Here is a 55408-nt window from a genome sequence, read left to right on the forward strand (position 1 = left end):
CCTCCCGGCAAAAACCGAAAAGTGTTACCTATGTGTCCGGTACAAATCGTCACCTATGTCTCGGGCCGCTCACAGTCGGTGCAGCACTGCCCAATAAATTCCTCAGTTCTCGAGCTTTACTTCCAACCGCGCAGCCGCTCCGCCCGCTCGAAAAAACCAGCGATCCTGCCCGGCAGGATCCCGGACTCCAAGAACGGTGCATGCCCCTGGCCGTCGACCGTGATCGTTTCGATGTCGGCATGGCGCGTGCGCATCTGCTCGAGTGTTTCCGCGGACAGCAGCTTCGAGTTGGCGCCGCGTATGACGAGCATCGGGACCGCCGCCAGCGCGTCGAACTGCGGCCACAGATCAGGCACCGGCTGAGTGAGGTCTAGGCCCGCCAGCGTGTCGACCAGTTTCGGGTCGAAGTCGGGCAGAAATCCCTCCTTGGTCTCGCGGTAGAGGGCTGACGCCATCCGCTCCCAATCCGCATCGGTCAGCGCCGGAAAATCCGCGCCATGGATGCTGCGCAGGTCGCGGACCACCTCGGCGTACGTCTTCGGCCTTGGCATGGGGTTGAGATAGGAGCGGATATGGGCGAGACCTTGCGGCTCGATCACCGGGCCGATGTCGTTGAAGACGATGGCCTTCAGCACGGCCGGCCGCATCGCCCCGAGCACGTGGACGATCAGTCCGCCGCGCGACGTGCCGATGAAGGCAGCCTCTTCGATGCCGAGTGCTGCCAGCCCGGCGAGAATATCACCCGCTTCGGTGCCGACATTGTAGTGGCCGATATCGGCATCGTAGGCGGACTGCCCGCGCCCGCGACAGTCGAAAGCGACGACCTTGCGCTTCGCCCGCGTCGACAGATAAAGCGCCAGCTCGTGGAAATCACGGCAATTGCGGGTCAGGCCGGGCAGGCAAACGACTGGCCAATGGCCGGAATTCGCTTCGCCGTAGATGCGGGCGTGCAGGGACAGCCCGTCCGGCGCGGCGTAGAAGAAATCGGAAAAACCCTGCTCGATTGCCATATGGACCGCTTCCTCGCAGTTGCCGGATCGTTCCCGACTGCTACAGGCGAGGGCAGGGGTGGTCAAATCGAAGCGTCGGCGCTGAGAATCTTCGAGATGTCGGCGGGACAGCGCCCCCTCTGTCCTGCCGGACTTCTCCTCCACGAGGGCCCTCAAGGGGGAGATCGGCCATCATCTCCGTTTCGATAACATCCCAAGTTGCGGAAAAGTACCCCTCAGCGAAGCTGCCAATCTCCCCACTAGAGGGGGAAATGTCCGGCAGGACAGGGGGCGCGAAGGATCGCAGCCTGACTTGGCTTGAGGCCCGGTCGTCACCCCCGGCCGTTCACCAGATCCCCGACAATGTCGTATTTGCCGGAAATGCGCATCTTGTAGACCTCGTAATTCTCCATCACGCGCTGGACGTAACTTCTTGTTTCCGTATAGGGAATTCGCTCAATCCAGTCGACGATGGCGTCAACGTCCTTGCCACGCGGATCGCCGTATTTCGCCACCCACTGGGCGGCGCGGGTGGGGCCGGCATTGTAGCCTGCGAAGGTCAGCACGTAGGAGCCATCGAAACGGCCGAGCTGCTCGCCGAGAAAGGCAGCGCCGAGCGTTGCATTGTAGCCGGCATCGGTGGTCAGCCGGGCCTGAGAAAATGTCATGCCGGCCTTCTTCGCCAATTGCTTGGCCGTGCCCGGCATCAGCTGCAGCAGTCCGCGCGCGCCGGCGCTGGAGACAGCGCCGATGTTGAACTCGCTTTCCTGGCGGGCAATCGCATAGGCCAGCGCCTTGCCCGAGCCGGAGACGTTGGCGGTGTCGGGAATGACGCCGAGCGGATGCGACAGCGCGCCGACGTCGATGCCGCGGGCGCCGGCGATCTTGCCGACCTTCAGCGCCATGAAATGGTTGCCTTGTCTTTCCGCCAGCGCCGCAAGCAGCGCCAGTTCGCCGGGGCTGTTCAGCTGCCCGGCAAGGTCGCGGTAGAGCGTTTCGGCGTAGCGGTCATAGCCGGCCTCCTGCAGCCGCTTGATGGCGCTGACCGCCTCGCGGGTGGCAAAATTCCGGCGGTCGGCGGCACTTGGCTGGGGGTAGACGATGTTGAGGGTCTGCCGGCCGACGCGCTCGCCTGCGAGTTGGCCGTAAAAGGTCGTGCCGTAGCTGGCGGCGCGGCTGAAATAATCCTTCGCATTGCCGGGCCCGCCGACTTCGGCAGCGCGGCCGAGCCAGTAATAGGCGCGCGACAGCGACATCGGCCCTTGGGCGAGCTCCGCGATTCGCGCAAAATGCTTGGCGGCGGTGCCGGGATCGTTGAGGCCGCGCAGCGCGTACCAGCCGGCGTGGAATTCCGCCTCGGCGGCATTGGCGGCACTTTCGGCGGCGTGCGCGGCGACTATTCTGTAGGCGGTCTTCATGTCGCCCTGGTCGACCAGCTCGCGCGACAGCACCCGGCGCTCGACCCACCAGGCGTCCGGATCGACCAGCGCGTCACGGTCGCCCGGCGCTTTCATCACCAGCGCGGCGGCGTCGGAAAATTTCTGCTGCTTGCGCAGATATTCGGCTTCGGCAAAGAGATAGCCGGCCGCCCGCTGCGCTGTCGGCACCGCCTTCAGCAGCTTGGCCGCGTTCTTGTCGCCTTTGGTGACTGCCGCCCAGGCGTCGGCCAATTGCTGGGCGCCGGCGAGACCGGCGACGCGCAGCGCCGAAGCGACCCGGTCGGCATAGAACATGCGCTCCATGCGGAAGCGATGGTCAGCGGCCGGGATCAGCGCGCCGAACTCGCGGATGACCGCCGCCTCGTCCCTGGCTTCGAGCTTTTCGGTGCGCCAGAATGGCGACAGCACCGAGCGCGCCGCCTTCGTATCGCCCAGCGCTACATAGGAGCGGGCCAGGATCACCACGCCTTCGAAGGTCAGCGGCTGGCTGCCGTCGAACGCCCGCACCACGACATGTGGCGCGGGGTTCTCGCGATAGAGCGCGCGCTCGCTGTTCTTGCGCAAGGCGATCGTGCCCGGCCAGTTCGGCAGCATCTTCGCGGCATCGGCGATGTCGCCGCTCGGCACCTGGTCGCCGCCATAGAGCGCTATCGCCCAGGCAAGGATGTGCCGATCGAGCGATTTGGCCGGCAGCGCCTCGCGCACCTGGCGCGCGCGCTGAATGTCGTTTGCCGCCAGCGCGTCGAGACCGCTCTTCAGCATCGCAACGCTGGCGGACGGCGACGGGGACTGCTGCAGCGCATCGTTGTCAGGCGCCGTCATCGGGATCGCCGACGTGACCCGCACATCGACGCTGCCGCCGATCGCCGCGCCGGGTATCAGCGGTACGATCGCGCCGAAAAGCGCGAAAAGATGAGGCCGCCTGGCCGGCATGGATCTGGTCATTTCCTGTTCTTCGACGTTACAGCAGGCACAGTTGAACCGAAGCCTATTCGTCGGTGGTGAAGGGCCCGTAAAGAAAATCTTTGAGGTCGTTCGAATTACGATTGCCGGCGCAATGCTTGCCGCGCAACAATGTCGAGACTATGGTGCGCCGCTTCGCTTTCGGCTAGAAGGCGCGCACGACAAAACCCGAAAGGCCCCAAGGAGTTGGACGACATGCTGAGAGGCTCGCTGACCGCGCTCGTCACACCGTTCGAAAAGAGCGGCCGTTTCGACGAGAAAGCCTTTCGCGCGTTCATAGCCTGGCAGATCGCGGAAGGCACGACGGGCGTGGTCCCGGTCGGCACCACCGGCGAGTCGCCGACGCTGTCGCATGACGAGCACCGCCAAGTCGTCAAGGTTTGCATCGAGGTCGCCAAGGGCCGGGTTCCGGTCGTCGCCGGCGCCGGCTCCAACAATACCGAAGAGGCGGTCGGCCTGGTTCAGTATGCCGAGAAGGCGGGCGCCGACGCGGCCCTTGTCGTCACGCCCTATTACAACAGGCCGACGCAGCGCGGCCTCTATGCGCATTTCGCCGCCGTCGCCAAGGCGACCAGCCTGCCGATCATCATCTACAACATTCCACCGCGCTCGGTGGTCGACATGAGTCCGGAGACGATGGGGCAATTGGTGCACGACTTCAAGAACATCGTCGGCGTCAAGGATGCCACCGGCAAGGTCGAGCGGGTTTCAGAGCAGCGCGCCACCTGCGGCAAGGATTTCATCCAACTCTCCGGCGAAGACGCCTCGGCACTCGGCTTCAACGCGCATGGCGGTGTCGGTTGCATCTCGGTGACAGCAAATGTCGCGCCCAGGCTCTGCGCCGAATTCCAGGAGGCAACGCTTTCCGGCGACAGTGCCAAGGCGCTCGACCTGCAGGACCGTCTGTTGCCGCTGCACAAGGCGATTTTCATGGAGCCCGGCGTTTCGGGCGCGAAATATGCGCTGTCGAAGCTGGGCAAGGTCGAAAACGTGCTGCGCTCGCCGCTAATGACGGTCGATCTGTCGACCGCCGAGAAGATCGACGCAGCGATGAAGCACGCCGGCTTGATAAACTAGGGATGAGGCGCCACCTCTCCGCATCATGAATCAAGTCAGAAAAGCCGATCCCAACAACAAGACCGTTGCGGAAAACCGCAAGGCGCGGTTTTCCTATGAGGTGCTCGACACGATCGAGGCCGGTCTTGTGCTGACCGGCACCGAGGTGAAGTCGCTGCGCCAGGGCCAGGCCAACATCCAGGACAGCTACGCATCGGTCGAGGGCGGCGAGATCTGGCTGATCAATTCCTATTTGCCGGAATACCTGCAGGCCAACCGCTTTAACCACGAGCCACGCCGCCGCCGCAAGCTCCTGCTCAACAAGCGCGAGATGGCCAAGCTGGCGCAAAGCGTCGACCGCGAAGGCATGACGCTGGTGCCGCTGAAGATCTACTTCAACGACCAGGGCCGTGCCAAGCTGCTGCTCGCCGTTGGCCGCGGCAAGAAGCTGCACGACAAGCGCGAGACCGAAAAGCAGCGCGACTGGTCGCGCGAGAAGGGCCGGCTGCTGAAAGAGCGAGGGTGAGGGGCGGTCCGAAGCGGAGGAAAGCCAATGATTTGGCTTTTCGAGCGACGAACGCCCGGAGCCATAGCGGCGGGCAGGGCGGACCAATGGGGATAGGTCTCTGTTGAAAAACCGGATCGTCTTGTGGGGTGCTGCCGGTCTGCTCATGGCGGGCCTCATCCTGGCCGGCGGCTATACCTACTTTCAGACGTTTTCTCCGGATCGCGGCAAATATCCGATCAGGGGCATCGACGTTTCCCACCATCAGCGGCAGATCGACTGGCGGCGTGTTGCCGCCGACGATGTCGCCTTCGCCGTTATCAAGGCAACTGAAGGCGGCGACCATGTCGACGATGCCTTCGCGGGCAATTTGCGTGCGGCCCGCGCCGCCGGCCTTGCCGTCGGCGCCTATCACTTTTTCACCTTCTGCAGGCCGGGTGCCGATCAGGCACGCAACTTCATCTCGGTGGTGCCGCGCGATCAGCCTTTGCTGCCGCCGGTGGTAGACATCGAGTTCGGCGGCAATTGCCCGCAGCGGCCAACTCCCGAACAGCTGAGCGCCGAACTCTCAGCCTTCCTCGGCCCGGTCGAAGCAGCGTTCGGCAAGACGGCGATCCTCTATGTGACCGACGAGGCCGCCCAAGCCTATGCCGGGCAGGTAGCCGGCCGCCCGCGCTGGCTGCGTTCGCTGGCGCTGCGGCCAGGCCATGACGCCTGGATTTACTGGCAGTACCACAACCGGGGCCGCGTCGACGGCATCAGCGGCGACGTCGACCTGAATGTTCTCCAAGGCGGGCCGGCGACGCTGGCCGCGTTGTTTGCCGCAGCGCCTGAAGCGACGGCGTCGGATTGACACTATTCCTGTCCGCCCGAAAGCACCCTCAGTGGCGCGATGACGACGAAGCCTTCGCCAATTCATATCGCAGGTGGCGCTGTGCTAAGTACATTTGATGCCGGAGCGCCCTTCATCAACCAACGACAGCAACGCCCCGCCTGCAGCGACGGACGGCGGCGACCCCCGCCTGGCATTTGTCTACGCGGAGGCGGTGCGTGGCCTCCAACACCAGCAGGGCGTGGTTGAAAGTCTCAATACGCGCGCCGGCAATCTGATTTTCGCAACTGCGTTCGCGAGTTCTCTCCTTAGAGGCAGGGCGCTCCTGGATGGCGTAGGGCCTTGGGACTGGCTGGCACTGACGTTGCTTTTTCTGATCGGACTGCTGGTCGCGATTATGTTGTGGCCGTATTATAACTATACGTTCCGTTTCGATCCCAAGAAGCTGCCCCAGGACTTCGTCGACCAGCACCCTCCCGCAACCGTGGACGGGATGCAATGAGCGCTTGCTGCGCATCAAATCCGACATGGCCAGCAATTGGCGGATCATCCAACGCCTGCGCGTCGCGCTGCAGCTTGCACTGTTTCTGTGGTTGCTGGATCTCCTGGCCTGGTTGTTTGCGATCGCCCGAATCTAAGGCTCGTGCCCTGGCGGGCCTCGTCCGACTCTATGTCTTCAGAAAAGCTTCTATCTGACTGAAGACGTCGACGAACATCGCTTCCGTCAACACGCCGGTATTGGTGTTGTAGCGCGAGCAATGATAGCTGGAAAACAGCGTGATGCCATTGGCCTGCTGCTGCCCACCATGCCGGAACGGATAGGCGGCAACGCGTTGGCCGAGCGCCCGCACGGTCGACTGGTGCGCGATCGAGCCCAGCGCCAGCACAGCGCGCAGATTTGGAAACCGCGCAATCGTCGGTACCAGGAACGTCCGGCAGGTCGCTATCTCGGCGCCAACCGGCTTGTTATCCGGCGGCACGCAGCGCACCGCATTGGTAATCGCCGAACCGACAAGCTCCAGCCCGTCATCTGGTCGCGCTTTGAATTCGCCGCGCGCAAAGCCGTGCGCGATCAGCGTGTTGTAGAGCAGGTCGCCGGCAAAATCGCCGGTGAAGGGGCGCCCCGTCCGGTTCGCCCCGCGCAGGCCAGGCGCCAGGCCGACGATCAGCAAGCGCACCGCATCCTCGCCTTCCGGCGGCAAAAAGGTCGGCACTGGCGCGTTGAACCAGGACGGCTCGCGCCGCCGCCACTCGGCGATGAAGTCGTGCAGCCGCGGGCAGAGCGGGCAATCGCGATCGGGTTCGGGCGAGACGACCAGGGGCGCGGTCAAGGCAACGACCGTCAATAGTCTTCCTCGTCGACTTCGGCCGGTTCGGGCCGACGCACCGGCCGCTCCGACGGATCGCGGCCGACTTCGTTCTTGAGTGTCATCAGGTCAATGAAATGGTCGGCCTGGCGGCGCAGATCGTCGGAGATCATCGGCGGCTGCGACGCCATCGTCGAGACGATCGACACCTTGCGCCCGCGCCGCTGCAGCGCCTCGACCAGCGTACGGAAATCGCCGTCGCCTGAGAAGATGACATAATGGTCGACGACGTCGGCAAGCTCCAGCGCATCGACGGTCAGCTCGATATCCATATTGCCCTTGATCTTGCGCCGGCCGGTCGAGTCGGTGAATTCCTTGGCCGGCTTGGTCACCACCTTGAAGCCGTTATAATCGAGCCAGTCGATCAGCGGACGTATCGAGGAGTATTCCTGATCCTCGACCAGCGCGGTGTAGTAATAGGCGCGCAGCAGATAGCCGCGTTTCTGGAAGCTCGACAAAAGTTTGCGGTAGTCGATGTCAAAACCCAGCGCGCGCGAGGTGGCGTAGAGATTTGCACCGTCGATAAAGAGAGCGATTTTTTCACGAGGATCGAACATGGAAAAATGTCCTTTTTCGAAATAAGCGGTCGTCTAAATGCGTCGCGACTACCGGCCAGTCTGATACCGGTCTGATAATAGACCTGTTGGCCTTCATTGTTCGAGATAACGCCAGTTTTACGGCAATCCAAGGCGCCATGCCGCACTGCAAGCAATTGTGATCGGCGCTGTGTCGTCGCAGGCGGCCCGCGTCGGAGCTGCGCACCGCCATAAAAGCTTGTATTTTGGCGGCGTTCGGGTTATGGACCGCGCCTGTTTTCCATTAAATCCAGGCATGAAAGGGGCAACTCATGGCCCGCGTAACCGTTGAAGATTGCATCGACAAGGTCGACAACCGCTTCGAGCTGGTGCTCCTGGCCGGCCACCGCGCCCGTCAGATCAGCCAGGGCGCGCAGATCACCGTACCGCGCGACAACGACAAGAACCCGGTCGTTGCGCTCCGCGAAATCGCCGAAGAGACGCTGTCGCCGGACGACCTCAAGGAAGATCTCATCCATTCGCTGCAGAAGCATGTCGAGGTCGATGAGCCGGAAGCCGATGGCGAGGCGATTGCCGACCAGACCGGCAGCGCCGTTGCGGCCACCGATGCCGACGACGCCGAGGACAACGTCACCTTCGATCGCATGACCGAAGAAGACCTGTTGGCCGGCATCGAAGGTTTGGTGCCGCCGGAAAAAAGCGACGATTATTGATCTTAGCGACAACTGCCGACACTTTCGCGTCGGCAGTTTCGTGGCTATCTATGACATGCGCCGTACGCCAGTGCGGCGCATGATTCATTTCAGCATTGCGAGATCCCGCCCATGATGCGTCAGTATGAGCTTGTCGAGCGCGTCCAGCGCTACAAGCCTGACGTCAACGAGGCGCTGCTCAACAAGGCCTATGTCTACGCCATGCAGAAGCATGGCCACCAGAAGCGCGCTTCCGGCGATCCCTATTTCTCGCATCCGCTCGAAGTCGCCGCCATCCTCACCGAAATGCATATGGACGAGGCGACGATCGCCGTTGCCTTGCTGCATGACACGATCGAGGACACCACGGCGACCAGGGCCGAGATCGACGAATTGTTCGGCCCGGAAATGGGCAAGCTGGTCGAAGGCTTGACCAAGCTGAAGAAGCTCGACCTCGTCTCCAAAAAGGCCGAGCAGGCGGAGAACCTACGCAAGCTGTTGCTGGCGATCTCGGAAGACGTTCGCGTGCTGCTCGTCAAGCTCGCCGACCGCCTGCACAACATGCGCACGCTCGACCATGTGCCGGAAGCCAAGCGCCTGCGCATCGCCGAGGAAACGATGGATATCTATGCGCCGCTGGCCGGGCGCATGGGCATGCAAGGCATGCGCGAGGAGCTCGAGGAGATCGCCTTCCGCTTCATCAATCCGGAAGCCTACCGCGCCGTCACCGCACGGCTGGCCGAAATTTTCGAGCGCAACAAGGGCGTGCTGTCCGAAATCGAGAAGGCGCTCTCCACGCTGTTCGACAAATATTCGATCAAGGCCGAGGTCAAGAGCCGGCAGAAGAAGCCGTGGTCGGTGTTCCGCAAGATGGAAGCCAAGGCGTTGTCGTTCGAGCAGCTGTCCGACATCTTCGGCTTTCGCGTCGTCGTCGATACCGTCGAGGACTGCTACCGGGCGCTCGGCGCCATCCACACCACCTGGTCGATGGTGCCCGGCCGCTTCAAGGACTACATCTCCACGCCGAAGCAGAACGACTACCGCTCGATCCACACCACCATCGTCGGCCCGTCGCGCCAGCGCGTCGAATTGCAGATCCGCACCTACCAGATGAACAAGATCGCCGAATACGGCGTCGCCGCTCATTCGATCTATAAGGATACCGGCGGCAAGATGAATGGTGCCGCCCATGCGATCTCGAAGGAAACCAATGCCTATGCCTGGCTGCGGCGCACCATCGAGCAGCTTGCCGAAGGCGACAACCCCGAGGACTTCCTCGAAAACACCAAGCTGGAACTGTTCCAGGACCAGGTGTTCTGCTTTACGCCGAAGGGCATGCTGATCGCGCTGCCGCGCGGCGCCACGCCGATCGACTTTGCCTATGCCGTCCACACCGATGTCGGCGACACTTGCGTCGGCGCCAAGGTCAATGGCCGCATCATGCCGCTGATGACGGAGCTGAAGAACGGCGACGAGGTTGAGATCATCCGCTCGAAGGCGCAGGTGCCGCCTGCGGCATGGGAATCGGTGGTGGTTACCGGCAAGGCGCGGTCGGCCATCCGCCGCGCCACCAAGAACGCTATTCGGAAGCAATATTCAGGTCTCGGTATCCGCATTCTGGAGCGCGCCTTCGAACGGTCCGGCAAGACCTTCACCAAGGAAAGCCTGAAGCCGGTGCTGCACCGCCTCGCGCGCAAGGACATCGAGGATGTGCTGGCCGCGGTCGGCCGAGGCGAAGTTGCCTCCACCGATGTCATGAAGGCGGTGTTTCCCGACTACAAGGACGAGCGCGTCACGCTGGTCGCGCCCAAGCAGCGCGAGGAGGGCTGGTCGAAGATCCGCAATGCCGCCGGCATGCTGTTCCAGATTCCGGGCCGCGCCGCGCGCAAGGATAAAAACCAGCCGCGCGACGATGCGGTGCCGATCCGCGGTGTGCGCGGCGATTTGCCGGTGCGCTTCGCGCCGGAAGGGGCAGTGCCAGGCGATCGCATCGTCGGCATCGTGCAGCCGGGAACCGGTATCACCATCTATCCGATCCAGTCGCCGGCGTTGCAGGCCTTTGACGACCAGCCCGAGCGCTGGATCGACGTGCGCTGGGATATTGACGAGCGCACCAAGGAGCGGTTCCCGGCGCGCGTCTCGGTCACCGCCATCAACGCGCCGGGTTCGCTAGCCGACATTGCGCAAGTCGTCGCATCCAACGATGCCAACATCCACACTTTGTCGATGGTGCGCACCGCGCCCGATTTCACCGAAATGCTGATCGATCTCGAAGTGTGGGACCTCAAGCACTTGAACAGGCTGCTGTCGCAGCTAAAGGACAATTCGAGCGTCAGCGACGCGCGACGCGTGAATGGGTGAATAGTGAATAGTGAATAGTGAATAGTGAATAGTGAATAGTGAATAGTGAATAGTGAATAGTGAAAGAGAGTGCACTCACTACTCACTACAATTCACCATTCACATTCACCATGGGCATGGAGTGAAAGATGAACACCGACGAAGTGCTGGGCATTTTCCGCGAGGCCGGCGCCGTTCTTGAAGGGCATTTCATCCTGACGTCCGGCCTGCGCAGCCCGGTCTTCCTGCAGAAGGCGCGCGTTTTCATGCATGCCGACAAGACCGAGCGCTTGTGCAAGGCGCTCGCCGAAAAGATCCGCACTGGCGTGCCCGGCAGGATCGACTACGTCGTCGGCCCGGCGATCGGCGGGCTGATCCCGGCCTATGAGACCTCGCGCCATCTTGGTGTGCCGGCGATCTGGGTCGAGCGGGAAGGGGGCGAATTCAGGCTGCGCCGCTTCGAGATCGCCAAGGGATCGCGCGTCGTCATTGTCGAGGACATCGTCACCACCGGCCTGTCGATCCGCGAGACCATCGACTGTCTGCGCGCACTTGGCGCCGATGTCGTTGCCGCTGCGTGCATCATTGACCGCTCGGCCGGCAAGACCGATGTCGGCGTGCCGCTGATCGCGCTCGCCGAATACGAGGTTCCGGCCTATCCGGCCGACAGGCTGCCGCCCGAGCTTGCCGCCCTACCGGCGATCAAGCCGGGCAGCCGCAATATCTAATGCATGTCGCCCAAAGCTTATCCTCGGGCTTGAACCGAGCATGTGCAGCGGTTTTGGGACAAAGAAATGCATAAAACAAGTCAAGAGGCGCTGCCGTGATTGCTGGTATCGACCATTTCGTGCTGACGGTTCGCTCCGTTGAAGACACCTGCGCCTTCTATCAGCGCGTGCTTGGCTTCAAGCGCCTCGACGAGCCGGACCGGCCGACGGCGCTGCTGTTTGGAACGCAAAAGATCAATGTGCATGAGGTCGGGCACACCTTCGAGCCGAAGGCCGAGGCGCCGACCCCGGGCTCCGGAGATTTCTGCTTGATTGCCGCCCGTCCGCTCGCCGAGATATGTGCCAACCTCGCCGCCAATGGCGTGGTGATAGAGGTCGGCCCGGTCGAGCGTGCCGGCGCTCGTGGCGCGATGATGTCCGTCTATTTTCGTGACCCGGACGGCAATCTCGTCGAGGTCAGCGAATATCGACCCTAAGTGGCCCTCCTTAAATTCGCCGCGATCATGCCCTGTTCAGAACGGCGATACCCAAGGCTGGCGCGACCGGCCACCGAGCGGATGCCCTCGGCCTCGTTGTTCTTCGGCCAGCGCATCGCTATATCAAAGTCGTAGTTGCTTTTCGGCGACCGCAGAGCGCAGCATGGGGCTGTCGCGCCCGGCTGGAGAAGCCGGCGTGAAGCTATTGACGGAACTAGGAACAGGAACAGAGTGCTTTTTCGACGGCGCAAGCCTGATGGTTTCTTAGAGCGGGTGCGTACTTATTTGTGGCCGCGCCGCTCGTTCTCGCGCTCGCTGCGGTATTTTTCCAAGCGCATCCTGCGGCTTAGAGCCACGCCGCATGCCGTGGCCGCCGGTGTTGCGGCGGGCGTATTCGCGTCGTTTTTCCCGCTTGGCTTCCACTTCATCATTGCCGCCATCCTGTGCTGGCTGATCGCCGGCAATCTGGTTGCCGCAGCACTCGGCACGGTCTTCGGCAACCCCCTTACCTTTCCGCTGCTATGGGCCGCCTCCTGGGAGGTCGGCAAGCTGATCCTGCATGAACACCTGCCGGCACACGGACCGCCTGCCCATCTCGGCGACATGCTGCACAATCTTTCCTTTGCGCAATTGTGGGGACCGGTGCTGAAGCCGATGACGGTTGGCGCAATACCGCTCGGCCTGGTTTTCGGGCTGCTGTTTTACGGCATCACCCGCTGGGGCATGGTCACTTTCCAGGAGCAGCGCCGCAAGCGTCTGGCCGAAAGAGCGGCAAAGGCTGGAAAAACCGGGCCGGAAGTTCCCGCCGAATGATTATCGGTATCGGCAGCGATCTCATCGACATCAGACGCATCGAGAAGTCGTTGGAACGTCACGGTCAGCGCTTCATCCAACGCATCTACACCGAGATCGAACAGGCGCGCTCTGAAAACCGCGCGGCGCGTGCGGCCTCCTACGCCAAGCGTTTCGCCGCCAAGGAGGCCTGCGCCAAGGCGTTGGGCACCGGTCTTGCACAGGGTGTGTTCTGGCGTGACATGGGGGTCGTCAACCTGGCCAGCGGCAAGCCGACCATGGCGCTCACCAACGGGGCGGCAGCGCGGCTGGACGAAATCCTGCCTGAAAGGCACCGAGCCGTGATCCACCTCACCATAACCGATGATTTTCCGCTCGCTCAAGCCTTTGTGATCATTGAAGCGTTGCCGGTCGAAGAAGCGCCACATTGATTGCATCTGACCACCGGCATGACGTTGCCCAGCGCGCGCCGAGACTCTATACCATCCAACGCACAATCGAGGACGACATGAGCGTGGCTGAAAAAACCCAGAAGAAATCCGGTGGACTTGGCGAAACCGTCAGCGTCATCGTCCAGGCCCTGCTGCTTGCGTTGGTCATCCGCACGCTCCTGTTCCAGCCGTTCTCGATCCCGTCCGGGTCGATGCGGCCGACTTTGCTCGAAGGCGACTATCTCTTCGTCACCAAGTGGTCCTACGGCTTCTCCCGCTATTCGCTGCCGTTCGGGCCGAACATCTTTTCGGGCCGCATCTGGGGCTCCGAGCCGAAGCGCGGCGACGTGGTGGTGTTCAAGTTTCCGCCGGATCCTTCTGTCGATTATATCAAGCGCGTCGTCGGCCTGCCGGGCGACAAGATCCAGGTCAAGGATGGCCAGCTCTTCATCAACGACGTGGGCGTGCCGCGCGTCAAAGTCGGGCAGATCGACAACCGCGACATCACCGAGGAGAACGGGCCGGTCGATGTCTATCGCGAGACGCTGCCGAACGGCGTCAGCTACGACACGCTCGACCTGACGCAGGCTTCGATCGGCGACAATACCAAAGAGTTCAAGGTGCCGCCCGGTCACTATTTCATGATGGGCGACAATCGCGACAACTCGTCGGACAGCCGCTTCACCGTCGGCTTCGTGCCGGACGAGAATTTGGTCGGCCGCGCCAACCTCATTTTCTTCTCGATCGGCGGCAGCGCCAGCCCGCTCGAAATCTGGAAATGGCCGTCGCAGATGCGCGCCTCGCGCCTGTTCCATTTCGTCAATTAGGACCATGGCGGCGACGAAACGGCTGACCGCCGATGCGCTCGCCGAGGCGCTCAAGGAGCGCACCGGCCACAGTTTTGGCGACCACCAGCGCCTGCAGCGGGCGCTGACCCATGCCAGCGCTCGCGGCAGTCATGCCGGCGTCGACTACGAACGTTTCGAATTCCTGGGCGACCGCGTTCTCGGCCTTGTCGTTGCCGATATGCTGCTGGCGGCATTTCCCGACGCTGCCGAGGGTGAGCTGTCGCTCAGACTGAACGCCCTGGTCAACGCCGAGGCCCTGGCGGAAATCGCCGATGAGATCGGCCTGCCGGAACTCATTCGCGCCGGTTCGGACGTACGCGGCCTCGATGGGCGCAAGCGCGTCAATCTGCGCGCCGATGCACTGGAATCGCTGATCGCCGTGCTCTATCTCGACGGCGGGTTGGAAGCGGCCCGTGCCTTTATCCACAGATACTGGCAGCCGCGCTCGCAAGCCATTGACGCCGCCCGTCGCGATGCGAAAACCGAACTCCAGGAATGGGCGCATCAGGCGGCAAGCGCAGTGCCGGTTTACATAATCGACAGCCGCGAGGGACCGGACCACGATCCGCTGTTCACCGTCAGTGTGAAGGTCGGCGCCTATCCGCCGGCGACCGGTAGCGGGCGCTCCAAGCGCGAAGCGGAGCAGGCTGCAGCCGCGGCACTTCTGCAGCGGGAAGGCGTCTGGCTCGATCAAGGGAGTGCCGCATGACCGCCACCGAAGCTCCCGCAACAGAAGCGCCCGCTACCCGCTCCGGCTTCGTCGCGCTGATTGGCGCGCCCAATGCGGGGAAATCGACGCTGGTCAACCAATTGGTCGGCGCCAAGGTGTCGATCGTGACACACAAGGTGCAGACCACGCGCGCCATCGTGCGCGGCATTGCCACCCACAACAACGCGCAAATCGTTTTCGTCGACACGCCGGGCATATTCAAGCCGAAGCGCCGGCTGGACACCGCGATGGTGACCACAGCCTGGGGCGGTGCCAAGGACGCCGATATCGTGCTGCTCTTGATCGATGCCGAGCGCGGCATCCGGGGCGATGCAGATGCCATCCTCGAGCGGCTGAAGGATGTCCGGCAGCCGATGGTGTTGATCCTCAACAAGGTCGATCGGGTCAAGCACGAGACGTTGCTTGCATTGTCGGCGGCAGCCAACGAAAGGGTGCCGTTCAAGCGCACCTTCATGGTTTCGGCGCTGACGGGGTCCGGCTGCAAGGACCTGCTCGACTATCTCGCCGAGACCCTGCCGGCCGGACCCTGGTACTACCCTGAAGACCAGATCTCCGACCTTCCGATGCGCCAGCTCGCAGCCGAGATCACCCGCGAAAAGCTCTATCTCAGGCTGCATCAGGAACTGCCTTATTCCTCCCACATCGAGACAGAGAAATGGGAAGAGAAGAAGGACGGGTCGGTGCGCATCGACCAGACAATCTATGTCGAGCGCGACAGCCAGAAGAAGATCGTGCTCGGCCATAAGGGCGAGACGATCCGCGCCATCGGCCAGGCCGCGCGCATGGAAATCGCAGGCATCCTCGAGCAGAAGGTGCATCTCTTCCTGTTCGTCAAGGTGCGCGAGAACTGGGGCGACGATCCCGAGCGCTACCGCGAGATGGGGCTGGAGTTTCCGCATTAGAGATCGGCTAAGGTCAAGACGCGCGGCTCTGATACAAGCGGCGGTCAGACCGGTCCTTACGTCGCCGCTTGGACGGTTCTCGTTCGTCGTCCCTCCGTCATACATGCTCCGTATAGGCTGTGCGAAAGACCCGCTTCCGAGCAACACGGAAGTGACGGGCAAGCAGCCAGATCTAGGACATGATGAGGACTTGGAATCGCATCGACCCCATCCGTCAGACCGAGTTGCAAATGCCGTCGCTGTTGAGATCGAGCGGGTGCTGGCGCGGCGAGATCAAATCATCGATGACGATGCGATTGGTTCGGCGGGCAGGATCGCCGGAGCCATCGCCGCTGCAATCGCCCTACTTCAACCGAGCGAACTTCGGGCCATCGACACCATGCAGGAAAGGCTGCCTGACAGGGTATTGCAGTTCGTGAGGATACTGGCAGCGGAAGCCGGCGGCCAAGCCACCGAGGCGTCTGCCTCATCGGGGTTTGAAGACCGGAGCATACACGTCTCAAGCCGGCCTGCCGGACGAGACGACGTCGATTCGATGCGGGTCGAAGACTGGGCAGGTCGCGTCGCCGGACCGACATTCCTGGAAGACAATTTCGGTATATCCCGGTCGACCCTGCATCGTTGGCAGCGGAGCAGTAGGGTCGTCGCCTTGCGCACCGGCGGCCGCAAACATGTGTTTCCGCTGGCGCAGTTCGTCGACGGCAGGCCGGCATCCGGCATCCGGGAAGTGTTGTCTGCAATGCCGAATCCGCGGCGCGCATGGCACTGGCTGATCCGCCCCGCTGCCGTGCTCGGCGGCCGTATTCCAATTGAGTTGCTTAAACAGGATTTGGTGGCGGATGTTGCCGTTGCTGCTCAGCACGAAGCACGTATGAAGCTGGCTTAATTTCCTTCTACCCTTCGAATTTTCTAGATGGGTAGATAAACGTTGGGCTGCAATTGGACGGCTAACGTACAAGTACTCTTCTAACTTACGTGACAATGTGCCATTTGTGTCATTTCAGCTTGGTGGATTAAACGAACGTGATATTTGCGCAACACGAATTTATTCTGTTGCAAAAACCATAATTATTTTCGGAATAGTCATTGAGGATCAAGCGCGGTTGGGTATGTTCGCCGCCGAAAAGGGGGAGCGGTGCGAGCCTTTTTCGATGTGGGGTGAGGCGGGGAATGCTGCTGTTCAGCCACAAAATTCGAAACCATTTTTAACTTTGACTGGAGAGGTCAGAAAATGAACATCAAGAGCCTGCTTCTCGGCTCCGCTGCGGCGCTGATCGCAGTATCCGGCGCGCGCGCCGCTGACGCCGTCGTCGTTGCCGAGCCGGAACCCGCCGAATACGTCAAGATCTGCGACGTTTACGGCGCTGGCTACTTCTACATCCCCGGCACCGAAACCTGCCTGCGCATCGGCGGCTATGTCCGTTACGATATCGGCGTGGGTGATGTCGGCTCGTTCGACGGTGCGGTCACCGGCGACCATGATGATGGCAGCGCGAATGACACCTACCGCAAGAACGCCCGCTTCACGCTTAAGACCTGGACCGGCCAGGAAACCGAGCTCGGCACCTTGAAGACCTACACCGAGACCCGCTTCAACTTCGGTAATGAAAACGACTACATCTTCGCCAACGAAGCCCATAACAGGAGCCTGTCGCTAAAATTCGCCTGGATCCAACTCGGTGGTCTGCGCGTCGGTAAGGACGAATCGGCCTTCGACACGTTCATCGGCTATGCCGGTAGCGTCATCCAGGATACGCTGGTTCCGTATGGTGCCTTCGACACGAATGTCGTCCAGTACTATTTCGACGCCGGCACTGGCTTCTCGGCCGTGGTCTCGCTCGAAGAAGGCTCTGGCGTCGTTGGTACGATCGACAGCTACGTTCCGCATGTCGTCGGGGGCGTGAAATACACGCAGGGTTGGGGCGCCATCACCGGCGTCGTCGCTTATGACAGCAACTATGAAGAAGTGGCCGGCAAGGTTCGCCTGGACGTCAAGCCCATGGACAACCTGTCTCTGTTCATCATGGGCGGCTACGGCACCGACGACAACCTCACGGATGACGCAGGCAACGCGATCGACGCCCACGGTCGTGGCTTCTACAAGCAGTGGAGCGGCAACTGGGCGGTCTGGGGGGGTGGCACCTACACTATCAACGAGAAGATCTCGTTCAACACCCAGCTCTCCTATGACGAAGGCAAGAACTTCGGCCTTGCAGCGAACATCGCCTATGAAATCGTCAAGGGTCTCAAGATCACAGCCGAAGTCGACTACTTGCATCTTGGTGAAGATTCCGTCACGAATTTCACCAAAGCCGACAAGGAAAACAGCGTCGGCGGCATTCTCCGCTTCCAGCGCTCGTTCTAATCGAAGCCAGTATCTCCGAACGGCCCGTAGCGATACGCTACGGGCCGTTTTGGTTTGCGGCGGATAGTCGCTCATCTTGATTTCGCCATCCAACCGGTGACAAGCTCTCGTCATGGAATGGCGCGACGAGGGAATCATTCTGGGCACCCGCAAGCATGGCGAAACCAGCGCCATCCTCGAGGTGATGACGCGCGTGCATGGCCGCCATCTCGGCCTCGTGCGCGGCGGCCGTTCGCGCAAACAGCAGCCGGTCTTGCAGCCCGGCAATCGCGTCGACCTGCTGTGGCGGGCGCGGCTCGACGAGCATCTCGGCACCTTCCAGGTCGAGGCGATCGAGATGAACGCCGCCCGGCTGATGGACAGCGCCGTTGCCGTCTACGGCCTGCAGACGATGGCCGCACATTTGCGTCTTCTGCCCGAGCGTGACGCCCATGGCGGCCTTTTCGAGACGCTTGCGGTGATGATCGCTCATCTCGACGATGCCGATGCCGCAGGCGAGCTGGTGGCCCGCTTCGAGCTGCTGGTCCTCGACGAACTCGGTTTCGGCCTCGATCTCAGCCAGTGTGCGGCGACCGGCACCAGGCAGGATCTTGCCTATGTCTCGCCGAAATCCGGCCGCGCCGTGTCGCGCGCGGCGGGCGCGCCGTGGCGCGACAAGATGCTGGCGCTGCCGGCCTTCCTGCAGCGCGGCTCCGGGCTGCGCGCCGATCCGGCGGCGATCGAGGACGCCTTCCGGCTGACCGGCTTCTTTTTGACCCGCCATGTCTACGAACCGCGCGGCATCGAGCCTCCCGGCGCCCGCGCCGGGTTTCTCGCCGCCTTGCGCAGGCATCACTCACCCGGCCATGAATCCGGCAAGGCGAGCGCCGCAGAAACCGCCGGGGAGACCACCAGATGAGCGACGTTGAACCTTATCCCGGCAACGTTTCGCCGCTCGGCCTTGGCACAAAGGGCGGCACGCTGGCGGTTTCGGAAGCGGCGCTGAAGGATGTCAACGGCAAGCTGCTGGCTTTCGGCACTGAAACATGCTCGATCTGTCCGGCGGCCAATCTGGTGGCACGTTGAATGGACCGGCCGTTTGGCCGCCGCATTTGAATGTCACTGAACATTGAATGTCAGTGACAACTGGCCTGGTTTGGGGGAACCGCCATGTTTGAAAGCCTGATTGGCCTCGTCGCCATCATCGCGCTGTTCGTCATCATTTCACGCCAGCAGGGCCGTATCGGCCTGATCGAGCGCGAGCTTGGCGCCTTGCGCAGCCTTGTGCTTTCGGGCATGCCTGCGCTGCCGCTGCAAGCCAAAGAACCGGCAGCAAACGACAGCAAACCGGCGGATGCCGCAATACCGCTTGCGGCCGCAGCCGACCTGGCATCGCCAGGGACCGCAGCGGTCGCATCAGCCACAGAGGCCGAGGCCGATACCGCGGCGCCATCCGCGCCGGAGTCGGCGCTACCGGCGGCCGCGGCGAAGCCAGCTCGCCAGTCCGACGTCGAAACGGCTCTCGGTACTCGCTGGGCGGTCTGGGTCGGCGGCATCGCGCTGGCGCTGGGCGGCCTGTTCCTGATCCGCTACACCATCGAGGCCGGCATTTTCGGGCCGCGCGTGCGGCTCGCCATGACGGCGGCACTCGGGCTGGTGCTGGTCGCCGGCGGCGAGTTCATCCGGCGCACCGGCTTCAGGGTGCCGGTGCAAGGTGCCGCCGGTGCCTATATCCCGGCAATCCTGACGGCCGCCGGCGCTTTCATCCTGTTCGGTACCGTCTACGCCGCGTACAGCATTTACGGCTTCATCGGCCCGACGCTCGCTTTCACGCTGCTCGGCGCCATCGGGGTGGCGACGATCGCGGCAAGCCTGGTCCACGGTCAGGCGCTGGCCGGCGTCGGCCTGCTCGGTGCCATGGTGACGCCGCTGCTGGTCGCCTCGCAGGCGCCCAATCCGTGGGCGCTGTTCGGCTATCTGGCGATCGTGCTCGTCGCCACCGGCGTCATCGCCCGTATCCGCGACTGGAGCCTTTTGATGGCCGCTGCCTTCGTCGCCACCGGCATCTGGACCGTCTTCTACATGACCGAAGCGCCGGGGACGAACCTTTCCGTCATCCTTTTTATCGACGGGGTGACACTGGCCGTGCTCGCCTTCGTCTGGCTTGGCCGCCGCGACGAAACGGTCGCCGGCAGCGGCTTCGATTGGCCGTCGATCGCGCCGGGCTTCTTCGTCGGGCTTTCGGCGCTGGCCCTGTTTGTCGATCCGGCCTTCGCCGCCATCCGCGGTGCATTGCCGGGTGCCGCCCTTGTCGCAGCCCTGGTGGGGGTGGCGCTCTATCGGCCGCGGGCGCTGGCACTGCTGCACGCCGCCGGGCTGGCGACGGTACTGGTCTATCTCGGCATCATTCCGCCGACCACGATCGCTTCCGATTTTTCGGGCGGCGCTCTTGGCGTCGACGGCATGCCGGTTGTGGCGTCCGATGCCTTGATGCTCAGGGTCGGCATCGTTCTCGGCCTGGTCTTCATCGGCCTCGGCTTTTGGGCAGCGCGCCGTTTTGCGGCCCATGGCTGGCTGCGCGCCGCCACATGGGCGGCCTGGAGCGCTGTCGCGCCACTGGTCATCCTGCTGGCGCTCTGGTCTACCTTCGGCAATCTCGACCGTGACCTTGCTTATGCGGCGGTCGCAGCCGTTTTGGTCGGCGTCTTCGTCGCCGGCGGCGAATGGATAGCACGCGGCGAAGCGCCGCCGCTGACCGGCGGCGCTGCCGTCTCCTTCGCGCTCGGCGGCGCGGCGATTGCCGGCCTGCTGATGCTGCACATGGCCTTTGGTTCCGGCTGGACAACCATCCTGCTCGGAGCAGCCGCCGCCGTGCCGGCGCTGGCGACGCGCTGGCGTAGCTATCCGGTGCTTGGCTGGATTTCCGTTGGTGCGGTGATTGCAGTGCTTGGCCGCGCTGCCTTCGACCCGACCATCGTCGGTGCCGAGTTCCTGTCGAAGACGCCGGTGTTCAACTGGCTGCTGCTTGGATATGGCGTGCCGGCGCTCGCTTTCGGTTTTGCCGCCTGGCAGCTTGCCCGAACTACCAATGGCCGACCGCGCCTTGCCATGGAGGCCGGCGCCGCGCTGTTTTGCCTGCTCACCGTCGCCATGCTGGTGCGCCATGCCATGCATGGCGGCGTCATCGATACGGCTGCTGCAACGCTTGCCGAACAGGCGATCTACACGCTGATCGCCATCGGTGCCGGTGCCATCCTGGTCGCTATCGACATGCGCTCGCCAAGTCAGGTGCTGCGTTACGGCTCGATTGCAGCGGGCGTGGTCTCGGTCGCCTTCATCGTCCTCCAGCATTTTCTGGCGTTGAACCCGTTGCTGACCGATGAATCGACCGGCAGCATTCCGGTGTTCAACCTTCTGTTCCTCGCCTACCTCTTGCCGGCGGTCGCGGCAGGCGCACTGGCACTCTATTCCCGTGACAAGCGGCCGCAATGGTATGCGGCGATGCTGGCGGTGGTGGCGGCGGTGCTCGCTTTTGCCTATGCCACGCTGTCGGTCAGGCGCCTGTTCAAGGGTGAGTTCATCGGACTGTGGAGCGGTCTCGGCCAGCTTGAGACCTATACTTATTCGGCTCTGTGGCTGGTCATCGGCGTGGTGCTGCTCACCGCCGGTGTCTGGCTGAAGTCCCAGGTGCTGCGCATAGCGTCGGCGGCGCTGATCTCGATCGCCGTGCTCAAAGTCTTCGTCTTCGACATGTCGGAACTGGAAGGGGTGTTACGGGCGCTGTCCTTCATCGGCCTCGGCGCGGTGCTCATCGGCATCGGCCTGTTTTATCAGCGGCTGCTGACAAGGGCGGCGAGAGAGGTAAATTAGGTCGTCCACTGCAAGAAGCTCCAGCCTGGAGGACAGCGCGTTGCTCATAAACGACATAGCTACGATCGGCATCATCACGGCAGGCCCTGGGGGACCAATCGAAGGCTTCAAGGAGGGGCTGAGAGAATTGGGATTTGCCGAAGGCCGGAGCATTCGGTTTGAGCAGCGATCGGCCAATGGTGATTTGGGCAGGCTTCCCACCCTGGCGACGGAACTGGTTAGGCTGAACGTCGACCTTATCGCCGTGATCGGGGCGGTAACCGCGCGTGCGGTCCAAAAGGCGACAACGGAGCTCCCCGTCGTTTATTCTGTCGTCGTCGATCCGGTCAGTGATGGCCTCGCCGCAAGCCTGGAGAAGCCCGGCGGCAACATGACAGGAGTAACCAGCTTCGATCCAAACCAGGCGCGGACGCATGTCGAGTTGTTGCGAGCCGTCTTACCAGCGCTCTCCCGCATCGCGATCTTGAGCGATCAGGGGGTGTCCGATTGCCTGTCAGCCTCCAATGCTGGGGCAATACAAGAATTTGGGCTGAACCCGCAGGTTCTCCGCATTATAGGGCCTCAGCCCGATCTTGACGGCGCTTTTGCAGCGATGGATCGCGAACTGGTCGAAGCGCTCATCGTCCTCGAGGAGCCGAACATTGCAGCACTCCGCGCAAGAATCGCGGAGCTTGCCCTTGCGCGTCGCTTGCCAACCATCTTCGCGCGGGAGCAGATCGATGCGGGAGGTCTGTTCTGCTACGGCACCAGCTTGCGAAGCGCAACATATCACATGGCGCTGTGCGCGAAGAAGATTCTTGATGGCAAGAGCCCCCGCGACATACCAATTCAGACTTTGTCCCAGCACGAATTGGTGGTGAACTTGCAGACCGCGAGAAAGCTCGGTCTAACGGTGCCTTCAAATATAGTAAATAGAGCGGTGCGTGTGATTGAATAGTACTGCGGCCGCTGACCCGCAGCAAGGGAGACATAGGATCAAATGGCACTCTATATACGAGGCCCCGAAGTGGATGCTTCAGCGACTATGTTGCAGCGCCAGACGGACGCTCCAAGCAAAACGGAGGCGGTGCGGACCGCGCTTTGCACGAACTCGAACGCAGTCGCACCAATGTGTCGCTTCGCGACCGGATTGCCAGGCTGCAAGCCGAGGCGGTGAGGATGGGCCTGCCCAATCCTGACTTCGATATGAAGAAATTCACAGACGAGACGCGGGAAGACTGACGTTTGTCGACGCGCCGCTATTCGTCACCACGCATTTCTTTCAACTTTCGGATGCAACCCGGGAATAAACCTGCCACCGGCAGCGTTATTCAGTTGCTTGGGTGACCGGGGCGGCGGACCGCTTCGCGCTGGCCGCTTGCGCCGCGCTGCAAAGGCGCGTTCAATCACCACGGACAGGGGCTCCAGAACCAGCGGTCATGGACGAAAAGAAGGCAGCAATCCTGGGTGAAATACCGCGTCTGCGCCGCTATGCACGCTCGCTGTTGCGCGACCGCGATTCCGCCGACGATCTCGTCCAGGATTGTCTCGAGCGGGCGCTTGTGCGGCTCGACAATTGGCAGACAGGAGAAAGCCCCAGGAGGTGGCTGTTTACGATCATGCACCATTTGTTCATCGACCAGATGCGCAAGGTGAACCGGCGCGGCGAGGCGGCGATGCTGCCGCTCGAGACAAGCGAGGCGCAGGCAGCACCCGCCGAGCAGGTCGAGAGCATCGCCTCGCGCGAGATCGTCGACGCGCTGCAGGCGATCAGCCCTGACCGGCGCGCGGCACTTGTGATGGTCGCCATCGAAGGGTTTTCCTATGCCGAAGCCGCCAACATCCTTGGAGTGCCCGCCGGCACTTTGATGTCGCGCATCGCGCGCGGGCGTGACGAACTGCGAGCGCTGCTGGATGATACCGCGCGCCGCCGCTCGATAAGGATCGTTGAGAAATGAGCCGGCGCGATTTCTCCGAACGCGACATCCACATGGCTCTCGATGGCGAGTTGCCGGGCGACGAGCGGACGGCCTATGAGGCATGGCTCGAGGCCAATGCCGAGATGAAGGCCAAGAGCGCACGCTACGCCGCCGACCGGGAAGCGTTGCGCGCAGCCTTTAATGGCGTGCTGGACGAACCCGTGCCGGTGCGGTTGAGCAAGGTGGTGCTTGGCGAGGCGCCGGTGGTCAGAGTATCGCCGTCGCGCTCGCGTTGGTGGCTTGCGGCCGCCGCTGCCGCCATCCTGGCGATTGGCGGTGCTGGCGGCTACCTTGCCGGCATCGGCCGCCTCGGACTGGAAAATACCGCCGAGGACCAGCTTGCCGAAGAGGCGATCGCCGCCCACGTCATCTATGCCGCCGAAACGCGGCATGCGGTGGAAGTGCCGGCAAGCGACAAGGATCATTTGCAGAGCTGGTTGTCGAACCAGGTGGGTCTGAAGCTCGTCGCGCCGGATCTGGCGGCGCAAGGATTCCAACTGGTCGGTGGCCGGCTGCTGCCCGCCGGCCAGGGCAAGGCCGCGATGCTGCTTTACGAGGACGTCAAGGGCGAGCGCATATCGCTCTTCGTCACCGCCGAATCGGCAGCCAAGGCCAAGGGCACCTATGGGGAGGACGATGGTCCTGAGGCCGTCTATTGGCTGGACAAGGGTTATGGCTGCGCCGTCGTCGGCTCGCTGCCGCGCGAGCAACTGGCCGCAGTGGCCAAGAGCGCCTATGGCCAGCTTTTGGCGGGCTTGCAAAGCTGAGCAGGCTCTCGCTCTTCCGAAGCCGCGCCGATGCCTAAACACGGAGGTCGTTCAAAGCCTTTGCGCGACCTGCCTGCAGTCAAAACTGTCACAATTCGGCCCTAATCGAGGTGCGATAGCGCTTGCTTAATGCTGGCACTTCGGCTGGTGTGACCGATGTTTAGACTAGGGCCGTTTCCACAACCCAATCGAGGTTTTCTGAGCCCGCATGCCTGCCGAGATTCGCAAGGCCCGCGCGTCCGACGTCGATGACCTCGCCGCCATCGAAAAAGCCGTTTTCTCGAGCGATCGCATTTCTCGCCGCTCCTTTCGCCAACTGATCGAACGCGACACCGCCGAGCTGCTGGTTGGCGAAAGCGATGGCCGCGTCGCCGGCTATGCAGTCGTGCTGTTTCGCAAGGGCAGCGGCGTCGCGAGGCTTTATTCGATCGCCGTTGGTCCATTTTTCGGCGGCCGTGGCGTTGGCCGGCTGCTGCTGGAAGAGGCCGAGGCCGCCGCTTTCGAGCACGGCCGCATGATGCTTCGTTTGGAAGTCCGCGAGGACAACCCGCGCGCGATCCAGATCTACGAGCAGAGCGGCTACCGCAAGATCGGCCGCGAGCCGGACTATTACGAGGATGGCGCCACGGCGCTGCGCTATGAAAAGACCTTGCGCGGCGACATTCCGGTGGCCACCGAAGTGCCGTTTTATCAGCAAACTTGCGAATTCACTTGCGGACCATGCTGCCTGATGATGGCGATGGCTTACTTCGGCCCCGGATTCGTGCCGGATCCGGTGATGGAAATCAGGCTGTGGCGTGAGGCGACGACCGTTTTCATGATGTCGGGGCCGGGCGGCTGCGAACCGTTCGGGCTTGCCGTCGCCGGCTATGAGAGCGGGCTTGCTGCTGAGATCTATGTCTCCTTCTACGGCGCGCTGTTCCTGCAGTCGGTGCGCAGCGAGGACAAGCGCCGCGTCATGGAGCTGGCGCAGGTCGACTTTCGCCGCCGCGCGGAACTTTACAGCATCCCGGTGAATTACCGTTCATTCGGGCTTGACGACATTCGCACCGCGATCGCAGAGGGAAAACTGGTGCTGGTCCTGATCAGCGGCTTCCTGATGTTCGGCAAGAAGGTTCCGCACTGGGTATTGGCCATCGGTGACGACGGCGATCATATCCTGATCCACGACCCCTGGGTCGAGGACGAGCGGCAGGAGACGATCCTCGATGCTGCCAACATTCCCGTGCCTTACGGCATCTTCATGAACATGGCGCAATTCGGCCGCGACGGATTGCGCGCCGCTATCACTCTCGGAAAGCGCGATAGCCAATGACCTGGGTCATCCTTACCGGCCGGCAGAACGATCTCGACCAAGTGGCGACGCCGCACAAGATCATCACCAATCGCGACTACCTTGCCCATCCGGCACTGTTTCGCGGTCAGCGGCCGAAGGTCATCAACCTGTCGAACAATTACGGCTACCAGAGCCGCGGCTATTACGCGTCGCTGCTTGCTGGTTCGCGCGGCCATAAGGTCATCCCGACGGTCGAAACGATGATCGACCTGTCGGAGCGCAAGCTCTATGAGCACGCGTTGCCGGAACTCGAACTCGCACTCAACAAGTGCCGCAAGGATCTGGGTGGCGCTTTTCCCCAGAAGGTCTGCATCTTCTTCGGCATCGGACCATCCAGGATCTGGGACCGCTTCGCAAAACTTCTGTTCGACTGGTTCCGTGCCCCGGCGCTCGAGGTCCACATCAGGGACAGCGCCGAATGGGCCTCGATCCGCAAGATCGGGTTCCATCCCCTGGCCAGGATGACCGAGGACGAGGAAACGCACTTTCTCCAGTGCCTGGAGACCTACACCAACCGCGAGTGGCGCGACACCAAGGGCCGCACGCCGGCGCGCTACACTTTCGCCACTCTGGTCGATCCGCATGAGGAACTGCCACCGTCGGAGATTTCGTCGCTGCGCCACTGGGCCAAGATCGCTGAAAAGATGGGCGTCGAAATCGAGCCGATCACCAAGCGGGATCTGGCCAAGCTCGCCAACTACGACGCGCTGTTCATCCGCGAGACCACCTCGATCTCCAACCACACCTACCGCTTTGCCCGCCGCGCCCAGCAGGAAGGCATGCCGGTCATCGACGATCCGCTGTCGATGATCCGCTGCACCAACAAGGTCTATCTCAACGAGCTGATGACCTACAACAAGGTACCGGTGCCGCCAACGGTGATGATAGCCGGCACCTCGGACCTGGAACTTGCGGCGCAGACGCTGGGCTTCCCGCTGGTGCTGAAGATCCCGGACTCCTCGTTTTCGCGCGGCGTCAAGAAATGCGGCACCTTCGACGAGCTGAAGACGCTCGCAACCGAATGGCTGGAGGATTCCGACCTCCTGATCGCGCAAAAATTCATTCCGACGGAATATGACTGGCGCGTCGGCGTCCTCGGCGGCCAGCCCTTGTTTGCTGTCCATTATCTGATGGCCAAGAAACATTGGCAGATCGTCAATCACAAGGCCAACGGCAAGCCCGACCAGGGCGGCATCAAGACCTTCACCCTGAAGGAAGCGCCGGCCCATGTCGTCGAGACGGCGGTGAGTGCGGCGCGTTGCATCGGCGACGGCCTCTACGGCGTCGACCTCAAGGAAACTAGGGACGGCGTCTTCGTCATCGAGGTCAACGACAACCCCAACCTCGACCACGGCTGGGAAGACTCTGGCGAAAAGGACGAGGTCTGGGTGCGGCTGACGCAGTGGTTCCTGGAGCGGCTGGACAGGCCGGGGCGATGATATACGATTGTGGGGGAAAAGATGCTGTTCTTCGTGATCGAGGATTTTCGCGGCTGCGACCGCAAGGAGATCTACCGCCGTTTCCGCGACCAGGGCCGCCTGAAGCCGGACGCGCTTCTCGTGCACCACAGCTGGATCGCAGCGGATATGAGCCGCTGCTTCCTGCTGGTGGAGGCCGATGACATCACGCTCCTGCAGCGGTGGGTCATCGAATGGGCGGATCTGGTCGAATTCGAGATTGTTCCTGTGGCGACGAACAAGGATATGGTTGAGGCATTGAACGGGCACCTCTGACCCGGCAAGGAACCTCCTGGTTCGCCACACCTGAATTCCGCCTTCTCTATCAAGGAATTAACACGCGAATCGAGCGTCATCTCAAGCAGATCTAAGCCGGTTGCCCGCGCTTCCGCGAGACTGTCGCACTTAGCCGGACTGCCGGATCGTCGCGCTCGACTTCAGCAGCCGATTGATGTCCGACGCCTTTGACGGCACGCCGATCAAATAGCCTTGGGCCTCGACACAACCCTCTTTTTGCAGGAATTCAAGCTGCGCTTCGGTCTCGACACCTTCGGCGGTGACGGTGATGCCCAGCTGTGCGCCAAGCCCGATGATGGTGCGCACGATCGCCGCGGTATCGCGACTGTCGATGTCACGGGTGAACGAGCGATCGATCTTGATCTTGTCGACGGGAAAGCGCCTGAGGTAGCCCAGCGAGGAATAGCCGGTGCCGAAATCGTCCAGCGCGATGCGGACGCCCAGATCGCGTAGCTGCCTGAGTGTCTTGAGCACCAGATCGCTCTCGTCCATCAGCACCGTTTCGGTGATTTCCAGTTCAAGTCGGTTGGCCGGCACGCCCGAGAACGCCAGTGCCGAAATGACGCTGCGGGCAAAGGTACCGCTTTTGATCTGCACGGCGGAGACATTGACTGCGATGCGCCAAGCCGCCCAGCCGGCCGCGGTCGTGCAGGCTTTTCGCAGCGCCCATTCTCCGAGCGGCACGATCAGCCCGGTCTCCTCGGCGGCCGGAATGAAGTCGTCCGGCCGCACCAGGCCGCGCACCGGCGATCGCCAGCGCATCAAGGCTTCGGCACCGACGATTTCGCCGGAGGCGATGTTCATGATCGGCTGGAAATCCAGCTCGAATTCGCGGCGCGACAGCGCTGCCCTGAGATCGATTTCGAGCGCCCGGCGGGCCCGCACCCTCGCGTCCATGGCCGGTTCGAAGAAGCGGTAGAGGTTGCGCCCTTCGCTCTTTGCCCGATAGAGCGCCATATCGGCATTTTTCAGCAAAGTCTCGGCGTCCTTGCCGTCATTCGGAAACAGCGCGATGCCGAGACTGATGCCGACACGCATGTCGTGTCTCTTGTCGCGAAACGGCTTTCCGATGATCTCGACTATGCGTTTGGCCAGCTTTTCCGCGTCGCCCGGGCTTTTGAGATTGAACAGGATGATGACGAATTCGTCGCCGCCGAAGCGGGAGACAACGTCCGTTTCATTGCGCAGGCACCGTTGCAGCCGTTCGGCCACGCATTTCAGCAGCCAGTCGCCGGCGGGGTGACCCCAAGTATCATTGACTGCCTTGAAGTGATCGAGGTCGAGCGAGAATATCGCCAGCGATCCGTCTCTCGTCTCGCTCAGGGCTTGGTCGAGCCGTTCGCGAAGCATCGAGCGATTGGGCAGGTTGGTCAGTGTGTCGTGGTGCGCAAGATGGGTCATGCGCTCTTCCACACGCCTGCGCTCGGTGACATCGTCGAACGTCGCGACCCAGCCGCCGCCGCTCATCGGCCGGCGCGCAACCAGCAGCGTCCTGCCGTCGGCGAGATGACGATGCGTTACGTGTGTTTTCCCCGCCCGCAGGCAGGCTTCGATTTGCGAGATTTCGCTGTCGGGGTCGAGCTTTGTATAAATGCCCAGTTCCAGCAGCCGCTTGAACGCATCACGGTGGCTCATGCCAAGCGGGAAGTCGGCGGGCCTGACATGATAAAGTTCCAGGAAACGTTCGTTGCGCACGATCAGCTTGCCGTCCGCATCGTACATCAAAAGGCCTTGCGACATGTTGGCAAGTGCTGCGTCGAAACGGCGGTGCTGCTCTTTCAACTCCTGCTCGGCGCGCCGTTGCTCGGTGATGTCCTCGTAGATCGAGACCCAGCCACCTGACGCCAGCGGCCGGTGCGAAATGTTGACGATGCGCCCGTCTGCAAGCGTTTCCTCATAGGTGGAAGGTTTTGCCTGGTCGATATAGGGCTTGCGGATGGCATAGAGTTGCTCGGCGCTTTGCGAGGCGATGCCGATATCCACGCTGTGCTGGAGGATGTCGAAAAACCGGATGCCGGGCCGCACCACTTCGGCGTCGAGGCGAAAGATGCTGATGTAGTTCCTGTTGCAGATGATCATCCGCTCATCGGCATCGAACATGCACAGGCCATGCGACATGTTCTCGATCGCTGCCGAAAAACGCTCGTTCTGTTCGCGTAGCTCGTCTTCGATCCGTCGCGGCAGACCAACGCCTTTGGCCCTCCGTCGGCGGACGGATGAACCAGCCTTGATACCGGCAACGGGCATGAGGCAAGCCTATGGACCATGGTTAACCACGGCACTGTTGTCCCTGCCGGTTAATTTACCGTTTTCAGCCGGCTGGAACGGCAGTCTGGCGTCGCGACTTTTCGATCGCCGCAAACCGTTTGAGAAAGGCATTCTGCGCCCAGGTCACCGAGCGCGGCGTGACATCGAAGTGCTCGGCGTTGAAACCGCGCGGCCTGCCGAAGAACTCGGTCGCCTCTGCCGTCGAAAAACCCGCAAGCAGCGTTGCTTCGAAATAAGCGGCGATCTGATCCGCTCGCTTAATTTCCTTGCGCAGCCCCGCGTCGAGTTCGGCCGGCAGTGAAAAGCGCAGATGGATGGCGCGCTGCAGCCTGGTCTCGCAATCCCTGTAGCTGCCGCCCATCACGGATTTGAACGGCGAGATCATATCGCCAATGACGTATTCCGGCGCGTCATGCAGCAGCGCCGCCAACCGCGCGTCAGCGTCGGCATCCGGCATCAGTTCGCCGACAAGCGTTTCGACCAGCAGCGAATGCTGGGCGACCGAAAAGGCGTGATCGCCTCTGGTCTGGCCATTCCAGCGTGCGACGCGGGCAAGGCCATGGGCAATATCGGAGATCTCGATGTCGAGCGGCGAGGGATCGAGCAGGTCGAGCCGGCGGCCGGACAGCATACGTTGCCAGGCACGCGGCGGCGCCCCGGCGCGGTCGGCCGCCATCAGGCGTCCTCCGCGCCGACGGCTTCCTGCGGAAAGCTGAATTTCGCCCAGGACGGGATGGCGAGCGACACAGCGACGTCGTCAGCCAGGATCGGCAGGCCGGCGTCGAGCGCTGCCTTGACCCGGTCGATGCGGGCAATGGCAAGGCCTGTCGTGCCGGCGGTAGAGCCAAGCGTGCCGACTGGTCGCCCCGCCACGGCCAACTCTGCGCGCGAAGTGGGCAGGGGGCGTTCGGCCGAGACGATCAACACTCGGCGCCTGGCAGTGCCGCGATGCTGCATGCGCGAGACGACCTCCTGGCCGACGTAGCAGCCTTTCTTGAAGCCGACGCCACCGATCTCGTCGAGCAGCACATCATGCGGAAACGCGTCGCCGAGCTGATAGTCGCTGCCGCTTTCGGCAATGCCATTGGCGATGCGAAAGGCTTGCCATGCGGCAAGGTCGCCGCTGTCTGCGGCGCCACCATAGAAGCGCGTGACGATAGCATCGACAAACCGCGCATCGGCAACCGGTGCGGATTCAAATTGCGAGGCAGTTGAATCGCTTTCCCATACGACGGTCACAACCGACTGATCTGCCTTGGCAATTTCGACTTTGGCGCGCAACTTGTAGAGCGTCAGCCGTCGCATGAAGTCATCGGTGGTCTCAGCACGGCATTCGAGCAGGAAAATATTTTCGCCAGCGCGCGAGATCAGGAAGTCGAAAAGGATCTTGCCTTGCGGCGTCAGTAAGGCGCCGGGCTTTGCTTCGCCGCGGCCTAGCGCGTCTAGGTCGGTGGTCAGGATGTTCTGCAAAAAGTGTTCGGCATCCGGTCCGGACACGGAAACGAGTGCGCGATCTCTGAGCGAGGCAAAGGGCATGGTGGGAAAACGAGCCTGATCTTGCAAAACTATCGGTCATTACGTAAGCCGCTGGCACTTCCCCCGCAAGAGACCGGATCCGCATGGCCCCCCTCTACGATCTCATCCTGACAGGCGGCACCGTGGTCAATCACGACGGCGAGGGTTTTCGCGACGTCGGTATCAATGGTGGGCGCATCGCTGCCATCGGCGACCTCCGCCAGGCATCGGCGGGCGAGACGATCGACTGCCACGGGCTGCATATCCTGCCGGGCGTCGTCGACAGTCAGGTGCATTTCCGCGAGCCGGGACTGGAGCACAAGGAAGATTTGGAGACGGGCTCCCGGGCAGCGGTGCTTGGCGGCGTCACCGCCGTCTTCGAGATGCCGAACACCAATCCGCTGACCACCAGCGAGGCAACCCTTGTCGACAAGGTGCGGCGTGCCACCGGCCGCATGCATTGCGACTTTGCCTTCTGGGTCGGCGGGACCCGCGACAATGCAAAAGACGTTGGCAATCTCGAGCGGCTGCCGGGTGCGGCCGGCATAAAAGTGTTCATGGGCTCGTCCACCGGCGACCTGCTGGTCGAGGACGACGAAGGCGTTGCCTCGATCCTGAGGAACACACGCCGCCGCGCCGCCTTTCATTCCGAGGACGAGTTCCGGCTGCGCGAGCGGCTTGGCGAGCGCATCGCGGGCGATCCGTCCTCACATCCGGTGTGGCGCGACGAGATCGCTGCATTGCGCTGCACAGAGCGCCTTGTGCGCATCGCGCGCCAGGTTCGCGCCCGGATCCACGTGCTGCACATCTCGACCGCCGAGGAGATAGGCTTCCTCGAACAGCACAAGGATGTCGCGACCTGCGAGGCGACGCCGCATCATTTGACGCTGAGCGCCGATGACTATGCGCAGCTCGGTACGTTGATCCAGATGAACCCGCCGGTGCGCGCCACGCGTCATCGCGAGGGGATCTGGCAGGGCATTGCGCAAGGCGTTGTCGATGTCCTCGGCTCAGACCATGCGCCGCACACGCTGGCCGAGAAGGCAAAAGCTTATCCGGCGTCGCCGTCCGGCATGACCGGGGTGCAGACTTTGGTGCCGATCATGCTGGACCATGTCAACGCCGGCCGGCTGACGCTGCAGCGCTTTGTCGACCTGACCAGCCACGGCCCGCAGCGTATTTTCGGCATCGCCAGGAAAGGCCGTATTGCCGCCGGCTACGATGCCGATCTGACCATCGTCGATCTGAAGCGCCGAGAGACCATCGCCAACGCCCAGCAAGGCTCCAAGGCCGGCTGGACGCCTTATGACGGCAGGCAGGTGACCGGCTGGCCGGTCGGCACCATCGTTCGGGGCCGGCGCGTGATGTGGGAAGGCGAGATCGTCGCGCCGAGCCAGGGCAGGGCGGTGGAGTTTTGCGAGGCGTTGGCGGGCTAAGCTCCCTGCCTCATAAGGGCCAGGCTAAACCACTCAATCCCCAGCAACGAAGAACGTCCATTGTCCGGTCGGCGTGATGCCGACTCGGTAGAAGATGTACGCACCGAACTGCTTCATATCGTCATAGTCGCTGGCGGTGACGATCTTGAACAGCTCGACCCGCTGCCTGGCATCGAGCTTGTCCAGCGGCAGGGCGAAGAAATAGGGCCAGACATAGAGATCCTGCGGCGTGCCGGCATCGACATGGACAAAACCGGCACTGAGCACCTCTTCCAGGATGGCGAGGATCTCCTGGCCTTCCGTATCGCCCGAAAGGCCCTTCAGGAAGGCGATCGGGTCGCCCTCGATGTCACCCAGCGACAATTGGGTCATCATGTCTCCCGTGCCGATCAGCGGCCGAAGCTTTTCGATGTCGCCGCTTTTGCACGCCTCGACGATCAGATCGTGCATGCGCCTGACCGGTTCCGGCAACTTGGCCAGGTCGTAGACGACTTCGGGCACAGGCGCGTCCGGATCGACATGCGGATTGGCCATCCCGCCATCGTCCGTTGGCCCTTTCGGTTCGGTTTGCTCTGGCTCCTCGGATGGAGTCGGCTGGCGGGCTGGAGGTGGTACCGTGCCGAGCGGGCCGGGCATCGGCACGGTACTTCCAGACGGCGACATGTCGCCGTCCGGCGGCGGCGTGACCGGCGAGGGCAGGTCTTCGCGTTTGATCTCGCTGAGGGCGTGAGCGGGACTGCTCGCAAGAAACAGTGCAAGGGGAATTGTGGCGCAGGAAGCAGTAAGCCAAATGCCGAGGACCAGGCCGCGTGGCTTGCCTGATATCGAAAAATTCACCGCCTGCTACTCCCTGGTTCCAGCCCATCCATGTGCCCGGACATGACGTCCGGCGGCGCGCCGTCGTCAAAGAACCGAGATCAGTGCCGCAGTCTTTCGGGCTCGAAGGCCCCGGCAATCACCTTTTCACGCATGCGATCGAGCAGGGCAAGCGCCGAGGTCTCGCCATTGGCGCGCAGCATTTCGCCGAATGCCGTTTCGAGGGCTGCCTCGGCGATGATTTCCGGCTCGATCCCCGCCGACAATCCTTCTGCCCAGGCTTCGCTGTGGCTTTCCACGGCAGTCAGGCGCTTTTCTTCCCTGACCAGCGCGTCGATGTCGTTGACGCCATGTTCCATTGCGATGTCCACCCTTTCAAGCGGTGATCCGTTGGACAGGGATCAAGCTTGAGTTGTCCCTTTTACACGCAGGCGCAAGTAAGTATCTGTAAATGCGACATTTTTTTGGTCGCTGTCTACAAATTCCGTCGCGTCTAGCAAACCTGCATCCGATCCGTTTCAAACTTAGCCGATTAGGTCGGCCAAGGGGACGGAAACCTTCAGTTTGAGTTAATTTCACATCTGCGCGCTAACGTTTCGTTAACATAGTTGCAAAAGTGCAACATTAGGTTTGCACCAAGACCTCAGTCGAGGCAAGCGGGGAAGTGTCGAACGCGTCCGCCGCGACGGCGCCGACCCTTGATGCAGCTTTTCCGGAAAGCGGCTGCCGTCGTCAGTTTCCGTAGCGCGAAGCGATGTCGCGAGACAGCGTCTCGCCTTCCTTCATGTAGCGGCTGATGGCTTCCGTCGCCGAGGCGGTGCATTGCGTATAAGTGCCGCCGAACGACCGGTAGCCGCGGTTGAAGCTGGCGATGAAGCGGGCGCGCCGCTCCGGGTTCGGATTTTCCGATGCGATCAGTTTTTCCATCTCGGCTCGCCACCGATCGCCCTTCTCGCCACACAGATTACGCAGGAAATGCAGCGAGCCGAGCACTTCCGCCAGCCGCATCAGCCCGGGCTCGAACGGTGCTTCGGCGGCAATCGCCGGGCGCGCACCGACAACCACACTGACGGCGAGGCATGCGGCGAGAAACGAAGACGTGCGGCTCATGAGGCTTTGTGCTGGAACAATTTGTCGCCTGCAAGGCGATTCTCTGGCTCACGTCTCGCCGTCTTTTTTGGGACCGAGTAGATCGTCGGCAATTTCAAACACTGCATCGGCGAGCGGCATCGCCATCATTTCGGCCAGCGTATAGAAAGCCGCGGTTTCGGCGTCGTCGCTGGCAACCGCCTCGCCGCCGGCATAATCGGCCCCAAACACCGTCAGCCAGTAGTCGACCGGATGTCCGTCCCCGCTGCCGTCAATGTGGATTTCCCGCAGCGGCCGGTAGCTGCACGCCTGCAATCCGGTCTCTTCCAGCAATTCGCGCCGTGCTGCCTGTTCCAGCGTCTCGCCGGCTTCGACCTTGCCGCCGGGAAAGGCATAGAGGCCTTGCGAGGGCGGCCTGGCCCGCTTGACCAGCAGCACCGTGTTCTCGCGCACGACGCAGGCCGAGACTGCCGGAATGATCTTGCGTGCTTCCATGGCTCCGGATCGCTCGATTGGCACAGCCCGTTGTGGACCGACCGTCGGCGAACAGCTTTAGCGGTTGCGAAAGGCAGGTTCCATGGCCACTTTCATACGCCACCAATCGAAAGCTGAATTCATGTGCGGACGCTTTGCTTTGACAGCCACTCCGGACCAGACCGCTGCCTTTCTCGGCCTGGCGGAACCTGAGGAGTTTCCGGCCCGCTACAATATCGCGCCGACGCAGCCGGTGCTGATGGCGCTCGCCGGATTGACGCAGGCGCCGGGCTCGAACCTGCCCGACCGCCGCTCGATTCTGGTGCGCTGGGGCCTGATTCCTGCTTGGGTGAAGGATACGCGTAATTTCCCGCTGCTGTTCAACGCGCGTTCCGAGGGGGCTTCGGAAAAGGCGTCGTTTCGCGCTGCCATGCGCCATCGCCGCGCCCTGGTGCCGGCTTCGGGATTCTACGAATGGCACCAAACCGGTGGCAGAAGAGGGCAGCCCTATTGGGTGCGGCCAAGACAGGGCGGGCTTGTCGCCTTCGCCGGGCTGATTGAGACCTATGCCGAGCCGGGCGGCTCGGAAGTGGACACCGGCGCCATTCTGACCGCCCACGCCAATGCCGATACTGCCCATATCCACGACCGCATGCCGGTAGTGATCCATCCCGAGGATTTCGCACGCTGGCTGGATTGCCGCACGCTCGAGCCGCGCGACGTGGCCGATCTGCTGAGACCCGCCCAGCCCGATTTCTTCGAAGCGATCCCGGTTTCCGACCTCGTCAATAAGGTCGCCGATACCGGGTCGGAGATTCAGGAGAAGGGCGTCATCGAGCCTGAGCCCGAGAAGGTCAAGCGCCAGAAGTCCGGCGCGAACGACAATCAGATGAGTTTATTTTAGCAAAAGCTACTGTTACTGGCTCGCCGTGAGCGCCTCAATCTTCACCCGACCGCATTCTCAGGCAGCGCGCGGCGAGACGATCTTCTGTGCCGGCTTCTTCTTCTTCGCGGTGTGCAGAAGAGCGGCGACGATTGCTGCCGGGCCGATCGCTCGGTAATAGCTGTCGAGCGCCGGTTGCTTGGCACGGCTGGGTTCCTGCTTGGGCATTCTTCTCTTCCCTAGTAACGTCTTCGTGTCTGCGTTTGCTGGCCGAATCCGACCAAATCGTGACGCTTGCTGATCTAGCCGGCGAATGTTTCATGACAGTGCCGACATGTTTAATAAAATGTTTCAGTGCCGCATTTCCTGTGATCCAACGATATTTTTGGCGAAGGTAGCGACTTGACGGCAACACCGGGCAAGGCGATAAAGCCGGCCATGAAAACGCCTTTCGCCATTTGTGGCATTTGCATTATCGGCTAGCCTCGCGCTGGTCCTGGACGTTTTCGCCTCATCTCCTCCAAGATTGGACAAACGCCCCGGCCAGCAGGCTGGAGCCCGATTTGCGCCTCGGCGTAACTGGCTTCATCCAGAGCACGATCCCAAAGATCATGCTCAACCAAAGTAACGCACCGGGAACGCACGTATGTCTGACGCATCGAAGAGCCTGCGCCTCTACAACACGCTAACGCGGAGCAAGGAGGATTTCTTCCCGATCGATCCGCGCAACGTGCGCATGTATGTCTGCGGCCCGACGGTCTATGACTTCGCCCATATCGGCAATGCGCGGCCGGTGATCGTCTTCGACGTGCTGTTCCGTTTGCTACGGCATCTCTACGGGCAAGCGCACGTCACTTATGTCCGCAACATTACGGACGTCGACGACAAGATCAACGCTCGCGCGCTGCGCGATTTCGGCGGCGAGATTGCATCGGGCAAGCTGTCGCTGAACGAAGCGATCAGGCGGGTCACCGAAAAGACCGCCGGTCAGTTCCACAAGGACGTTGCGGCGCTCGGTTGCCTGGAACCGACGGTCGAGCCGCGCGCCACCGAGTTCGTCGAGCCCAGGCCCGACGGCAAAGTCGACATGATCTTCTTGATTCAACGCTTGATCGAAGGCGGCCATGCCTATGTCGCGGCTGGAGAAGTCTTGTTCGACACCGCTTCCATGCCGGATTATGGGCAGTTGTCGAAGCGCAATCTCGATGAGCAGCAGGCCGGCGCCCGCGTCGCCGTCGATGCGCATAAGAAGAACCCGCAGGATTTCGTGCTGTGGAAATTGTCTTCGCCCGAGGAGCCGGGCTGGGACAGCCCGTGGGGCAGGGGTCGGCCGGGCTGGCACATCGAGTGCTCGGCGATGTCGGCCGCCTATCTCGGCGAGGTGTTCGACATCCATGGCGGTGGTCTCGACCTGATCTTTCCGCACCACGAGAACGAGATCGCGCAATCGCGTTGCGCCCACGGCACCGAAACGATGGCCAAGGTTTGGATGCACAACGGTTTCCTGCAGGTCGAAGGGCAGAAGATGTCCAAGAGCCTGGGCAATTTCTATTCGATCACCGAATTGCTGGAGACGGATACCTTTGGCGGCCGCAAATGGCCGGGCGAGGTGCTCAGGCTGGCGATGCTGATGACGCATTATCGCGAGCCGATCGACTTTTCCGTGCGCAAGCTGGAAGAGGCGGAAAGGCTGCTTACGAAACTCTACCGTCGATTTGATGAAATCTGGCCCGTGAACCCAATCACACCGGAACCTCGAATATTGGAGCATCTGCTCGACGATTTGCAGACATACGATGCGTTCCGCACCGCTTCTTCATCTGCGTACGGAGCTGGGGATGATGCGGGCCGAGTCTTGGCTGGTCTAAAACTTCTGGGTCTTATGCAGCACACCCCAGATGAATTCTTACGTGGCGTCCCAGCTGTGACTGAGACCAAGGCCGTCGCCCACGCAAGCATTCAGGAGGAGGACGACACCCTCGACTCATACGGCTCTGTTGGTCCCACCAAGGATCGTATCAGAGCGCGTATAGACGAAAGACTCGGTCTTATTCGCGAAAAGAACTGGGCCGAGGCCGACCGCATCCGCGACGAGCTTCTGGCGCAAGGCGTGCAATTGAAGGACGGAAAGGACCCGGTCACCGGCGCCCGCATCACCACCTGGGAGGTAAAGCGGTGAGGGTGGAGGTCGAAATGTGTGCAAGGCTGGCGAAGGCTTTTGTGATGGCCGATCTCCCCCCTTGCGGGGGAGATGTCCGGCAGGACAGAGGGGGGTGGGAAGGATCGCCGACTTTCGACGTAACCCATTCGCACCCCGGAACCTGCTTGAGGGCGTGGCTGCCATCGGTTGACAGGCCGGAGGGACAGTACCCCCCTCTGTCCTGCCGGACATCTCCCCCGCAAGGGGGGAGATTGGCTGTCGTCGATGATTTCGCCAATCGCGAAGGCGAGGGTGCTTGATGGGTCACGACCTCGTTCCATCGCGTCAGCGAAAGAATGCAAAATCTCTGCGCCGTGGCATGACCGATGCCGAGTTGAAGCTTTGGAACGAATTGCGCGCCCATCGGCTGATGGGGATGAGCTTTCGCCGGCAGGTGCCGATCGGACCTTACATCATCGACTTTGCTTGCTCGACACACAGCTTGATCATTGAGGTTGACGGCAGCCAGCACGCGGATCCCGAAAGCGTCCAGCGTGACGAGGCACGAAGCGCGTACTTGAATGCCAGCGGCTGGACCATCCTGCGCTTTTGGAACGACGACGTCGTTCGCGATATTGACAATGTCTGCCAGCACATCGTGATCGTGGCCGGCCTGACTGGCGCCGACGTGTTGGCAGGCCAGCCAGCAACGGAGGTAGTTCCATGATCGATCATCTCGGCATCACCGTTTCGGATTTCGACGCGTCGAAGGCTTTTTGCGACAGGGCGATGGCGCCGCTCGGCGCCTCGCTGCTGTACATGGTGCCGCAGGAATATACCGGCGGCGCCAAGGTCGGCGGCTACGGCCGCGACCGGCCGGTGTTTTGGCTGCACGCCGGCAAGGACAAGTCGAAGCATCATCAGCATGTCGCTTTCACCGCGCGCAGCCGCGCCGAGGTCGATGCCTTTCACGCCGCGGCAATCGCCGCCGGCGGCAAAGACAATGGCGGGCCTGGCCTGCGCCCGCACTACCATCCGAACTATTATGGCGCCTTCGTCCTCGACCCCGACGGCAACAATGTCGAGGCGGTCTGCCATGCTCCGGAGTAGTGCGCGATGAGCCTCGACAACAGACCGGTGTATACAGGCGGCTGCCAGTGCGGCGCCGTGCGCTTCCGCGTCGAAGGCACGCTCGGCGATGCTTCCGTCTGCCATTGCCGCATGTGCCAGAAGGCGAGCGGCAATTTCTACCTGCCGCTGGTCTCGGTGCGCGGCGCTAGGCTGGACTGGACGCGCGGTGAGCCCAAACGCTTCCGCTCGTCCAACGCGGCTTTGCGCGGTTTCTGCGCCGAATGCGGCACGCCGCTGACCTTCGAAGCGCCCGATGGCGTGGCGCTCGCCATCGCCGCATTCGACCACCCCGAGGAGATTGCGCCGACGATCCAATGGGGTGTCGAAGCCAAGCTCCCCTATGTGGATCATGTTCACGAATTGCCCGGTGAGGAAACGATGGCCGACGTCTCGTCTGCCTCCTATCTCGCCGACCTCGTCTCCTACCAACATCCCGACCACGACACCGAACAATGGCCGCCGGAGGAAAAATCATGACCGAAACCGTTCGTACCGGTGGCTGCCAGTGCGGCGCCGTGCGCTTCCGCATCCACGGGGCGCTCGGCCGCCCGTCCATTTGTCATTGCGGCATGTGCCAGAAACAGTTCGGGTCGTTTTTCGGCGCGCTGGTGACAGTGCCGAGCGACGGCGTCGAATGGGTGCGCGAGGAGCCGAGTTACTTTCAGTCGTCGGTCAACATCGATCGCGGCTTCTGCGCCCGCTGCGGCACACCGCTGACCTACCGCCAGCCCGGCGCGCTGGAGATCGCCATCGGCGCCTTCGACGACCGTTCCGATCTGGCGCCGCAGATCCAGGTCAACTACGCCGCCAGGCTGCCTTGGGTCGAGACGATCTTCGACGCACCGATCCACGACGACCCGGATTTCTACGCGCGACAGGAATCCATCATCTCCTTCCAGCATCCCGATCACGAGACGGCCAACTGGCCGCAGCAGGGCCTGAAATTATGAGCAGCGAATTCCGTACCCTCTATCCCGAGATCGAGGCCTTCGAGTCCGGCATGCTCGACGTTGGCGATGGCCATCAGGTCTATTGGGAGCGCTCCGGCACCAAGGGGGCCAAGCCGGCTATATTCCTGCATGGCGGGCCGGGCGGCACCATTTCGCCAAAGCACCGGCGGCTGTTCGACCCGAAGCTCTACGACCTCGTTCTGTTCGACCAGCGCGGCTGCGGAAAATCGACGCCCAATGCGTCGCTCGAAGCCAACACCACCTGGCACCTGGTCGCCGACATCGAGCGCCTGCGAAAAATGTGCGGCTTCGACAAATGGCTGGTGTTCGGCGGCTCGTGGGGTTCGACGTTGGCGCTGGCCTATGCCGAGACCCACCCCGAGCAGGTCAGCGAACTGGTCGTGCGCGGCATCTACACGCTGACCCGCGCCGAACTCGAATGGTACTACCAGTTCGGCGTCTCGGAGATGTTCCCCGACAAGTGGGAGCGGTTTTTGGCACCCATTCCGGAGGCTGAGCGCGCCGACATGATGGCCGCCTACCGCAAACGGCTGGTCGGCAACGATCCTGTGGCGCGGGTCGAGGCCGCCTGCGCCTGGAGCCTGTGGGAGGGCGAGACGATCACGCTGCTGCCGGAACCGGAAACCAGCGGTCCCTTCGGCCAGGATGATTATGCCCTGGCTTTCGCCCGCATCGAGAACCACTATTTCGTCCATGCCGGCTGGCTGGAAGAGGGACAGCTGCTGCGCGATGCATGGAAGCTTAAGGATATCCCGGGTACCATCGTTCACGGCCGCTACGACATGCCGTGCCCGGCGCGCTATGCCTGGGCGCTGCACAAGGCGTGGCCGAAAGCGGACTTCCATCTGATCGAAGGCGCCGGCCACGCCTATTCGGAGCCGGGCATCCTCGACAGGCTGATCCGCGCAACGGACATGTTTGCCGGGAAATGACCATGGCTCGCGAGCGCCTTTATCTGTTCGACACCACGCTGCGCGATGGTCAGCAGACGCCGGGTATCGACTTTTCCGTCGAGGACAAGATCGCCATCGCCAAGCTGCTGGACGCGTTCGGCATCGACTACGTCGAGGGCGGCTACCCCGGCGCCAATCCAACCGACACCGCCTTCTTTGCCGAGCGCCGCACGGCCGATGCCAAATTCGTTGCTTTCGGCATGACCAAGCGGGCAGGCGTGTCGGCTTCGAACGACCCCGGCCTCACGACGCTGATCCAATCCAAATCTGATGCCATCTGCTTCGTCGCCAAGAGCTGGGACTACCACGTCCGCGTCGCGCTCGGCTGCACCAATGAGGAGAACCTCGAGGCGATCAAGACCTCGGTCGAGGCGGCGCTCACTGCCGGCAAGGAGGCGATGGTCGACTGCGAGCATTTCTTCGATGGCTTTAAGGCCAACCCCGATTATGCGCTGGCCTGCGCCAGAACGGCTTATGAAGCCGGCGCGCGCTGGGTGGTTCTGTGCGACACCAATGGCGGCACCCAGCCCTCTGAGGTGCGCGCCATCGTCGAAAGGGTGATCGCCGCCGGCATACCAGGCGACCATCTCGGCATCCACGCCCATGAGGACACCGGCCAGGCGGTGGCGAATTCGCTTGCCGCCGTGGAGGCCGGCGTGCGCCAGATCCAGGGCACGCTGAATGGCATCGGCGAGCGCTGCGGCAACGCCAACCTGATCTCGATCGTGCCGACATTGGCGCTGAAGCCGGCCTTTTCGGGCCGCTTTGCTACAGGCATTTCGGCAGAGAAGTTGACCGGTATATCGCGTCTGTCCCGCGCCTTCGACGAGTTGCTGAACCGCGCGCCCGAAGCGCAGGCGCCCTATGTCGGTGCCTCCGCTTTCGCCACCAAGGCCGGCATCCATGCCTCGGCGCTGGCCAAGGAGCCGGCGACCTACGAGCATGTGCCGCCAGAGACTGTCGGCAACCGCCGCCGCGTCATGGTTTCGGACCAAGGTGGGAAGGCCAATTTCCTCGCCGAGCTGAAGCGGCGCGGCATCGACGTGCCCCGGGATGACCATCGCCTCGACGCTCTGATCGCCGTGGTCAAGGAACGTGAGGCGGAGGGTTACGCTTACGAAGGCGCCGACGCCAGCTTTGAGCTTCTGGCGCGCAAGATGCTGCATGGCCTGCCGGAATTCTTCCGCGTCACCTCGTTCCGCTGCATGGTCGAGCGCCGCTTCGACGCCAACGGCCAGCTGAAGACGGTCTCGGAGGCGATTGTGAAAGTGCTGGTCGAGGGCGAGGAGAAGATGTCGGTCGCCGAAGGCCATGGCCCGGTCAACGCGCTCGACATTGCGCTGCGCAAGGATCTCGGCAAATTCCAGAGCGAGATCGCCGATCTCGAGCTGGCCGACTTCAAGGTGCGTATCCTCAATGGCGGCACCGAGGCGATCACCCGCGTGCTGATCGAATCCCATGACGGCACCGGCGCGCGCTGGTGGACGGTCGGCGTCTCCGAAAACATCATCGATGCTTCGTTCCAGGCGCTGATGGATTCGATCGTCTACAAGCTGATGAAGAACCGCGACATGGCGGGATTGGCGGCGGCGGAGTAGCGTTGAACCATCAGCGAGACTCCATTGATCCATCAGAAATTTGCGATGGTTTTGACAGGGCGGCTGGCGCATAGCGTTGGGCCATGACCGCCCAAGCAATGCAAATCGAAGCCGACACCAAAGCTCGTCGCGGTTTTCTGCTGGCGCTTGGCGCCTACCTCCTTTGGGGGCTGCTGCCCTTCTACATGAAGGCTGTCGCGCATCTGCCGCTGGCCGAAGTCATCGCCCACCGCATCGTCTGGTCAGTGCCGATCGCCGCCGCTGTCCTGGTCTGGGCAGGCAGGACTGCCGATTTCAAAGCGGCAGTTCGTTCGCCGCGCATCATTTCGATGGCCGTGCTGACCGCAGCGCTGATCTCGGTCAACTGGGGCATCTATGTCTGGGCGATCGCGGTCGACCGCACCATCGAGACCGCGCTTGGCTACTACATCAACCCGCTGGTCAGCGTCGTTGTCGGCGCGCTGCTGCTCGGCGAACGGCTCGACCGCCTGCAGGTCGTGGCGGTGGTGCTCGCGGCAATCGCCGTCGCGGTACTGACCATCGACGCCGGCAAGCTGCCTTGGGTGTCGCTGGTGCTGGCCTTTTCCTTTGCCGCCTATGCCTTCTTCCGCAAGACGCTGCCAATCGGCCCGAGCCAGGGCTTCCTGCTTGAAGTGCTGCTGCTGTCGGTGCCGGCGCTCGGCTACATCGTCTTCCTGATCGCCACAGGACAGGATCATTTCGTCTCCAGCTCGTTGAACGACACCGCCTTGCTGATCGGCTGCGGGCCGGTCACCGCCGTGCCGCTGCTGTTGTTTGCGTTCGGCGCCAGGCTGCTGCGCCTCTCCACCATCGGCATCATGCAATATATCGCGCCGACCATCGTCTTTTTGATCGCGGTGCTGATTTTCGGCGAACCCTTCGGCAGTGTTCAGGCCATAGCCTTCGGGCTGATCTGGGCAGCACTGGCGATGTACTCCTGGTCGATGTTTTCTTCGGTGCGCAAGACCGTTTCCGCATCAGCTCGAGCCGCGTAACGAAGAAAGGCGGTTGGCCCGTCATTGCGGATTTAAGGAAGGCAGTAGGGAAAGGAGTGAATAGTGAATAATCAGTAGTGGATAGACAGGCGCGGTCTGGAACGTCTTGTGTTTCACTATTCACTGTTCACTCTACATCTTATCAATCACCGACTGTACGCCCTCCGTCGGAGCGTCGACGGACGATCCCGCCACCATGATGGCGGCGACGATTGCTTCCGGATCCTCGACCACCAGCGGCTTTACCCGTTGCGCCGTGTGGATGAAGCCTTCCGTTGCCATGTGGTCGAGCAGCGCTAGCATCGGATCCCAGAACCCTCCGACGTTACCGAAGACGATCGGCTTGCGGTGGTGGCCGAGTTGGGCCCAAGTCATGATCTCGACGATCTCCTCGACCGTGCCGATGCCGCCGGGCAACGCCACAAAGGCGTCGGATTTCTCGAACATCCTATGTTTGCGCTCATGCATATTGTCGGTGATGACGAGCTCGTCGAGCCGGTTAAGCGCGGTTTCGGTCGCCTCCCGGTTGATCAGAAAACGTGGAATGATGCCCGTTACCTTGCCGCCGGCCTTTAATGTCCCTTCAGCGACGGCACCCATGATACCTTTAGTGCCGCCGCCATAAATCAGACGCAGGCCGGACTTGGCGATCGAGCGGCCAAGCAGGTGTCCGGCCTTGATATAGGTTTCATCTCGGCCCGGGGACGAGCCGCAATAGACGCAGACAGATCGAATCGTGTTCATGTTATAATTGGTGATAGGGACTATTGGCATGGTCAAGCCCTGGGGCGGGCTTTTTCTTGTCGGATTTGGTAAAACAGGCTAGACCAAATTAGGTGGCTAAGGGGCAGGGAAACATGGCAATTAATCCGTTGAAGGCGTTTTTGTTCGCGGCTGGCGGCTCTGTCGCCGCGGCGGGAACCGCCTATCTATCGGGCGCGCTCGACCCGTATCTCAATTCTACCCGGCCTGCGGAGGTCGCGGCGCTGACGCCGCCGGCTTCGAAACCGGTCGCTCCGGCGACCGAGGGGCGGCTGCCGCCTGCGCCCGCGGCCTCCACCGATGCGGCAGCGCCCGCTGCGCCGACCGCAGCAGGTGCAATCGTGCCGACCTTCGACATCGTGCGCGTCGAAAGCAACGGCTCGGTCGTCGTCGCCGGCAATGCGGCGCCCAACGCCAAGGTCGAGATTCTCAACGGTTCGACTGTGCTCGGCTCGACGGTCGCCGGTCCCGACGGCGCCTTTGCCATTATTCTCGACGATCCGCTGAAGCCCGGCGACTACACGATCACGCTGCGCTCGACGGCTGGCAATGTCGTGACCGCCTCGGCGCAGACCGCCGTCGTTTCGATCCCCCAGAATTCCACCGGCCAAGTGCTGGCAATGGTCGAGGAGCCGGGCAAGCCGTCCGAACTGCTCACTGTTCCGGCCCCTGAGGCAAAATCTGATGCCGCGCTGCCTGCCACTGGCACCGAACTGCCGGCCGCCGCCGCGCCGGCCGCCATTGAAGCCGCACCGGCTCCGGTGGCGCCCGCCACACCGGCAGCGCCTGCTGCTCCCGCGGCGGAGCCCAAGATCGTCGTCGAAGCCGTCGAAATCGACGGCAACAAGATTTTCATTGCCGGCGTCACTGATCCCGGCCGCAAGGTGCGCGCCTATGCCAACGATATCCTGCTCGGCGACGCGAAGACCTCGCCCGACCGCCACTTCCTGGTCGAAGCGACACGTGACATCCCGGTCGGCACCTACACCATCCATGTCGACGCGCTCGACGCCGACGGCGTGAGGGTGGTGGCCCGTGCCGCCGTGCCGTTCGAGCGCGAGCCAGGCGAGGCGGTTGCCGCCGTGGCACCGGCCGGGCCGAAGCCTGCCGGGACAAAACCGGCCGAGCCGAATGCGCCAGCGACCGAAGCCGCGCCGACTACACCGGCAACAGCCGCCGAAACTCCGGCAACCACCCCCACTCCTGCCACCGAGGCTCCGGCCGAAATGGCCGTCGCAACACCTCCGGGCGAGACTCCCGAGACCGTCGCTCCTAAGCTCGAACATGCCGATGGCGCAGTCATTATCCGCCGCCATGACACGCTGTGGCGAATTTCGCGGCGAGTCTATGGCCAGGGCATGCGCTACTCGACCATCTATCTCGCCAACCAGGACCAGATCAGCAATCCGAACCGCATCTGGCCGGGACAGGTGTTCAAGGTGCCGGAGAAATCGAAGGAAGGCGAACCCGCCGATCTCAAGGCAATGGGCGACCAGATGACGACGGCGCCAGTCAAGACCGAGTAGCCGTTCTGCCCATCAGGATAGCTTGCGACAGGACCAGTCATCGTTTATCGCCGATGCACGATGATCGAATCTCCCCCCGTAATGGACCGACGCCGGGCGGCAGATGAACGCGCGCCGGCCAACTGCACGCCGGCCAAATGCACGCCGGATAGCCGCGCTGTCGCTGTCCGGCTCGCGGCCCTTTCGCATCCGGCGCGGATCGAAATTCTCAAACACCTTTCCGCCAGCCGTTCCTGCTGCTGTCGCGAGGTCGTCGAGCATCTCGATCTGGCGCAGTCCACCGTTTCCCAGCATTTGAAGATCCTGGTCGAGGCCGGGCTGATCCGCTTCGAGCCTGACCGCCAGCGCTCGCGCTATGAGCTCGACCGCGCCGCGCTCGCCGATGTTTCGGCATCGCTGGCCGCGCTGGTCGATTCCTGCTGCTCCGGCCGCTAAGATTATAAAAGGTAAACAAGAATGGCCGAGAAAACCGTTTCCGCCGATTCCGGCTCGACCTTCAGAACGTTGCGCAATCTCTGGCCCTATATGTGGCCGGCCGACCGCGCCGACCTGAGGGCCCGGGTGGTGTGGGCCACCGTGCTGCTGGTCGTCGCCAAGCTGACCCTGGTGGCCGGACCCTATTTCTTCAAATGGGCGACCGACGCACTGGCCGGCGATAGCAAATCGCCGCCGCCGCTGCCGGCCTTTCTGCTGGCGCCGGTCATGCTGGTCGTCGCATACAATGCCGTGCGGCTGGTGCAACTCGGCTTCAACCAGTTGCGCGACGCCCTGTTTGCACGTGTCGGCCAGCATGCCGTGCGCCGGCTCGCCTTCCGCACCTTCGTGCACATGCACGAACTGTCGCTGCGCTTCCACCTCGAACGGCGCACCGGCGGACTGTCGCGCGTCATCGAGCGCGGCACCAAGGGCATCGAGACGATCGTCCGCTTCACCATGCTGGCGACTGCGCCGACGATCGTCGAATTCGCGCTCACCGCCGGCATCTTCGCCGTCACCTATGGCTGGCTGTACGTCTTGGTGATCGCGGTCACGGTCTGGCTCTATGTCTGGTTCACCGTCAGGGCGAGCGATTGGCGTATTTCGATCCGCCGCGAGATGAACGACAGCGACAATGAAGCCAGCACGAAGGCGATCGATTCGCTGCTCAACTACGAAACAGTCAAATATTTCAACAACGAAGCCATGGAGGCCGAGCGCTTCGACCGTTCCACGGCGCGCTATGAGGTCGCTGCGACCAGGACCTGGACCTCGCTTGGTTGGCTGAACTTCGGCCAAGGCGTGATCTTCGGCATCGGCATGACCGTCGTCATGGTGATGTCGGCGCTCGAGGTGAAGGCAGGCACACAGAGCGTCGGCGATTTCGTCTTCGTCAACGCCATGCTCATGCAGCTTTCGGTGCCGCTGAATTTCATCGGTATGATCTACCGCGAAATTCGCCAGGGCCTGACCGACATCGAAAACATGTTCGATCTGCTCGACGTCAAGCGCGAGATCGTCGATCGGCCGGGCGCCAAGCCACTGGTCGTCGATGCCGGCAGGGTCGAGTTCCGCGACGTACATTTTTCCTACGACCCCAACCGCAAGATCCTGAAGGGCATCAGCTTCGAGGTGCCGGCCGGCAAGACGGTGGCCATCGTCGGCCCCTCCGGAGCCGGAAAGTCGACCATTTCGCGGCTCCTGTTTCGTTTCTACGACATTCAGCGCGGCAAGGTTCTGATCGACGGCCAGGACATTCGCGACGTGACGCAGGAGAGCTTGCGCGCCGCCATCGGCATGGTGCCGCAGGACACGGTGCTGTTTAACGACACCATTGCCTACAACATCCGCTACGGCCGCATCGGCGCCAGCGAGGAGGATGTGCGCAAGGCGGCAGAACTGGCCCAGATCGGACCGTTCATCGAGCGGCTGCCAGACGGCTATCGCTCAATGGTGGGCGAGCGCGGGCTGAAACTGTCCGGCGGCGAGAAGCAGCGGGTGGCGATTGCCCGCACCATCTTGAAGGCTCCGCCGATCCTGATGCTCGACGAGGCGACTTCGGCGCTGGACAGCCACACCGAGCAGGAGATCCAGGCGGCACTCGACCTGGTCAGCCAGGGCCGCACCACCCTCGTCATCGCCCATCGGCTGTCTACAGTGATTTCCGCCGACGAAATCATCGTCCTGCAGGACGGCCAGATCGCCGAGCGCGGCACCCATGCCGCCTTGATGGCCAAGCGCGGCCTTTATGCATCGATGTGGGACCGCCAGCGCGAGGCAAGCGAGGCCGAGGAGCGGCTACGCATTGCCCGCGAAAGCGACGAGTTCGGCGTCGTCGTCCGCCGCCGCACCTCGGAGGTGAGCTGAAAATTTGTGCTTGACCTCAACTTAAGTTGAGATCGTAGGCCGTTTTGGATCGCAGCAAGATACGTCGTTCAAAACGGAGACAATCGACATGAATGGGATAAATCAGGCAGTTAGCGGCGGCAGCGTATTCCGGGTGGACAAGTTTGTCGTTCCGGCCAACGCCCGCGAGGAGATTCTTGCCAAGGTCCGGATGACGCATGAATTGCTGCGCCAGCAGCAAGGGTTCGTCCAGGATTTCCTGCTTGAGCAATTCTCGGGGCCGGGCGAGTTCAACCTCGTGACCATTGTCGAATGGGAAGGGCAGGCCGCTGTCGACAAGGTCGTGCCGATCATCAAGGCTGCGCATGAGCGCAGCGGCTTCAATCCTCAGGAGACCATTGCACGACTTGGCGTCAAGGCCGATATTGCCAACTATCAGCGGATTCCCGGGATGTAAGCTCTCTATGGCCAGCCGGCGCGCGGCGCAGTAGCGTCGACGCTGAGCACCTGGCCGCTACCGGCATCGCTGATCATATGTTCGAAGCCGCGCCATTCGGCGGCGACGATGAACAGCGTTTTTCCCTCGCTGCCGCCGAGCATGCAGGCAAAGCAGCCGCGGTCGACGTCGACGCTTTCGAGCATCGCGCCACCCTCGCGCACCCGTACGCAATGCCTGTTCGGAACATCGGCATACCAGGCCGCACCTTCGGCATCGAGGCAGATGCCGTCGGGAAAACCGTTGCCGAGATTGGCCCAGATCCTGCGGTTGGAAAGGCCGCCATCGGCAGCGATGTCGAAGGCGGTCAGCCGGTTGGCGTGGGACTCGGCAACGATAAGCGTCTTATTGTCAGGCGTCACCGCCATGCCATTGGCGAAGGCGAGGTTCTCAGCCACCTGCCGAACCGAGCCGTCAGGCGCTACCAGCACGATGGCGCCGGGGCCGAAATGCTGGCCGGGACCCGGAGCAGGCCCACCACCATTGACATAGATGTTGCCGCGTCCATCGACGACGATCTCGTTCCACGGGCTCTTTGATAGTTGTCTCAGATCGGCATGGGTGACCAATGTCCTGTCTACCTCCTGCCTGAGGATCAGCCCTTCGCGGCCGGACACGACAAGCAGGCGCCCGTCCGGCAGCCAGTCAATGGAATAGGGCAGGGTGGCCGGCACGGTGAGCACGATCTCACTGTTGCCTAGGGCGTCAACGGCGATGATCTGGCCCGTACCCCAGTTGCAGAACCACAGCCGGCCATCGTGCCAGCGCGGTGACTCGCCGAAGGCCAAGCCGTTCATCACCACTTGCACTTGCCTAGCTGCTGATTTCTGCATGGGCCGAGAACCTCCGAGTTTGCGCAAATCGTCAAGGCCGAAAGGCCGATGAGAGGCGCTGTCTTGCCAAGGACGGGCGAGAGTGCTGCGTTCCGACAAATGAGGATGGCGACGGCGTCGTTTATATTTGACCTGAGTAGCCGCACGGAACCGCGCGATGCGCCGTGCGCCTCCACTCATCCTTCTTCAATGAAGTATAACCGGCCGGTGCTTGCGGACGAGAAAGTCAAATGCAAGAATCACGTTGGCCCGCAGAATCCTGTAGTGGCAAGCAGGAAGGGCGTTTGGCGTGTTTGAAAGATTTTCCCGCTGGGCTAAGAAGAAATTTCAGCGATCAGCGACCATTTCACCGACTCGGTCCAAACAGTCATTCCCAGGCAAGCCATCATCTTCGGTGATCGTGCCGCGCTCAGTCGTGGAAGACGCGGCCGACAATCCTTTCGGTCTCATTGTAGCCGTCAGAGAATTCGTCGAAGCCATGGTCTCGCAAGGCCTTTACCGTTCCACGGAAATCAGCCCCAAGGCAATGCAGGCCTGTCATGCCGATGACTATTTGGCTGAGGTCAACAATGGCGGCCATAGCCAGTTCATCTATAATTCTGGCGAAGAACTCGACACCGTCATTGCCGACGCACGCACCGCCCTCGCTGAGATGGGCGCGCACGGACAACTGGCGACTTTGGACCAAATGGCTGCCTGGGTCGCGGAGCACCCCGAGGAGACTGAGGAACAGACAGGCTTCGAAGGAGGTACTGACGATAAGCTCAGTACTCTCGACCGTCTATTCTACCAAGCCGATCAGGCCGCATCGATGCTCGCTCTATCGGCGCGCTGGATAAACTCGTGGCCTGAACTCGCAATCGTTGAGGATGCCGACTACCGAGAAGCCATTCATCAGCTGGCCGTGACCAATCCCCGGCGCCAGCCGAGGCTACTCCATCGTTCTGTTGGCAAGCTGGTCAATCAAATGACGGGCTGGCGTGATGTCGGCGTCGGCCTTGCATGCGCCGAGGCGCCTAGGCCCGAGGTCAAGCTGGCGCTCGGCATGGCAAGGGTGCTGGACGTCGAGGGCGAAAAACTGTTGGCTTTTCAGCTGCGCACCAATGCCAAGGAGCCGCGTCTAGCCGTCGCCACGCCCACGCATGCGGCCGTCTATGAATATATCGCCCCGAAGGATTCGTACGTCGCGCGTCCGGGCGAGAATCCATTCGCTGCCGGCGCCCCGCGCGTCGGCAAGAGACTTGCCCGTGTTGAAGAGCAGGCAATAGAAACGGTGCTCGAATTGGCCGCAGCCTATCATGCGCCGGTCGCTGTCGACCTCTTGCTACGCAGGGCCGGGTTCGATCCGACCGAAGCAATTGTCTCGGCGAACTCGGTCGTGGCCAGGGAAGGCGACACGGTTGTGAACTGGGTGGTTATGGCCGACGGGCACGTATTCTTCCTCCAGTCGACCCCGAACGGCGCCGAGCTGCGCGGCAGCCACGAAGAGAGCCTGGCGGAGGCCGATCGGCGCGAGCTCGACGAGTATTTCGACCAAGCGGCGGCAGCGGGTGCCTGAGTGGATTTCGCTTGGTCGTTCTGAGAGACGGCGGCGCGACCGCCAAACCCTCAACCGCCCCCATTGTCGCGTTGCGACCGCGGGGTGTTTCCGCTATTGAGGCCGGACTTGGAACCAAGGTTGTCCTGATCCCATGAGCCTCGTTGACACGATCAAGAATGCGTTCGTTCCGATCCATCGCGAGGGTTATCCCTTTATCGCTGCGTTCGGCGCGGCGACGCTCTTTCTTGGCTATTTCTCCTCGACCCTGTTCTGGATCGGTCTCATCCTGACAGCCTGGTGCGCCTATTTCTTCCGCGATCCCGAGCGTGTCACGCCGATCGACGAGCGGCTGGTTGTCAGCCCGGCCGACGGCATCGTCTCGGCGGTTGGCCCGGCCGTGCCGCCGCGCGAGCTTGGCCTCGGCGGCGGCGAAATGACCCGCATCTCGGTATTCATGAACGTCTTTTCCTGCCACGTTAACCGCTCTCCGGTGCGTGGCCGCATTTCCAGGATCGAGCATCGGCCAGGAAAATTCCTCAACGCCGAACTCGACAAGGCAAGCACCGAGAACGAGCGCAACGGGCTGGTCATCGAAAGCCCCAATGGAACGGTCGCCGCGGTGCAGATTGCCGGCCTGGTGGCGCGGCGCATCGTCTGCTGGGCCGAGCCCGGCGGCGCCATCGGCACCGGCGAGCGCTTCGGGCTGATCCGCTTTGGCTCGCGCGTCGATGTATTCCTGCCCTCGACCGCGACGCCGCGTGTCGCCGTCGGCCAGACCGCGGTTGGCGGTGAGACGGTGCTGGCGGAATTCGGCGGCGTTGCTGCAACGCCGCTCGTGCGGGTCTCCTGACCGGTGGCGCCGCCGTTCAAGAAATTCGAGGCGCATGGCGGCGGTGGCCCGCGCATTCGCGAAATCCCGATGCGCATGGTGCTGCCCAATCTGGTCACGGTGCTTGCCATCTGCGCTGGCCTGTCCGGTATTCGCTTCGGCTTCGAAGGCCGCTTCGAGCCAGCGGTGGTGATGGTGCTGCTCGCCGCCTTCCTTGATGGTATCGACGGCCGTCTGGCGCGAATGCTGAAGGCGACTTCCAAATTCGGCGCCCAGATGGATTCGCTGGCCGATATCGTCAATTTCGGCGTGGCACCGGCGCTGGTGCTCTATGCCTTTCTGCTCGATAGGGCAGGTTCGCCGGGCTGGATCGCCGCACTGCTGTTCACCATCGCCTGTGGGATGAGGCTTGCCCGTTTCAACGTGCTCGACGAAGAGCTCGACCGTCCGCAGTGGCAGACCGAATATTTCGTCGGCGTGCCGGCGCCGGCGGGTGCGGTGTTGGTGATGCTGCCGCTCTATCTGTTCTTCCTCAGGCTTGGGCTTGAACCCAGCCGCCTGGCGGCCTTCATTGCCACCGGCTTTACAATATTGGTGGCGTTCCTGCTGGTCAGCAGATTGCCCGTCTATTCCGGCAAGAGCGTCAGGATACCGGGCGACAGGGTGCTGCCGATCATTCTCGCAGTCGTTCTCTACGTCCTGCTTTTGATGACCTATCCCTGGTATACGCTGACGGCCTCGGTTGCCGGCTACCTGGTCTTCTTGCCGTTCAGCGTGCGCGCCTATTCGAGACGCGCCAAGCGCGAAGGCGAGAAGGTGCCGTCGTCGGACATTGGCTGACGGATTTTGACTTGGGAGCGGCTCGCAGAGCACGCGGCGCTGTGGAACGCAGCTCAAAAACCCGTTTTCGGAACTTGCTGGGCGGCCAGATCGTTTGTGTTGGTAGGTCCGTTTGAGCGGCGGGTCGTGATACATCGTCAACGTCGCGCAAGCTGCCGCATCGGGCGCAAACCATCGGAAACGAGGAGAAATGGCTGTCATCCTCATCGGCGCGTTACTGACTGTCGCCGGCCTCGTCTATATGGCGGTTGCGGCCATCATGCGCGGGCGGCTTAGTGAGCCGGCCGCTGTCTCCGCCGCGCCGGATAGTCCGACGCCCAATCTCGCAACACCAGGTCCGACTCTGGAGCCGCGACGACGCGGGCTCCGTTTTCTCGGCCTGTCGCAGAACTGGCCGGGCCTGCTGATGATGGCCGTCGGCATCATTCTGCTGTTGTCGGTAGTGGTCTTCTAATGGATGTCGCGCAAAAATGTGCAGCGGTTTTGCGATAACGGCATACAAAAGCAAGAATCTAAGCGCGTCGCACAAGGCCGGTCAAACGCGACGCGCTTTGGAGTTTCGACAGCAAACCTCAGGCGGCTGCGCTCAGTCCCAGCCTCTCGAGCGCCAGCTTTCTAGTCGAGACATAGTCGGTCTTGCCGGAGCCCAGCACCGGGATCTCTTCGACCTTGACGATGTCGTTCGGCACCATCAGTTCGGCCGCCCCGGCTTTTTTGCCGAATTCGCGCAATTCGTCGGGATCCGCATTGTCGGCGGTGGTGACCAGAACGAGGCGCTCGCCGCGCCGCTTGTCCGGCACTGCCACCACGGCGTGATGTTCTTCCGGCCACAGCGACTGCACCAGCATCTCGACCGCACCAAGCGATACCATCTCGCCGGCTATCTTGGCGAAGCGCTTGGCGCGGCCGCGAATGGTGATGAAGCCTTCGCGATCGACCGAAACGATATCGCCGGTGTCGTGCCAGCCTTCGAGCGGCTGCAGCTCGCCCGGCCTATCGGCGGTCATGTAGCCCATCATCAGGTTCGGCCCGTCGAGCCACAGCCGGCCGGCGTCGCTGATGCCTTCGACCGGTTCGAGTTTCATGCGCATGGCCGGCAGCAGCCGCCCGACCGTTCCGTCGCGGCCGTGGATGGCGGTGTTGACGGCAACCACCGGTGCGGCCTCGGTCAAGCCAAAACCTTCGATGATCTCGGCCTGGAAGCGCTCGCGGTACACCCGGCGCGTCTCCGGCTTCACCGCCTCGGCACCGGCGACGACGAAGCGCAGGCTGGAAAAATCGCCGTCCTTGGCGGTGCGGGCATAGTTGGCGAGGAACGTGTCGGTGCCGAACATCACCGTTGGCCGGACCTTGCGCGCCACCTCCGGAATAAGTTTGTAGTGGAGCGGTGACGGGTAGAGGAACAGCTTTACTCCGGTGACCAGCGGCAGGATGGTGCCGCCGGTCAACCCGAACGAGTGGAACACCGGCAGCACGTTTAGCAGGATGTCGGCAGGCGAGATGGTGATGCGGGCTTCCGCCTGCATCGCATTGGCAAGAAGGTTCCGGTGCGACAGCACCACTGCCTTGGGCGTGCCTTCCGAGCCGGAGGTGAACAGGATCACCGCCGGCTTGGCCGCATCCTGGCGCTGCAGCGGCCAGCGCCACAGCAAGGCGGCTGCGGCCTTGTCCAGCACGGTCACGCTTGCGCGGACATCCTCCAGCCACAACAGTTTCGCCCCGCCCTTTTCCACCGCCTCGACGATGTCGGCGAGGTTGGCCTTTTCGACAAACGCGCGTGAGGAGACCACGGTGCGGATCATCGCCGTGCGGACGGCGGCGGTGACGCTGGCCGGGCCGGCGGTATAGTTGATCATTGCTGCCACCCGCGCAGCCGACAAAAGTCCGACGAACGACAGCACGACGCCATTAGCGTTGGGCAGGAGCAGCCCAACCGCTTCGCCCGGCGCTGTTATTGCCTCGAAGCGGTGGCCCAAAACCCTGGCGCCGATGAACATTTTCCGGTAGCTCAGCGCGCCACCAATGACGTCCTCGACAATTGGATGGGAAGCGCCAACCCGGTCGGCGGCATCGCGCATGGCAAGAAACAGGCCGCGATCGAGATCGTTGCCGAAAAGCCTGGCCTCAGCGAAGCGATCGAACAACGCATTTGTGTTGGAGGCCTGATCAGGATTCCGCGCCACCAACTCGGCAATGGTCATCGGCTCCAGCACGCTGATCGACAGCTGCGGAAACCAGTGGCGGGGCGCCTTGTCCGCTGGCGTCAGTGAAGCCGGCAGGCTGCGTGCGCCGGCAACGAAGATCGGCACGATGCG

59 protein-coding genes (1 of these 59 cut by a window edge) are annotated in these 55408 nt (G+C 62.4%); 44 read left to right on the forward strand and 15 right to left on the reverse strand.

The features are described from left to right. Positions 1 to 116 precede the first annotated feature (116 nt). Together NKH42_RS27700 and NKH42_RS27705 are read right to left on the reverse strand one after the other, a co-directional pair. Positions 117 to 1010, reverse strand: a complete 894-nt coding sequence (locus NKH42_RS27700) for an alpha/beta fold hydrolase (protein ID WP_352753095.1) — start codon at positions 1008 to 1010, stop codon at positions 117 to 119. Positions 1011 to 1321: 311 nt separating this feature from the next. Further along, on the reverse strand, positions 1322 to 3361 hold the full coding sequence (locus NKH42_RS27705) for a lytic transglycosylase domain-containing protein (RefSeq protein WP_352753099.1): 2040 nt from the start codon (positions 3359 to 3361) through the stop codon (positions 1322 to 1324). 225 nt (positions 3362 to 3586) lie between these two features. Here NKH42_RS27705 and dapA point away from each other — a divergent pair, with 225 nt between their 5' ends. The 5 genes from dapA (at position 3587) to NKH42_RS27730 (ending at position 6422) form a co-directional block, all read left to right on the forward strand. Continuing rightward, positions 3587 to 4468, forward strand: a complete 882-nt coding sequence (dapA, locus tag NKH42_RS27710) for a 4-hydroxy-tetrahydrodipicolinate synthase (RefSeq protein ID WP_352756397.1) — start codon at positions 3587 to 3589, stop codon at positions 4466 to 4468. Positions 4469 to 4493: 25 nt separating this feature from the next. After that, positions 4494 to 4973, forward strand: coding sequence for an SsrA-binding protein SmpB (gene smpB / locus NKH42_RS27715; RefSeq protein ID WP_023768487.1), 480 nt, complete (start codon positions 4494 to 4496; stop codon positions 4971 to 4973). A 103-nt stretch (positions 4974 to 5076) separates the two neighbouring features. Further along, on the forward strand, positions 5077 to 5805 hold the full coding sequence (locus NKH42_RS27720; RefSeq protein WP_352753092.1) for a GH25 family lysozyme: 729 nt from the start codon (positions 5077 to 5079) through the stop codon (positions 5803 to 5805). A gap of 97 nt (positions 5806 to 5902) precedes the next feature. Beyond that, entirely contained in the window at positions 5903 to 6286 is a 384-nt protein-coding gene (locus NKH42_RS27725; protein WP_352753090.1) for a hypothetical protein, read from the forward strand. Positions 6287 to 6290: 4 nt separating this feature from the next. After that, positions 6291 to 6422, forward strand: coding sequence for a hypothetical protein (locus NKH42_RS27730; RefSeq protein WP_352508496.1), 132 nt, complete (start codon positions 6291 to 6293; stop codon positions 6420 to 6422). A gap of 30 nt (positions 6423 to 6452) precedes the next feature. On the opposite strand, the gene NKH42_RS27735 is transcribed toward NKH42_RS27730, so the two are convergent. Both NKH42_RS27735 and NKH42_RS27740 read right to left on the reverse strand, forming a co-directional pair. After that, complete coding sequence (locus tag NKH42_RS27735) at positions 6453 to 7130, reverse strand: uracil-DNA glycosylase (RefSeq protein ID WP_352647302.1); 678 nt, start codon at positions 7128 to 7130, stop codon at positions 6453 to 6455. Beyond that, positions 7127 to 7708, reverse strand: coding sequence for a LabA-like NYN domain-containing protein (locus NKH42_RS27740; protein ID WP_292657898.1), 582 nt, complete (start codon positions 7706 to 7708; stop codon positions 7127 to 7129). Before NKH42_RS27740 ends, NKH42_RS27735 begins: the two co-directional genes overlap by 4 nt. Before the next feature lie 290 nt (positions 7709 to 7998). On the opposite strand from NKH42_RS27740, the gene rpoZ reads away from it, so the two are divergent. The 21 genes from rpoZ (at position 7999) to NKH42_RS27845 (ending at position 27634) form a co-directional block, all read left to right on the forward strand. Beyond that, a complete protein-coding gene (gene rpoZ / locus NKH42_RS27745) occupies positions 7999 to 8400 on the forward strand; it encodes a DNA-directed RNA polymerase subunit omega (RefSeq protein WP_023677773.1) in 402 nt (133 codons plus the stop codon). A 111-nt stretch (positions 8401 to 8511) separates the two neighbouring features. Next, the gene (locus tag NKH42_RS27750; protein WP_254820189.1) at positions 8512 to 10740 is read left to right on the forward strand and encodes a RelA/SpoT family protein; all 2229 of its coding nucleotides are present in this window, start codon (positions 8512 to 8514) and stop codon (positions 10738 to 10740) included. Between the two features lie 128 nt (positions 10741 to 10868). Continuing rightward, complete coding sequence (pyrE, locus tag NKH42_RS27755) at positions 10869 to 11447, forward strand: orotate phosphoribosyltransferase (protein ID WP_352508499.1); 579 nt, start codon at positions 10869 to 10871, stop codon at positions 11445 to 11447. A gap of 95 nt (positions 11448 to 11542) precedes the next feature. Further along, on the forward strand, positions 11543 to 11923 hold the full coding sequence (locus NKH42_RS27760; RefSeq protein ID WP_352753088.1) for a VOC family protein: 381 nt from the start codon (positions 11543 to 11545) through the stop codon (positions 11921 to 11923). Positions 11924 to 12154: 231 nt separating this feature from the next. Then, on the forward strand, positions 12155 to 12736 hold the full coding sequence (locus tag NKH42_RS27765; RefSeq protein ID WP_254820192.1) for a DUF2062 domain-containing protein: 582 nt from the start codon (positions 12155 to 12157) through the stop codon (positions 12734 to 12736). Continuing rightward, positions 12733 to 13146: a holo-ACP synthase gene (acpS, locus tag NKH42_RS27770; protein WP_254820193.1), complete on the forward strand. Its 414-nt coding sequence runs from the start codon at positions 12733 to 12735 to the stop codon at positions 13144 to 13146. The genes NKH42_RS27765 and acpS overlap by 4 nt, the downstream gene beginning before the upstream one ends. Positions 13147 to 13223: 77 nt before the next feature. After that, on the forward strand, positions 13224 to 13973 hold the full coding sequence (lepB, locus tag NKH42_RS27775; protein ID WP_352508500.1) for a signal peptidase I: 750 nt from the start codon (positions 13224 to 13226) through the stop codon (positions 13971 to 13973). A gap of 4 nt (positions 13974 to 13977) precedes the next feature. After that, positions 13978 to 14703 (forward strand): ribonuclease III, encoded by a 726-nt coding sequence (gene rnc / locus NKH42_RS27780; RefSeq protein WP_254820195.1) that lies wholly within the window; start codon positions 13978 to 13980, stop codon positions 14701 to 14703. Beyond that, positions 14700 to 15626 carry a GTPase Era gene (gene era, locus NKH42_RS27785; RefSeq protein WP_023677765.1) on the forward strand — a complete coding sequence of 309 codons (927 nt, stop codon included), beginning with the start codon at positions 14700 to 14702 and terminating at the stop codon, positions 15624 to 15626. The genes rnc and era overlap by 4 nt, the downstream gene beginning before the upstream one ends. 151 nt (positions 15627 to 15777) lie before the next feature. After that, the gene (locus NKH42_RS27790; protein ID WP_352974668.1) at positions 15778 to 16512 is read left to right on the forward strand and encodes an antitoxin Xre/MbcA/ParS-like domain-containing protein; all 735 of its coding nucleotides are present in this window, start codon (positions 15778 to 15780) and stop codon (positions 16510 to 16512) included. A 345-nt stretch (positions 16513 to 16857) separates the two neighbouring features. Beyond that, the gene (locus NKH42_RS27795; RefSeq protein WP_352508503.1) at positions 16858 to 17991 is read left to right on the forward strand and encodes a porin; all 1134 of its coding nucleotides are present in this window, start codon (positions 16858 to 16860) and stop codon (positions 17989 to 17991) included. Between the two features lie 112 nt (positions 17992 to 18103). After that, entirely contained in the window at positions 18104 to 18889 is a 786-nt protein-coding gene (gene recO / locus NKH42_RS27800) for a DNA repair protein RecO (RefSeq protein WP_352508505.1), read from the forward strand. Further along, positions 18886 to 19056 carry a hypothetical protein gene (locus tag NKH42_RS27805; RefSeq protein ID WP_352508507.1) on the forward strand — a complete coding sequence of 57 codons (171 nt, stop codon included), beginning with the start codon at positions 18886 to 18888 and terminating at the stop codon, positions 19054 to 19056. Before recO ends, NKH42_RS27805 begins: the two co-directional genes overlap by 4 nt. An 84-nt stretch (positions 19057 to 19140) precedes the next feature. Next, entirely contained in the window at positions 19141 to 21840 is a 2700-nt protein-coding gene (locus NKH42_RS27810) for a DUF2339 domain-containing protein (RefSeq protein ID WP_352508509.1), read from the forward strand. A gap of 40 nt (positions 21841 to 21880) precedes the next feature. Beyond that, on the forward strand, positions 21881 to 22777 hold the full coding sequence (locus tag NKH42_RS27815) for an ABC transporter substrate-binding protein (protein ID WP_352508510.1): 897 nt from the start codon (positions 21881 to 21883) through the stop codon (positions 22775 to 22777). Between the two features lie 143 nt (positions 22778 to 22920). Beyond that, the gene (locus NKH42_RS31325) at positions 22921 to 23061 is read left to right on the forward strand and encodes a hypothetical protein (protein ID WP_502896235.1); all 141 of its coding nucleotides are present in this window, start codon (positions 22921 to 22923) and stop codon (positions 23059 to 23061) included. Positions 23062 to 23258: 197 nt separating this feature from the next. Next, positions 23259 to 23777: a sigma-70 family RNA polymerase sigma factor gene (locus tag NKH42_RS27825; RefSeq protein WP_254820200.1), complete on the forward strand. Its 519-nt coding sequence runs from the start codon at positions 23259 to 23261 to the stop codon at positions 23775 to 23777. After that, positions 23774 to 24565 (forward strand): anti-sigma factor family protein, encoded by a 792-nt coding sequence (locus NKH42_RS27830; protein WP_352508511.1) that lies wholly within the window; start codon positions 23774 to 23776, stop codon positions 24563 to 24565. The genes NKH42_RS27825 and NKH42_RS27830 overlap by 4 nt, the downstream gene beginning before the upstream one ends. 208 nt (positions 24566 to 24773) lie before the next feature. Then, complete coding sequence (locus tag NKH42_RS27835; RefSeq protein WP_254820202.1) at positions 24774 to 25880, forward strand: peptidase C39 family protein; 1107 nt, start codon at positions 24774 to 24776, stop codon at positions 25878 to 25880. After that, positions 25877 to 27340, forward strand: a complete 1464-nt coding sequence (locus NKH42_RS27840) for a RimK family ATP-grasp domain-containing protein (protein WP_352508512.1) — start codon at positions 25877 to 25879, stop codon at positions 27338 to 27340. The genes NKH42_RS27835 and NKH42_RS27840 overlap by 4 nt, the downstream gene beginning before the upstream one ends. 21 nt (positions 27341 to 27361) lie before the next feature. Next, positions 27362 to 27634: a DUF3303 domain-containing protein gene (locus NKH42_RS27845; protein WP_352508513.1), complete on the forward strand. Its 273-nt coding sequence runs from the start codon at positions 27362 to 27364 to the stop codon at positions 27632 to 27634. Between the two features lie 129 nt (positions 27635 to 27763). Here the strand turns inward: NKH42_RS27845 and NKH42_RS27850 are convergent, their stop codons facing one another. From NKH42_RS27850 to ygfZ, 3 genes are all read right to left on the reverse strand, one after another. Next, positions 27764 to 29902 carry a putative bifunctional diguanylate cyclase/phosphodiesterase gene (locus NKH42_RS27850; RefSeq protein WP_352689567.1) on the reverse strand — a complete coding sequence of 713 codons (2139 nt, stop codon included), beginning with the start codon at positions 29900 to 29902 and terminating at the stop codon, positions 27764 to 27766. Between the two features lie 64 nt (positions 29903 to 29966). Continuing rightward, complete coding sequence (locus NKH42_RS27855; RefSeq protein WP_352508515.1) at positions 29967 to 30599, reverse strand: YfbR-like 5'-deoxynucleotidase; 633 nt, start codon at positions 30597 to 30599, stop codon at positions 29967 to 29969. Further along, positions 30599 to 31459, reverse strand: coding sequence for a CAF17-like 4Fe-4S cluster assembly/insertion protein YgfZ (gene ygfZ, locus NKH42_RS27860; protein ID WP_352508516.1), 861 nt, complete (start codon positions 31457 to 31459; stop codon positions 30599 to 30601). Before ygfZ ends, NKH42_RS27855 begins: the two co-directional genes overlap by 1 nt. 83 nt (positions 31460 to 31542) lie before the next feature. Here ygfZ and NKH42_RS27865 point away from each other — a divergent pair, with 83 nt between their 5' ends. Beyond that, positions 31543 to 32874 (forward strand): dihydroorotase, encoded by a 1332-nt coding sequence (locus NKH42_RS27865; protein ID WP_352508517.1) that lies wholly within the window; start codon positions 31543 to 31545, stop codon positions 32872 to 32874. 33 nt (positions 32875 to 32907) lie between these two features. On the opposite strand, the gene NKH42_RS27870 is transcribed toward NKH42_RS27865, so the two are convergent. The 4 genes from NKH42_RS27870 to NKH42_RS27885 form a co-directional block, all read right to left on the reverse strand. Continuing rightward, positions 32908 to 33711 carry a hypothetical protein gene (locus NKH42_RS27870; protein WP_352508518.1) on the reverse strand — a complete coding sequence of 268 codons (804 nt, stop codon included), beginning with the start codon at positions 33709 to 33711 and terminating at the stop codon, positions 32908 to 32910. An 80-nt stretch (positions 33712 to 33791) separates the two neighbouring features. Beyond that, positions 33792 to 34049 carry a hypothetical protein gene (locus NKH42_RS27875; RefSeq protein ID WP_008874920.1) on the reverse strand — a complete coding sequence of 86 codons (258 nt, stop codon included), beginning with the start codon at positions 34047 to 34049 and terminating at the stop codon, positions 33792 to 33794. Between the two features lie 373 nt (positions 34050 to 34422). After that, complete coding sequence (locus NKH42_RS27880; protein WP_023677748.1) at positions 34423 to 34800, reverse strand: TIGR02301 family protein; 378 nt, start codon at positions 34798 to 34800, stop codon at positions 34423 to 34425. 48 nt (positions 34801 to 34848) lie between these two features. Beyond that, positions 34849 to 35274 (reverse strand): NUDIX hydrolase, encoded by a 426-nt coding sequence (locus NKH42_RS27885; RefSeq protein WP_352508519.1) that lies wholly within the window; start codon positions 35272 to 35274, stop codon positions 34849 to 34851. A 121-nt stretch (positions 35275 to 35395) separates the two neighbouring features. Here NKH42_RS27885 and NKH42_RS27890 point away from each other — a divergent pair, with 121 nt between their 5' ends. After that, positions 35396 to 36157, forward strand: coding sequence for an SOS response-associated peptidase (locus NKH42_RS27890; protein ID WP_352508540.1), 762 nt, complete (start codon positions 35396 to 35398; stop codon positions 36155 to 36157). Positions 36158 to 36214: 57 nt separating this feature from the next. Here the strand turns inward: NKH42_RS27890 and NKH42_RS27895 are convergent, their stop codons facing one another. After that, positions 36215 to 36364: a hypothetical protein gene (locus NKH42_RS27895; RefSeq protein WP_352508520.1), complete on the reverse strand. Its 150-nt coding sequence runs from the start codon at positions 36362 to 36364 to the stop codon at positions 36215 to 36217. A gap of 418 nt (positions 36365 to 36782) precedes the next feature. Here NKH42_RS27895 and cysS point away from each other — a divergent pair, with 418 nt between their 5' ends. From cysS to rarD, 8 genes are all read left to right on the forward strand, one after another. After that, on the forward strand, positions 36783 to 38315 hold the full coding sequence (gene cysS / locus NKH42_RS27900) for a cysteine--tRNA ligase (protein WP_352508522.1): 1533 nt from the start codon (positions 36783 to 36785) through the stop codon (positions 38313 to 38315). 280 nt (positions 38316 to 38595) lie between these two features. Then, entirely contained in the window at positions 38596 to 39003 is a 408-nt protein-coding gene (locus tag NKH42_RS27905) for an endonuclease domain-containing protein (protein WP_352508541.1), read from the forward strand. After that, positions 39000 to 39386 carry a VOC family protein gene (locus NKH42_RS27910; protein WP_352753084.1) on the forward strand — a complete coding sequence of 129 codons (387 nt, stop codon included), beginning with the start codon at positions 39000 to 39002 and terminating at the stop codon, positions 39384 to 39386. Before NKH42_RS27905 ends, NKH42_RS27910 begins: the two co-directional genes overlap by 4 nt. Before the next feature lie 6 nt (positions 39387 to 39392). After that, complete coding sequence (locus NKH42_RS27915; RefSeq protein ID WP_352479207.1) at positions 39393 to 39884, forward strand: GFA family protein; 492 nt, start codon at positions 39393 to 39395, stop codon at positions 39882 to 39884. Next, positions 39881 to 40357: a GFA family protein gene (locus tag NKH42_RS27920; protein WP_352508524.1), complete on the forward strand. Its 477-nt coding sequence runs from the start codon at positions 39881 to 39883 to the stop codon at positions 40355 to 40357. Before NKH42_RS27915 ends, NKH42_RS27920 begins: the two co-directional genes overlap by 4 nt. Beyond that, positions 40354 to 41310: a prolyl aminopeptidase gene (pip, locus tag NKH42_RS27925; RefSeq protein WP_352508525.1), complete on the forward strand. Its 957-nt coding sequence runs from the start codon at positions 40354 to 40356 to the stop codon at positions 41308 to 41310. The genes NKH42_RS27920 and pip overlap by 4 nt, the downstream gene beginning before the upstream one ends. After that, complete coding sequence (gene cimA, locus NKH42_RS27930) at positions 41307 to 42929, forward strand: citramalate synthase (protein ID WP_352756415.1); 1623 nt, start codon at positions 41307 to 41309, stop codon at positions 42927 to 42929. The genes pip and cimA overlap by 4 nt, the downstream gene beginning before the upstream one ends. A gap of 83 nt (positions 42930 to 43012) precedes the next feature. Beyond that, complete coding sequence (gene rarD, locus NKH42_RS27935; protein WP_352753079.1) at positions 43013 to 43945, forward strand: EamA family transporter RarD; 933 nt, start codon at positions 43013 to 43015, stop codon at positions 43943 to 43945. Between the two features lie 132 nt (positions 43946 to 44077). Here the strand turns inward: rarD and NKH42_RS27940 are convergent, their stop codons facing one another. Then, entirely contained in the window at positions 44078 to 44689 is a 612-nt protein-coding gene (locus NKH42_RS27940; protein ID WP_352705437.1) for an LOG family protein, read from the reverse strand. Positions 44690 to 44802: 113 nt separating this feature from the next. Here NKH42_RS27940 and NKH42_RS27945 point away from each other — a divergent pair, with 113 nt between their 5' ends. The 4 genes from NKH42_RS27945 (at position 44803) to NKH42_RS27960 (ending at position 49012) form a co-directional block, all read left to right on the forward strand. Then, on the forward strand, positions 44803 to 46233 hold the full coding sequence (locus NKH42_RS27945) for a LysM peptidoglycan-binding domain-containing protein (protein ID WP_352753077.1): 1431 nt from the start codon (positions 44803 to 44805) through the stop codon (positions 46231 to 46233). 81 nt (positions 46234 to 46314) lie between these two features. After that, positions 46315 to 46668, forward strand: coding sequence for an ArsR/SmtB family transcription factor (locus NKH42_RS27950; RefSeq protein ID WP_352753098.1), 354 nt, complete (start codon positions 46315 to 46317; stop codon positions 46666 to 46668). Between the two features lie 21 nt (positions 46669 to 46689). Then, the gene (locus NKH42_RS27955) at positions 46690 to 48576 is read left to right on the forward strand and encodes an ABCB family ABC transporter ATP-binding protein/permease (protein WP_352753076.1); all 1887 of its coding nucleotides are present in this window, start codon (positions 46690 to 46692) and stop codon (positions 48574 to 48576) included. Positions 48577 to 48664: 88 nt separating this feature from the next. Continuing rightward, the gene (locus tag NKH42_RS27960; RefSeq protein WP_254820223.1) at positions 48665 to 49012 is read left to right on the forward strand and encodes an antibiotic biosynthesis monooxygenase; all 348 of its coding nucleotides are present in this window, start codon (positions 48665 to 48667) and stop codon (positions 49010 to 49012) included. Between the two features lie 5 nt (positions 49013 to 49017). On the opposite strand, the gene NKH42_RS27965 is transcribed toward NKH42_RS27960, so the two are convergent. Beyond that, positions 49018 to 49884, reverse strand: a complete 867-nt coding sequence (locus tag NKH42_RS27965; protein ID WP_352974670.1) for an SMP-30/gluconolactonase/LRE family protein — start codon at positions 49882 to 49884, stop codon at positions 49018 to 49020. Between the two features lie 289 nt (positions 49885 to 50173). Here NKH42_RS27965 and NKH42_RS27970 point away from each other — a divergent pair, with 289 nt between their 5' ends. From NKH42_RS27970 to NKH42_RS27985, 4 genes are all read left to right on the forward strand, one after another. Next, the gene (locus NKH42_RS27970; protein WP_352974672.1) at positions 50174 to 51442 is read left to right on the forward strand and encodes a DMP19 family protein; all 1269 of its coding nucleotides are present in this window, start codon (positions 50174 to 50176) and stop codon (positions 51440 to 51442) included. 133 nt (positions 51443 to 51575) lie between these two features. Next, entirely contained in the window at positions 51576 to 52274 is a 699-nt protein-coding gene (locus tag NKH42_RS27975) for a phosphatidylserine decarboxylase (protein ID WP_352508533.1), read from the forward strand. A 3-nt stretch (positions 52275 to 52277) separates the two neighbouring features. Then, the gene (locus NKH42_RS27980) at positions 52278 to 53093 is read left to right on the forward strand and encodes a CDP-alcohol phosphatidyltransferase family protein (RefSeq protein WP_023677728.1); all 816 of its coding nucleotides are present in this window, start codon (positions 52278 to 52280) and stop codon (positions 53091 to 53093) included. A 190-nt stretch (positions 53094 to 53283) separates the two neighbouring features. Then, entirely contained in the window at positions 53284 to 53547 is a 264-nt protein-coding gene (locus NKH42_RS27985; RefSeq protein WP_352508534.1) for a hypothetical protein, read from the forward strand. A gap of 118 nt (positions 53548 to 53665) precedes the next feature. On the opposite strand, the gene NKH42_RS27990 is transcribed toward NKH42_RS27985, so the two are convergent. Then, a protein-coding gene (locus NKH42_RS27990) for an AMP-binding protein (protein ID WP_352508544.1) crosses the window boundary here: on the reverse strand, positions 53666 to 55408 show its 3' portion. Its footprint extends 480 nt past the window's final position; the window shows 1743 of its 2223 coding nt (coding positions 481-2223); the start codon falls outside the window, past its right edge; the stop codon is at positions 53666 to 53668.

Source organism: Mesorhizobium sp. M1142, from assembly GCF_040318565.1.
Taxonomy (GTDB): domain Bacteria; phylum Pseudomonadota; class Alphaproteobacteria; order Rhizobiales; family Rhizobiaceae; genus Mesorhizobium.

Excerpts from the sequence above, each read along its gene's own strand:
- NKH42_RS27700 (WP_352753095.1), bottom strand. The coding sequence starts at position 1,010 with ATGGCAATCGAGCAGGGTTTTTCCGATTTCTTCTACGCCGCGCCGGAC.
- NKH42_RS27705 (WP_352753099.1), bottom strand. The coding sequence starts at position 3,361 with ATGCCGGCCAGGCGGCCTCATCTTTTCGCGCTTTTCGGCGCGATCGTA.
- dapA (WP_352756397.1), top strand. The coding sequence starts at position 3,587 with ATGCTGAGAGGCTCGCTGACCGCGCTCGTCACACCGTTCGAAAAGAGC.
- smpB (WP_023768487.1), top strand. The coding sequence starts at position 4,494 with ATGAATCAAGTCAGAAAAGCCGATCCCAACAACAAGACCGTTGCGGAA.
- NKH42_RS27725 (WP_352753090.1), top strand. The coding sequence starts at position 5,903 with ATGCCGGAGCGCCCTTCATCAACCAACGACAGCAACGCCCCGCCTGCA.
- NKH42_RS27740 (WP_292657898.1), bottom strand. The coding sequence starts at position 7,708 with ATGTTCGATCCTCGTGAAAAAATCGCTCTCTTTATCGACGGTGCAAAT.
- rpoZ (WP_023677773.1), top strand. The coding sequence starts at position 7,999 with ATGGCCCGCGTAACCGTTGAAGATTGCATCGACAAGGTCGACAACCGC.
- NKH42_RS27750 (WP_254820189.1), top strand. The coding sequence starts at position 8,512 with ATGATGCGTCAGTATGAGCTTGTCGAGCGCGTCCAGCGCTACAAGCCT.
- pyrE (WP_352508499.1), top strand. The coding sequence starts at position 10,869 with ATGAACACCGACGAAGTGCTGGGCATTTTCCGCGAGGCCGGCGCCGTT.
- acpS (WP_254820193.1), top strand. The coding sequence starts at position 12,733 with ATGATTATCGGTATCGGCAGCGATCTCATCGACATCAGACGCATCGAG.
- lepB (WP_352508500.1), top strand. The coding sequence starts at position 13,224 with ATGAGCGTGGCTGAAAAAACCCAGAAGAAATCCGGTGGACTTGGCGAA.
- rnc (WP_254820195.1), top strand. The coding sequence starts at position 13,978 with ATGGCGGCGACGAAACGGCTGACCGCCGATGCGCTCGCCGAGGCGCTC.
- era (WP_023677765.1), top strand. The coding sequence starts at position 14,700 with ATGACCGCCACCGAAGCTCCCGCAACAGAAGCGCCCGCTACCCGCTCC.
- NKH42_RS27795 (WP_352508503.1), top strand. The coding sequence starts at position 16,858 with ATGAACATCAAGAGCCTGCTTCTCGGCTCCGCTGCGGCGCTGATCGCA.
- recO (WP_352508505.1), top strand. The coding sequence starts at position 18,104 with ATGGAATGGCGCGACGAGGGAATCATTCTGGGCACCCGCAAGCATGGC.
- NKH42_RS27805 (WP_352508507.1), top strand. The coding sequence starts at position 18,886 with ATGAGCGACGTTGAACCTTATCCCGGCAACGTTTCGCCGCTCGGCCTT.
- NKH42_RS27810 (WP_352508509.1), top strand. The coding sequence starts at position 19,141 with ATGTTTGAAAGCCTGATTGGCCTCGTCGCCATCATCGCGCTGTTCGTC.
- NKH42_RS27825 (WP_254820200.1), top strand. The coding sequence starts at position 23,259 with ATGGACGAAAAGAAGGCAGCAATCCTGGGTGAAATACCGCGTCTGCGC.
- NKH42_RS27830 (WP_352508511.1), top strand. The coding sequence starts at position 23,774 with ATGAGCCGGCGCGATTTCTCCGAACGCGACATCCACATGGCTCTCGAT.
- NKH42_RS27835 (WP_254820202.1), top strand. The coding sequence starts at position 24,774 with ATGCCTGCCGAGATTCGCAAGGCCCGCGCGTCCGACGTCGATGACCTC.
- NKH42_RS27840 (WP_352508512.1), top strand. The coding sequence starts at position 25,877 with ATGACCTGGGTCATCCTTACCGGCCGGCAGAACGATCTCGACCAAGTG.
- NKH42_RS27845 (WP_352508513.1), top strand. The coding sequence starts at position 27,362 with ATGCTGTTCTTCGTGATCGAGGATTTTCGCGGCTGCGACCGCAAGGAG.
- NKH42_RS27850 (WP_352689567.1), bottom strand. The coding sequence starts at position 29,902 with ATGCCCGTTGCCGGTATCAAGGCTGGTTCATCCGTCCGCCGACGGAGG.
- NKH42_RS27855 (WP_352508515.1), bottom strand. The coding sequence starts at position 30,599 with ATGGCGGCCGACCGCGCCGGGGCGCCGCCGCGTGCCTGGCAACGTATG.
- ygfZ (WP_352508516.1), bottom strand. The coding sequence starts at position 31,459 with ATGCCCTTTGCCTCGCTCAGAGATCGCGCACTCGTTTCCGTGTCCGGA.
- NKH42_RS27865 (WP_352508517.1), top strand. The coding sequence starts at position 31,543 with ATGGCCCCCCTCTACGATCTCATCCTGACAGGCGGCACCGTGGTCAAT.
- NKH42_RS27875 (WP_008874920.1), bottom strand. The coding sequence starts at position 34,049 with ATGGAACATGGCGTCAACGACATCGACGCGCTGGTCAGGGAAGAAAAG.
- NKH42_RS27880 (WP_023677748.1), bottom strand. The coding sequence starts at position 34,800 with ATGAGCCGCACGTCTTCGTTTCTCGCCGCATGCCTCGCCGTCAGTGTG.
- NKH42_RS27885 (WP_352508519.1), bottom strand. The coding sequence starts at position 35,274 with ATGGAAGCACGCAAGATCATTCCGGCAGTCTCGGCCTGCGTCGTGCGC.
- NKH42_RS27890 (WP_352508540.1), top strand. The coding sequence starts at position 35,396 with ATGTGCGGACGCTTTGCTTTGACAGCCACTCCGGACCAGACCGCTGCC.
- NKH42_RS27895 (WP_352508520.1), bottom strand. The coding sequence starts at position 36,364 with ATGCCCAAGCAGGAACCCAGCCGTGCCAAGCAACCGGCGCTCGACAGC.
- cysS (WP_352508522.1), top strand. The coding sequence starts at position 36,783 with ATGTCTGACGCATCGAAGAGCCTGCGCCTCTACAACACGCTAACGCGG.
- NKH42_RS27905 (WP_352508541.1), top strand. The coding sequence starts at position 38,596 with ATGGGTCACGACCTCGTTCCATCGCGTCAGCGAAAGAATGCAAAATCT.
- NKH42_RS27910 (WP_352753084.1), top strand. The coding sequence starts at position 39,000 with ATGATCGATCATCTCGGCATCACCGTTTCGGATTTCGACGCGTCGAAG.
- NKH42_RS27915 (WP_352479207.1), top strand. The coding sequence starts at position 39,393 with ATGAGCCTCGACAACAGACCGGTGTATACAGGCGGCTGCCAGTGCGGC.
- NKH42_RS27920 (WP_352508524.1), top strand. The coding sequence starts at position 39,881 with ATGACCGAAACCGTTCGTACCGGTGGCTGCCAGTGCGGCGCCGTGCGC.
- pip (WP_352508525.1), top strand. The coding sequence starts at position 40,354 with ATGAGCAGCGAATTCCGTACCCTCTATCCCGAGATCGAGGCCTTCGAG.
- cimA (WP_352756415.1), top strand. The coding sequence starts at position 41,307 with ATGACCATGGCTCGCGAGCGCCTTTATCTGTTCGACACCACGCTGCGC.
- rarD (WP_352753079.1), top strand. The coding sequence starts at position 43,013 with ATGACCGCCCAAGCAATGCAAATCGAAGCCGACACCAAAGCTCGTCGC.
- NKH42_RS27940 (WP_352705437.1), bottom strand. The coding sequence starts at position 44,689 with ATGAACACGATTCGATCTGTCTGCGTCTATTGCGGCTCGTCCCCGGGC.
- NKH42_RS27945 (WP_352753077.1), top strand. The coding sequence starts at position 44,803 with ATGGCAATTAATCCGTTGAAGGCGTTTTTGTTCGCGGCTGGCGGCTCT.
- NKH42_RS27950 (WP_352753098.1), top strand. The coding sequence starts at position 46,315 with ATGGACCGACGCCGGGCGGCAGATGAACGCGCGCCGGCCAACTGCACG.
- NKH42_RS27955 (WP_352753076.1), top strand. The coding sequence starts at position 46,690 with ATGGCCGAGAAAACCGTTTCCGCCGATTCCGGCTCGACCTTCAGAACG.
- NKH42_RS27960 (WP_254820223.1), top strand. The coding sequence starts at position 48,665 with ATGAATGGGATAAATCAGGCAGTTAGCGGCGGCAGCGTATTCCGGGTG.
- NKH42_RS27965 (WP_352974670.1), bottom strand. The coding sequence starts at position 49,884 with ATGCAGAAATCAGCAGCTAGGCAAGTGCAAGTGGTGATGAACGGCTTG.
- NKH42_RS27975 (WP_352508533.1), top strand. The coding sequence starts at position 51,576 with ATGAGCCTCGTTGACACGATCAAGAATGCGTTCGTTCCGATCCATCGC.
- NKH42_RS27985 (WP_352508534.1), top strand. The coding sequence starts at position 53,284 with ATGGCTGTCATCCTCATCGGCGCGTTACTGACTGTCGCCGGCCTCGTC.